We start from the raw sequence: 56,616 nt of genomic DNA, 5'->3' as shown, positions 1-56,616 counted from the left end.
CATGCCCGTTTCGAGCGGTATCTGCACGTCTTCGAGGATCTGCGGCTTCTGGTCAGGGAACAGGCCCATGCCATGGCCGCGCACGCGCGTATATTCGCTGGTGACGTAATCACCCAGGCCAAATTTGCGGAAGACGTCATTCTCCGCCTTGGCGACCTCAGCGGCGGTGACGCCTGCCGCAACGGCGGCGATGCCCGCTTCCATGGCTTCGAGATAAACGGCGAAGGCCTGCTTCTGCGCTTCATTGGCTTCACCAACCACAAGCGTGCGGCAGATCTGCGCGTAATAGCCATCGACGCAGGGGGTGAGTTCGGTCGTCACCATATCGCCTGGCTTCAGCACCTTGCCGCCCGGAGGCGCCATGCCGCGCACCTCCTGGCCGCCGACGCCAATGATCATGAAATTTTCTGGGACACCCTTGGCACGAAAGAAGGTCTCGATCTCGGCGACGAGTTCGTAGTCCTTGCGGCCGGGGCGGGCGGCATCGCGGAAAATGGCATAGCCTTCGTCAGCCAATTTGGCGGCGCGACGCACCGCATCCATTTCCACTTCGAGCTTGGTCATCAGCAGACGCTCGATGACCTTGGTGCCGTCGTTGACGCGCAGATCCTTCTCACCATTGAGAAGACCATAGGGCAGGAGATGGAAGGGCGCGGCGCCGATCTGGCGGTTGCCTTCACGTGTCAGCAGTCGGCGTGCTTCCTTCACCAGCGAGGGGGCATAGAGAATGTCGCCGATCGCCGCTTCGGCGCGGGCGCGTTCGGCTTCGGCCGGATCATCGAGAATGAGCGTGGTGGCGCCATCGGCGCGCACCAAAGCGATGCCTTGTCCTTCCTGAATGCCGAAGTCGGTGGCATAGCGCAGGTGATCGGCATGCCAATTGTTGCCGAAGAGGACGAGCACGTCCGTATTCTCCGCCGCCATGGAGGCGGCGAGCGCTTTCAAGCGCGCGGGATGGGTCGAGGTCGCCATGGATCAGGCGCTCCGCACTTTCGGTGCGACCGTTTTGGTCCAGCCGTAGAATTCGCTCGCTTTTTCGGCACTCACGAACCCTTGAGCCACGTCATTGCTGGTGGAGTCGCGGGTGCGGTCTCTGGGATCGCCATAGCCGCCACCGCCAGCGGTGAGGAAGGTGACGCGATCGCCCGCGTCGAGCGGAATTTCTGTACCTTTGAAAACGATCCGCTCGGGACCTTCGGTCGGCTTGATGATCGCGGCATTGTGCGCGCCATTGCCGCCGCCGGCGAGACCCCAGGGTGGCACGCGCGTGCGTTCGCAATTGATCGTCACCTTGCAAGGCACCAAGGTGCGATAAGTGATGCGCACGCCAAGGCCGCCACGGAATTTGCCCGGGCCGCCCGAATCATCGCGCAAGGCGTGTTCGTCGACCATAATAGGATAGCGGATTTCTTGCAGTTCGACCGGCGAATTGCGCACGTCGCCCTGGCAGACGGAGACGCTGGCGTCTTCGCCATCTTCCGACGGTCGCCCGCCCCAGCCGCCGCCAAAAATATTGAGTAGCAGAAAGCGCGTGCCATCCGGCTTGAAGCCGTAGAATGAACAACCACCCATGTCGCCCTTATGGGCGGCGGGGATCATATTCGGCAAAGCGGGCGCCAGCGCCTTGAGGATCGTGTCGATGGTCGTCGGCAGGGCGATGCTCCACAGGCCGATGGCGGTGCCGGGCTTGGCGCTGACGATGGTACCTTCGGGAATCTTCACGTCGAGGGCGCGGAAACAGCCTTCGTTGACGTCGAGATCAGGCGAAGTGATCGCCTTGAAGGCGACGCGCGCGGCAGCGATGCCGCCCGACTTGCCGGAATTCAGAGGCGAGTGGGTCTGCGGATTCATCTCGGAGAAATCGACGCCCATGGTCGATCCCTTGATTTCCACCGTCACCTTGATGCGGATTGGCTGATCGAGGCTGCGGCCGTCGTTATCAAGCGCGCTTTCGGCCTCATAGATGCCATCGGGAATTTTTTCGATAACATTGCGTACGGCGCGATCGGCCTGATCCCAGATGCGTTCGATACAGGCTTCCACCGTGGCGCGGCCATAACGCTTGATCAATTCGCCATAGCGGCGCGCGCCCAGTTGGCAGGAAGCGACCTGCGCCCTGAGGTCGCCGAGGCTGGCATCTGGGAAGCGGACGTTGTCGTGGATGATCTGCCACAGGGTCTCGTTGCGCTTGCCCTCTTCGTAGATTTTAAGAGAGCGCAGTTGCAGGCCTTCGGCGAAAATTTCCGTCGTCAATGACGAGCCGAAGCCGATGCGCATGCCGCCGATGTCGACCCAATGGGCGCGGTTGGCGGCAAAGCCGACGAGCTCTCCGTCGACGAAGCAGGGGGCGTAGATGACGACATTGTTGAGATGCTGGCCGCAGACCTCATGATTCATGATCATGATGTCGCCCGGCTTGAAGCCATCGAGGCCCCAGCGCTTGATGCCATCCTCGACGGCGACGCCGAGATCGGCGAGGAAGATCGGCAGGCCGCCGCGATTTTGCGAGATCATGCGGCCTTTGGTGTCGATGAGACCGCAGCAGAAGTCGCGGACCTCGTAGATCATCATGTTATAAGCGGCTTTGCACAGCGCATTGCCCATCTCATCGGCGTAAGCGACAATGGAATTGCGAACGACTTCGACGGTGATTGGATGCGCATCGACATTCTTGGTCATGATGCTCAGGCCTCCTTGCCGGCGAGATCGACGATGAGATGGCCAGCGTCCGTCACGGTCACTTTGTCTCCCGGATGAATGAGAATGGTGGAATTGGGTTCCTCGATGACCGCCGGACCTGTGAAGGTGAAACCGGCAGGCAGCGCGGGGCGCCAGAGAATGCGGGTGCTCAAGGGCTTTTCCGGATTGTCGAAGATCACGTCGCGGCTGGTTTCCTCGGTGGTGTCCGTCGGCGTCCAGGGCTGGGTCAGCCAGGCTTCGGCGATGGTGTCGCTGCGCGCGGCGGTCAGCACTAAGCGCAGATTGACGACTTCGAGATGTTCCTCGAGCGCCGACTGACCGTAGCGCAGGTCGTGTTCGACATTGAACAGTTCGCGCACCCGGCTTTGATCGCCAGTGAGCATGGTCGGTGACGTAATCGGGATCGGTAGGGCATGTTCCTGGCCGACGTAACGCAGGTCGGCATAGAAACGGAAATCGGCGATGTCATTGCCGATGCCGTCGCGCTGCATCTGCGCCTTGCCGTCTTCCGCCAGTTCCTTGAACACGCGTTCGACCAGCGTCGTGTCGAGCGCATCGAGGCGGCCGACGAGAGTACGCACGAAATCCTGCCGCCAAGACGCCATCAGCATGCCGAGTGCCGAGAAGGTGCCGGGCAGTTTCGGGATGACGACGCGCGGGATGAAGATTTCGCGCGCAATGGCGATGGCATGGAGAGGGCCAGCGCCGCCGAAGGCGATCATCGCGGTGTCGCGCGGATCGACGCCCTTGTTGACGGAGACGGCGCGCACCGACAGCGACATATTGTTGTCGGCGATGGTGGCGATGCCCAGCGCCGCTTCCTTGGTGCCAAGGCCGAGTGGCTTGCCGACCGTCTGGTCGACGGCGCGTTCGGCGGCCGCCTTGTCGAGCGACATGTTACCACCGAGGAAGCGGTCGCCGTTGATGCGGCCAAGCACGAGATCGGCATCGGTGACAACAGGATCCATCGAGCCCTTGCCGTAGCAGGCAGGGCCAGGATCGGCGCCGGCGCTACGCGGGCCGACATGCAGGCCGCCGGTGCCATCCACCCAGGCGATCGAGCCGCCGCCATTGCCGACCTCGACGATGTCGACGACGGGCAATTGCATCGGCTGGCCCGAGGCGTGATCGCCGATCACATAGCCTTCTTCGATCGCCGGACGGCCATTGGTGATTAACGACGATTTGGCGGTGGTGCCGCCCATGTCGAAGCCGATGCACTTTTCGAGGCCAAGATGTTGAGCCAGCCGGCCGGCGCCGATCATGCCGGCGACGGGACCTGACTCCATCATGGAGACGGGCTGCGCTTTGGCCTGATCGAGCGACATCACGCCGCCGTTCGAGCGCATAAGATGCAGTTTGCCGCCAAAATTCTCGCCGCGCAGGTAGCTGTCGAGCGTGCCGAGATAATTGCTGACGCGCGGACCGACGAAGGCATTGAGCACGGTGGTGGAGGTGCGTTCGTATTCGCGGAATTCGCGCAGGATTTCGTGGCTGAGCGTGACGAACAGGCCAGGATTGAGCCGGCGCAGCATCTCACCGATGGCGCGTTCGTGATCGGGGAAGGCGTAGGAATGCAGAAGGCAAACGGCGACCGCCTCGATCTTCTGATCCTTGATCTCCTTGGCGATGGCTTCGACTTCGCTCAGGACCAGCGGCACGATGGCTTCGCCAGCGGCATTGACGCGCTCGGTGACTTCAAAGGTCAGGCGGCGTTCGACCAAAGGCTTGGGGCGGTGAAACCAGAGATTGAAGGCCTCGATGCGATTGCCGCGGCCGATGGCATAGACGTCGCGGAAGCCGCGCGTGGTGATGAGCGCGGTATGGGCACCCTTGCGCTCCAACACCGTATTGATGGCGATGGTCGAGCCATGCAGCACCTCGCTCAATTGCGGCAGATCGCACTGCGCTTCACGCAAGGTGTCAGCGACGCCCCGGGTCGGATCGGCCGGGGTGGTGGAACATTTGGCCGTGACGATCTTGCCATCGATACAGCCGACCAGGTCGGTAAAAGTGCCGCCAATATCTACGCCTACAATATTCATTTCTGCACCGATTTAGACTGGATTCGCGGCGCACGGCGTTTGCCGGGCGTCAGGGTGTTTTCCGCGATGCGGACGATTTCGTTGAAGAAGATGGCGATCACCGCCAGGCTGGTGATGAGCGCGAAGAGCGGCGCCGGATTGTAGTTCTCGGCGAAGACGCGGGTGTAATAGCCAACACCGCCTGTCGATACGTAGAGTTCGGCGAGGATGACGCCGAGCAGGGTCAGCGTCATGCCGAGACGCAGGCCCGTGAACAGGCTCGGCACCATGTTCGGCAAGATGACATGGCGGATGATGTCGGCTTTCGAGGCGCCCATGGAGCGCGCGCCGCGCAGATGCAGTTCCTTCACGTCTCGCATGCCGGCGACGACATTGACGATGATCGGGAAGATACCGTGCGAGAAGCCGAAGGCGATCTTGGCCGCCGGCCCCAGGCCGAAGATCAGAATGACCAGCGGCATGAAGGAAACCTGCGGGATGGCGAACAGCAGCAGAATGATGGGGAAGAGCGCGGCGCGGCTGAACTTGGTGGCGCCGACGATGAGGCCGATGGCGACGCCGAAGACTACCGACATGCCATAGGCGATCGATATCTCGGTGATGCAGAGCCATAGGGCCGAGACGATCTTCGGCTCGGAGATGACCGAGGTGAAGAAGGCTTCGACGACGGCGCTGGGCGGCCGCATGAAAGCCGGATCGGCATGGAAGCGGCCGTAATATTCAAGCAGCAGCAGGATGGCGGCGATCAAGGCGATCCGCAGCCAGAAGGGACTGCGTGCCAAGCGGCTCCAGATCGGCGTGCTGCTGGCTGCGGGTGTGGAGGTGGCGGAGGAGAGCGATGCCATGGGTTACCTCGCCCTGATGCGGTTTTCGAAGCTGAAGGCGAGCAGGTTCAACACCACCGACATGCAGACGACGAAGCTGATCCAGGCGAACATTCGGCCGGGCTCCATCAGCTCGGCGGTCAGCGCGATGTTGCGGCCGACACCAGCGACCGAAGAGATGGTCTCGCCACCCAGCACCGACGCGAGGCAGATGAAGAAACCGATGCGCAGGCCGGTGAAGAGCACGGGCAGGGCGCCGGGCATCAGCACGTAGCGGAAAATTTGCCAGCGGTTGCCGCCCATGGATTGCGCGGCGAGCAGATAGCGCTGTTCCATATTGGCGAAGGCGGCGATGGTGTTCAGGGCGATCGGGAAGAAAGCGTAGGTCGCGCCATAGGCGACTTTCGATCCCGTGCCGACACCGAAGAACAGGATGAACATCGGGAAGAACAGAGTGATCGGGATGGTGAACAGGCCCGAGATCACCGGCTCGATCGTGGCGACCGCCAGTTTCGAACGGCTGACCAGATAGCCGGCGAGAATGCCGATGATCAGCGCGAGGACATAGGCCTTAGCGACCGTTGACGCCGTGACGAGGACCGCCGACCAGAAGGCGTTGGTCTGCACGAGCGCGACAAGCGCGGTGAAAACCTCGCGTGGTGGCGGCAGGAACAGGCGGCTGACGCTGCCAGTTGCCGTTGCCAGATACCAAGCACCGGCGGCAAGTGCCAGAAAGGCCCATTGGACCGAGCGAGAGGAGAGCGATGAGCGGTCCATGTCAGACTGCCTGCGGATCGCGCTGCAACGCCATGGTGGCGCGAATCTCGTCGCGCAGCAGGGCGTAGCATTCGTTGCGCAATTCGCTGAACTTCGGCTCCAGCATGAAGTCGGGCGAGCGCGGATGCGGCGTGTCGACGTCGATGATCGTCTTGATCTTGCCTGGGCGCGCGGTGAACACGGCGATGCGATCGGATAGGAAAACCGCTTCGGCCAGGGAGTGGGTGACGAAGACGATGGTCTTGCCGGTTTCGGCGAGCAGCTGCGACAGGTCTTCGCCCAGCACCATGCGGGTCTGTTCGTCGAGTGCGGCGAAAGGCTCATCCATCAGCAGAATGTCGGTTTTCACGCAGATGCCGCGCGCCATGTTGACGCGCTGGCGCATGCCGACAGAGAGTTGATCGGGATAGTGGCGGGCGAAGGAAGCCATGCCGACGGCGCGTAGCGCCGCCATGGCGCGATCGTCCCATTCGGCCTTGGGGATGCCCTGGAATTTGAGCGCGATGTGGAAATTCTCGATCACGGTGTACCAGGGGAACAACGTGCTTTCCTGGAAGACGAAGGCGATCTTGTCGGGATGCGGCTTGCCGTCGACGAGGCGGCCTTCCACCGTTGCCGTGCCGCTCGTCGGCTTGAACAAGCCGCCGACGACATTCAGCAAGGTGCTCTTGCCGCAGCCGGATGGGCCGAGCAGGCAGACGAACTCGCCCTTTTTGATATCGAGCGAAACGTTGTCGAGAGCGAGTACGCTATCTGGCTGGCTGGCGTCACCGAAGCGTTGCGTCACGTTTCTGATCGAGATCGCGATCTTATCCTGATTGTTTTGCATGCTCGCGACGCGCTCCGGCTCCAAACCATGTTTGCCGGGAGCATGGCTCCCGGCGATTTACAAATGCGTTCTGCTTACAGTTTCACCGGCGCGAAGCCCGGCATGAAAAGCTCTTTCGCTTCGGGGATGCGGTCGAGCACGCCGAGATCCTTCAGCGAGTAACGGATGGTTTCGATCGCCTTCGGATTGAAAGCGCCGTCCATCGACAGCATTTTCAATTCATAGTCGTAGCTGTCGTCGATCACCTTCTCGCTGATCTTCATGACGCCGGCGATGAATTTCACCGTGTCGGCGCGGTTGTCGCGCATGTAATGGGCGGTCTTGAACCAGCCGCGCAGGAAGCGCCGCACCAGTTCGGGATTCTTCTCGACCAGGTTGCGATGGGCGAAAATGACATGGGTGTGGAAGTCGGGAACGGCCTCGGCGAAAGTCGCCAGCAAGCGGCCCTGGCCCTGTTCGACCAGATTCCAGGTTTCCTGAATCGAATTGACGCTGCCGACCAGTTCGCCGGATTTCATGGCGGCGAGGCGCGTGCGCATTTCGCCCATGGGAATGATGTCGATGCCTTGCGGACCCCAGCCCTTGCTGTCGGCGAGTTTGCGCGTCAGCCAATCGGTGAGCGAGCCGGCAGTGGTGACGCCAATGCGCTTGCCCTTGAGATCGTCGACCGATTTGATCGGCCCGTCTTTCATGACGACGAGCGACATGTTGCGCGGCTCGCCGGCGAGCGCCGCCACGGCGATGCCGGGCACGCCTTTCACCGCATAACCCATGCCGGGGCCCGAGCCGAGGCCGATGTCGATGGCGCCGGCAGCCATGGCCTGTTGCATCTGGCCGTCGCCACGGAACACCGAAACTTCAGCGTCGATGCCTTCGGCGGCGAAGAGGCCCTTGGCGAGGCCGAGGTCGGCGCCGGTGAAGGGAAAGGATGTGCCGACCGATTTGCCGATGCGCAGTTTGTCGGCGGCGAAAGCCGTGCGCGATGTCAGAACGAGCGGCGCGGCGGCAGCCAGCGCCAAGGCGTTTCGCCGCGAAATCCCGGGCCGTAAAATTTCTGGCCGTCGGATGAAGCCATCCATGTGCGTTTCCTCCCTAGCCGTTCCCGGCGCACTGACGGACTGCGCCGCCGTTGAGATGCCTGGCCGCTTGCTGCGGCCATTGCTGTCGTGCCGGGCAATCGAATGCCTTCGGATGAGGCAAAGCAAGCCATGGGCGGGCTTGGTTAAATATAGTGTTTAGACTATAACTATGGGGATGATAGCTTTCACGCTCCGCCGTCTGCAGGTGTTCGTCGCCATCGTCGAGACGGGCTCTTTCGCCGCCGCCGCCCGACGGCTTGGCATCGCCCAGCCGTCGATCAGCGCCCATGTGATGGCCCTGGAGAAGGAACTTGGCCGGCTGTTCGAGCGCCAGAGCGGCCGCCAGGCCGTGCTCACTGAAGTCGGGCGTAATTTCCTGGGCCATGCGCGGGAGCTGCTGGCGCAGGCACAAAAGCTTGAGGCCGATATGGCCTCGCAGTCTTCCGTCGAACAGAATGTCGCTTTGGCCTGCCAGCGCTCATTGGCGCATACGATGATGGGCGCCGCCTTGGCGCATTTCGCCAAGGACAATCGCCGGATTCGCCTGTCCGTACGCATCGCCTTTCAGGAAGAGGTCATTGCCGCCGTGCGCATGGGCGCGGCCGATGTCGGTTGCCTGTTGTCCGGTGGCGAGACCGTGGGCTTTCCCTCGACCCTCATCGGACGCATGCGCTTCGTGATCTTCGCTCTGCCCGACCATCCGCTGGCTGGGCGCAAGCGCGTGCCGCCGGCCGAAGTGGCGCAATATGATTTCGTCGGCCCGGTGGCGACGTCTCTGTTCGGGCAGACGCAGCGGCGCCTGTTGCAGGGCATCGGCGTCGATCGCATGCACATTGTTGCAGAGGGCACGGAATTCAGCGTCGTGCGGGAATTGGGTGCCGCGGGGCTTGGCCTGTGTTGTTCGCTGCAAGCCTCCGTGCAGCCGGATATCGATGCCGGCCGTTTCATGCTGATCGATGTCGATGGGCCGGACCTGTTTCTCGATATCCGCATGCTGATCAATCCGCAGCGGCGCGCAGCGCGGCCGGTGCGCCAACTGGTCGACTATCTGCGCGAAGAAAGCGCCAACTGGCGCTGAGAACGTTGTCTCCGCTTGTTCGCTCCGCCAGAATGACGGCGGGAGGAACGGCCATGCAACACATTGCACGTCTTTGGCGAATGGCTTGTCTGGGTGCGGCGCTGGCTTTTGCCGCGATCCCGGCTTCGGCGCAATCCTATCCGGATCGGCCTGTCCGGTTGATCGTGCCTTATGCGGCGGGTGGAGGCACCGATGCGATCGCGCGGCTGGTGGCACAGGCGGTCGCGGAAAAGCTCGGGCAGCCGATGGTCATCGAGAACAACGGCACGGCCGGCGGCAATGTCGCTTCGCAGATCGCCTCGGCGGCCGCGCCTGATGGTTATACGGTGCTGATGGCCAATCAGGGGCCGATGGTGGTCAATCCGCATCTGTTCAAATCGCTGAAGCTCGATCCGTTGCAGGCGTTCGATCCGGTGACGTTGATTACATCAGCGCCTTTGGTGCTCGTCGTGTCGGCGAAATCGCGTTTCAATGATGTCGCTGAACTTCTTGCCTATGCCAAAGCCCATCCGGGCAAGCTCAGTTACAGCAGCGCCGGCAATGGTTCGGCCAGTCATCTTGCCGTCATCATGCTGGCGCAGGTGGCGGGGCTTGATGTGGCGCATGTGCCTTATCGCGGCGCGAGCCCGGCATTGAACGATTTGATCAGCGGGCAGGTCGATTTCATGATCACCACCCTCCCGTCGGTGACCGGGCAAATCGACGGTAAGATCGTGCGCACTTTGGCGGTGACGTCGAAGACGCGCGTCAAACGTTTGCCCGATGTGCCGACCTTTGTGGAGAAGGGCTTTCCCAATTATGAAATCGGTGCCTGGTATGGCTTTGTCGTGCCGCATGGCACCCCGGCACCGGTCATCGCCACCTTGCGCAAAGCGACGATCGACGCGATCAACAGCGAGGCGGTGCGGGCGCGTTTCGCCACCGAAGGCGCCGAACCGATCGGGTCTGGTCCGGAAGAATTTGCCGCTATGATGCGGACAGAATCAAAACGTTGGCAGGACGTGCTCAGCCGGGCGCGGATCGAGCTCAACTGATAGAATGGCTTCATGGATGGCGTATTGATCGTCGGGCCATGAGCCGGACGGAGGAAATATGGCTGCGACGATCATCGATTCCCATGTGTTGGGCGACATTTTCAGTGCACCCGATATGCGCGCTATTTTCTCCGATGAAGGACGCACCCAATACTATCTCGATATCGAAGCGGCGTTGGCGAAAGTGCAGGCCCGTCTGGGCATCATCCCGCAGGAAGCTTGCGATGAAATCGTCAGGCATTGCGACGTATCGCAGATCGACTTTGTTCGCCTGAAGAGCCAGACGGAGCGGATCGGTTATCCGATTCTTGGCGTGGTGCAGCAATTGGTTGGGCTCTGCCGCGACGGCCTTGGCGAATGGTGCCATTGGGGCGCGACGACGCAGGACATCACCGATACCGCCAGCATTTTGCAGATCCGCGCCGGGCTTACACTTGTCGAACGCGATCTGAAAGCGATCTGTTCGGCGCTTGCCGATCTGGCGCGGCGTTATCGCGATACGCCGATCGCCGCGCGCAGCAATCTGCAACAGGCGGTGCCCGTGACCTTCGGCTATAAGATGGCTGTGTTGCTCGCCGGCTTTCAGCGTCATCTCGAGCGGCTGCAAGAGTTGAAGCCGCGCCTGCTGGTGGGCGAGTTTGGCGGTGCCGCCGGCAATTTGTCGTCGCTTGGCGGACGCGGGCTCGAAGTACAGGCGGCGCTCTGCGCGGAACTCGGTCTCGGCCAGCCCGACATCGCCTGGCATACGATGCGCGATCGTATCGCCGAAACCGGCTGTTTCCTCGGGCTCGTCAGCGGCAGCCTTGGCAAGATCGCCATGGACGTGAAGCTGATGATGCAGAGCGAAGTCGAAGAGGTGATGGAGCCGTTCCATGAGGGGCGAGGGTCTTCAAGCACCATGCCGCAGAAGCGCAATCCGATCTCGTCAGCCTATATTCATGGCCTGGCGTCGTCGGTGCGCTATCACGTGGCGGCTTTGCTCGATGCCAATATCGCCGATCACGAACGCTCCACCGGACCATGGCAGATCGAATGGATTTCATTGCCTGAAATCTTTTGCCTGGCATCCGGTGCATTGATGCATGCCAGGACGTTGACTGCCGGCTTGCAGGTGAATGAGGAGGCCATGCGGCGCAATCTCGATCTCAGCGGCGGGTTGATCGTCTCGGAGGCGGTGATGATGGGGCTTGGGCCTTATCTTGGCCGTCAGCGCGCCCATGATCTCGTCTATGACATCTGTCGCGAGGTGGTGCGGACCAAACGCTCTTTCCTCGACCTGCTGGTGGAGAGCGCCGAAATCTCCGCGCATCTTGACCGTGCAGCGCTGGCGCGCCTTGTCGATCCGGCCAACTATCTCGGCCAATGCGGCGAGATGGTCGACCGGGTGCTGGCGCGCCAGGCATCATAATTAAGCCGCGCCGACGCGCCGCTTCCACAGGTCCCAGGCGCGGCTGGCGGCGCCCATATTGACTGCATCGGCGAGCGCGCCTTCCTCCTTGGTCAGCGCGGCGATCTGGCCGCCGCCGCTGATCATCATGGTAGCGGTCTGCATACGGGCGCTCACCTCCGTATAGACGGCGCGGAACACGGCGCTTTGCAAGCTGGGGCCAACGGCAACACTGCCATGGGCGCGCATCAGCACCACTGGCTTGTCGCCCAGAACATTGGCCAGCTCGACACCCTTTTCATTGTTGCCGACCAACATGTCGGTGGCGCCGAACTTCTTGGAAATGTCGAAAACGGGGACGCCCTCGGCCAGGAAGGCGGCGTTATGGAACATGGCGCGCAGGGGCGTGCCGACCAGACCATAGGGAATGACCGACTGCGAATGGCTGTGGACAACCGCCATCACGTCGGGCCGTGCCTTGAAAATCTGGCCGTGGATGAAGCGTTCGAGGAAGCCGTTGCGGCCCTTGTTCTCGCAGGCGACCGAGTCGAGATCGAACTCCATGATGTCATCGGCGGTCACCAAAGCGGGCGCAATAGCCCGTGCCATGAAGAAACGATCCGGCGCATCGGGATGGCGCAAGGTGACATGGCCGAAGGCATCGACGACACCTTGATCGGCGAGGATGCGGCTGGCCGCGGCAAATTCTTCCAGCACTTTGCGATCGACGGGGCCGCCAGATTTGGGGATGGGTGCGCTGGCGCCGGTTTCCGATGGGCGGGCGGCGAAGCCGCCGGCAAAGGCGGCGCAGCAGGGACAACTATTCAGGCGCATGTTTCCTCCAAATGATCTTGCAAGTCATTTTACCAAGTCATCTTACCCAGCAACTGGGCAAGCAATCGATCGAGCTTCGCTCTACATAGCCGGACTTGGCCTTGCGCCGGAAGTGCCTGATGTGCAGAGATTTCGGGCCTTTTGCCAAAGAAAAAGCCCCGCTCGCAAGCGGGGCTCTGGAATGCCTTGAATTCAAGCAGCGATTAGATCGCTTCCTTGAGTTCCTTGGCGGCGCGGAAGGCGACCTTCTTGCTCGCCTTGATCTTGATCGCTTCGCCGGTGGCCGGGTTGCGACCCATACGGGCGGCGCGCTTGCGAACCTGAAGGATGCCGAGGCCGACGATGCGGATGCGGTTGCCCTTCTTGAGGTTCTTGACGACGAGGTCGACCATGTCCGTCAGAACGGTCTCGGTCTGCTTCTTCGACAGCTCGTGGTCGACCGACAGCGTAGCTGCCAGATGCTTCAGGGTGACAGTGGAAGCCGCTGCCGACGCCTTACCAGCCGGCTTCGCGGCTGCTGCTTTCTTTGCCATTGGTAGTCTCCCGGATCGAATCAACATGGTTCGAATCAACGGCGAGATATTAGCCAATCAAGCCCACACGCCAAGCGGCGATTCAAAAAACCCCCATCCTGTCGCAGTTTATGGGGGCTCTATTCACAAAAATACTGGCGCGCAGCCGGTTCGAGGCCCTTGTGTTCTGAAACGAATCAAAGGAAGCGAACCTTGGCAAAGGCGGAAAGGCCCGTGGAATGGGCCTTCTCTTAGTCGCTCTCGATGAGGCGTGGCACTGGAGTGCCGGTCCGCCAGGCTTTGATGGCCTCGATCGTATCGGCGTAATAGGTCTTGAAATTGACTTGTGTCGCGTAGCCCAGGTGCGGGCTTAAGACCGCATTGTCGAAACTGCGCAGGATATGGTTGGGCGGCAGCGGCTCGACATTATAGACATCAAGTCCGACAGCATGAATGCGCTTTGTTTTCAGCGCTTCGATCATCGCCTCTTCGTTGATGATCGGTCCACGCGAGGTGTTCACGAGAATGGCCTTCGGCTTCATCAGGCCGAATTCACGGGCGCCGATCAGGTCGCGCGAGCGGTCGCTCAGAACGAGATGAATGCTCATCACGTCGGCCTGCGACAGGAGTTCATCTTTGCTGACGAGTTTGGCGCCGCCGGCGGCAGCCTTTTCTTCGGTAAGATTTTGGCTCCAGGCGATGGTCTTCATGCCGAAGGCCTGGCCGACCTTGGCGACGCGCTGGCCGAGATTGCCGAAGCCGATGAGGCCGAGGGTCAGCCCGGCAACCGAGAAGCCAAGCTTTTCCTGCCAGCCGCCGGCGCGCATGTGGCGCTCCTCCCGGTGCAGGTTGCGGGCGGCCGAGAGGATCAGCCACCAGGCGACGTCGACGGTCGGGGCCGGGTCGGCGCTGCGCGTGCCGCACACGATGATGCCGCGCTCCTTGCAGGCGGCCACGTCGATGGAGCGGTTGCGGCCGCCGGTGGTGATGACCAGTTTGAGATTGGGCAGTTTCTCGATCAGGGCGCGGGGCAGGGGCATGCGCTCGCGCATCAGGCTCAGCACTTCAAAGGGCGCGAGCTGGCGGGCGGCATCTTCGATCGAGGCCAGGTTCTGGCGGAAAAACGACACCTGACAGTCGCTGCCCAGGCTCGCCCAGTCGCCCTGGCTTTTAACGACATCGAGATAGTCGTCGAGCACCGCAATCCGTGTCATGCTTTTCTCCAAGGAATTTCGGGCGGACCATGGCACGGATTGACGCGGCGGCTCAATCGGTCTCAAAGCGTCCCCAACTGACTTATTATTGACTTGTATCGGCGGCTCCAGCAACGTGCCGCCGGATTTTTGGGGGAAGCGTATGTCCCAGGGTAGTGTACAGCCGCTGGAGCGACCGGGGGTGAAACCCTTCGCGCAGGAGCGCCAGCAGCTCGTCGATTGCATCCGTATGCTGGAAATGGCCGAGATTATCGATTTCAACGGCCATTGCAGCATCCGTATTGGCGATGACCGCATTCTTATCAATCAGGGCAATTGCCAGCGCAGCAGCCTGACCGTCGATGACATCGTCACCGTCGATATGGACGGCAAGCTGATCGAGGGCAGCGCCAAGCCGCCGCTCGAATTCCATCTGCACACGGGCATCTATCGGGCACGGGCGGACGTGCGCGCCGTCGTTCATGCGCATCCGAAATGGTCGACGTTTCTGACGATGACGGGTCACGCCTATCAACCGGTCTTCGCGCAAGGCGTATTGCCGGGCGAAGCGCCGGTGCTCGATACGCCAGCCTCGATCAACACGCGAGAGATGGCGGATAAGTTGGCGCAGGTGCTGGGCCATCGTTCGAGCGCTTTGATGAAGTCCCATGGCGCCGTCACTGTCGGCAAGGACATCGTCGAAGCCTTCGTTCTCGCCGTCTATCTCGAAGAGAACGCGCAACGCCAATATATGGCCTTGCAGATCGGCAAGCCTTATGTCTTCGATGCGGAGGAGCAGAAGGCCGCGATGGAGAAGCTCTGGACCGCCAGCCTGTTCCGGCGGACCTGGGATCATTATCTGGCGAAGCTTTAATTAAAGCGTCGCCTCGATCATCGCGCGCAGCTCAGGCGTCACTTTCGGATCGACATTGAACCAGGCCTGCCAGGCCGGACGTGCCTGGTGCAGGAGCATGCCGAGACCGTCGACAATGGGATTGCCGCGCGCCTTCGCGGCTTTCAGCAGCGGCGTTTCGAGCGGCGCATAGACAATGTCGGTCACCAAGGCGGTGCGTGGCAGTTTTGACAGATCGATGTCGAGCGGCTCCATGCCGACCATGCCTTGGCTTGTGGTGTTGACGAGCAGGTTGCAGTCCTCAAGCGCGTCGCCGCGCTCGCTCCAATCGACGGCTTTGACCGGTGCGCCGAATTCCTTGGCGATTTCCTCGGCGCGGGCGCGGGTACGGTTGATCAGGCGGATTTCGGGAACGCCACGCTGCGCCAAGCCCCACACAACCGCCCGGGCGCCGCCGCCGGCACCTAGAACGACAGCCGGGCCGGCTTCGAAACGCATTTGCGGCGCGCCTTCGACGAGGTTCTCGATGAAACCGTAGCAATCGTTGTTGGAGCCGAACAGCGATCCGTCCGGCCGCACAACGACACAGGAGATCGCGCCCATGGTGCGCGCCAACGGATCGATCTCGTCGACGATGGCAAGCGCCGCCTGCTTGTGCGGGATCGTCAGATTGCAGCCGGCGAAGCCGAGCGGGTGAAGGGATTTCAACGCCTTGGCAAGGCCCTCGGGGGCGATTTCAAGCGGGATGTAGGTACCGGCGAGGTTATATTCGCGAAACCAGTAGTTGTGCAGCATCGGCGATTTCGAATGCATCACCGGCCAGCCCATCACGCCTGCCAGCCGGAAGCGTTCGCCATGCGCCATCGCCTTCATCCTCTTTTAAAATCTGTATTTCGACGGTGCCCGTCTTTAAGGCGTCGTCGCGCCCCTGTCACCTGCCGTGTCCGGACGCCATTGCGTCGGACGCCGCAGAGCGTTATTGCCCTAGATCAAGGTGCCGCCACTGGAAACCACTAGTGCGAAAAATGGCGCCAAACCGAGGAGACGCGCCATGCTGTCGAGCGACGACAATGCTCTTGTCACCCGCACGGGCCCTGGCACACCCATGGGCGATTTGCTGCGCCGCTATTGGGTGCCCATTCTGCACGCGGAAGAATTGCCTGAACCCGATTGCCCGCCGGTGCGCGTCAAAGTGCTGGGCGAGCGGCTGATCGCCATTCGCGATACGTCGGGCCAAGTCGGCATGATGGACGAATTCTGCGCCCATCGCGGCGTCTCGCTGTGGTTTGGTCGCAACGAAGAGGGCGGTTTGCGCTGCCCGTATCACGGCTGGAAATACGACGTGAACGGCCAGTGCATTGAAGTGCCGTCCGAGCCGGTGGAAAGCGGCTACTGCCAGAAGGTCAAATTGAAGGCCTATCCGTGCGTCGAAAAGGCCGGTGTCATCTGGGTCTATATGGGGCCGCCGGAGAAGCAGCCGGAATTTCCCGCTTTCGAATGGCTCGATCTGCCAGCCTCGCATCGCTACATTGCCAAGCGCTGGCAGGAGTGCAACTGGCTGCAAGCCATGGAAGGCGGCATTGATTCAAGCCACGTCTCCTGGCTGCACAGTGGCGAGCTGCATACCGATCCGCTGCACCGCGCGACCAAGGGCGCGGTCTATAATGGCGATCGTACGCCGCGTTTCGAAGTGGTCGACTCGCCGTCGGGCATGCTGATCGGCGCGCGCCGCAATGCTGAGCCCGGCGAATATTACTGGCGCATCACCCAGTGGATCATGCCCTGGTATACGATGATCCCGCCCTATGGCGAGAATGCCTTGAACGGGCATGCCTGGGTGCCGATGGATGACGAGAACTGCATCACCTGGTCGTTCACCTGGCATCCGACCCGGGCCCTGAGCGAACATGAATTGGCGACCATGCGCAGCGGCGGCGGCATGCATGTGGAATTGGTTCCGGGCACGTACCGGCCCGTCATCAATAAAGACAACGACTACCTGATAGATCGGGCGTTGCAGAAAAGCGGCCGCTACTACAGCGGTGTCGCCGGTATCGCCATGCAGGATGCATCCTTGCAGGAGAGTATGGGGCCGGTCGTCGATCGCACGAAAGAAAATCTGGTGTCGACCGACAACGCCATCATCATGGCGCGCAGCCTGTTGAAGAAAGCCGCCGTTGGATTGGCCAAGGGCAATGAACCGCGTGGACTGAAGGCGGAAACCCATCGGGTGCGTTCGGCTTCCTTCATTCTGCCGGCCGATAAACCTTTCGCCAAGGCCAAGGCGGAAGATTTGCAGGCGCGGCCCGGCATCATTCATACGGGTGTGTGACATGACCGGTGTTGCTGCGGCGGTTTCCTTTGCCATCCGACAAACTGAAGTGCGGGAGATCGCATTCCCTGACATTGCCGAGGATGCGGGTCTCCTTAAAGTCGAGTTGTGCGGCATCTGCGGCAGCGATTGGCCGCATTACAACAACTATCCCCGCTCCAAAGGACCTTTGATCCTTGGCCACGAGACTGTCGGCATCGTCGATCGGCTGGGGCGCTATGCAGCCAAGCGTTTCGGCGTGAAGGAAGGTGATCGGGTCGCGCTCGAGGAATATTTGCCGTGCGGTCATTGCCATTATTGCCGCACCGGCGACTTCCGCCTGTGCGACGAGACCGACACGCTCAACTTGTCGAACACGATCCGCTTCGGCTCGACGCCGGTGTCGGTTTCGCCAGCGCTTTGGGGCGGCTACGCGCATTATCAATATCTGCACCCCAATTCCGTGTTTCACCAGATGCCGGCGCATGTGCCGGCCAAGCTTGCCACTTTGGCCCTGCCGCTTGGCAATGGTGTCGAATGGGCCTGCTTGCAGGGCGGTCTCAAAATCGGCGAAGCGGTCGTTATTCAGGGGCCGGGCCAGCAAGGGCTTGCCTGCACCTTGGCCGCGCGACAGGCTGGCGCCGGACTGATCATCGTCACCGGCAAGTCGTCACCCGCAGACCGTGCCCGGCTGGCCCTGGCCAAGGAGTTCGGCGCCACCCACACGATCAACATCGATGAGGAAGACCTGCTCGAAACGGTGGCCGACATCACAGGCGGCCTGATGGCCGATCTGGTGATGGATTGTTCGTCCGGTGGCCCAGCGGCGGCGATCTCAGCCATTCAACTGGCGCGCAAACGCGGTCGCATCATCCTGGGCGGGCGCAGTCCCGATCGTAAAGCCGAGTTCGACACCGACATTCTGGTGAAGAAATTCCTCACCGTGAAAGGCGTGCGCGGCCACAGTTACGAGGCGGTGGAGCTGGCGATTCAGATCATTGCCAGTGGCCGCTTCCCACTGGAGCGGATGTGCACCCACGTGTTTAGCTTGGGCGAGGCCCACGAAGCCTTGATGACGGTCGGTGGCCAGGGGCGCCCCGGCGCCATTCACTGCTCGATCGATCCCTGGGCTTGACCGGGCGGAAGGAGTGTCGTCCACAGAAGATGTCTGCACGAAATTCTTGCACCGCAAACCATTGGCGGTATCGTGCTCCCTGTTATAGTTATAGGGGACATAGCTAGAGGTAATCGTTCGGCGCAGAGTTGCCGACGGGGGAGGAAGCTGCATGCTACGAATTCGGAGCCCGCAAGACTTGGGTGCGGGGCTCGTCTTTATCGCGATCGGCGTGGCGGGCGTTTATTTCGGTCAGGATCTCACTTACGGATCGTCCTCCCGCATGGGGCCGGGCTATTTTCCGATCATCCTGAGCTATCTCACCATCATGATGGGCCTGATCATCGGCGGGCGTGGTTTCGCCTTGGATGGACCGCCGATCCAAAGGATTCCGTTGCGGCCCATCTCTTTCGTCATCCTGGCCATTCTCGCCTTCGGCTTTTTGATCGAGCAGATTGGTTTGGCGCTGACGACCGTCGCTGTTATCTTCATAGCCAGCGCTGCACGTGAAAAGTTCAACGTGAAGGAAACGGTGGTTCTGGCCATTGTCGTCGCGGCGCTCTGCGTCGGCGTTTTCATCTACGGATTGTCGCAGCCGATGCCGGCTTGGTGGGGAAGGTAATTCGCCATGGATGCCTTTTCCAATCTCGCCACCGGCTTTGCTGCCGCCGCCAGTTTCCAAAACCTCGGCTTCGCGCTGATCGGCTGTTTGCTCGGTACGCTCATTGGCGTTCTGCCGGGTATCGGGCCGATCCCGACCATCGCGATGTTGTTGCCGATCACCTTCGGTCTTGATCCGCTGTCGTCGCTGATCATGCTCGCCGGTATTTACTACGGCGCGCAATATGGCGGTTCGACCACGTCGATCCTCGTCAACATGCCGGGTGAGGCCTCATCGGTCGTCACCTGTATGGACGGCTATCAGATGGCGCGAAAGGGCCGGGCCGGCGCGGCGCTGTCGGTCGCGGCTCTCGGCTCGTTTTTCGCGGGTTGCGTCGGCACGATCTTCATCGCCGCCTTCGGTCCGCCGCTGGCGGCACTGGCGCAGCAGTTCAATTCGCCCGACTATTTCTCGCTGATGCTGCTTGGCCTTTTGATGGCCGTGGTGCTGGCGCATGGTTCGGTTATCAAGGCGATCGCCATGGTGATCGTCGGCTTGCTGTTCGGTCTCGTTGGTACCGACGTCAACAGCGGTGCCGTGCGCTATACGTTCGGCGTCTCGGAATTGTGGGACGGTATCGACTTCCTGCCGATGGTCATCGGCATGTTCGGTATCGTCGAGATCATTCGCAATCTCGAGGAAAAGGAGGTCGACCGCACGGCGATCAGCACCAAGTTCCGCGATCTGTGGCCGAGCGCCAGCGAGTTCGCGCAGTCTTGGAAGCCGGTGCTGCGTGGCACGGCCGTCGGCTCCATCCTCGGCATTCTGCCGGGCGGTGGCGCGGTTCTGGCCGCCTTCGCTGCCTATACGGTGGAAAAGAAGGTCGCCAAGGATCCGAGCCGCTTCGGCAAGGGCGCGATCGAAGGTGTGGCTGGTCCGGAATCGGCCAATAATGCCGCGGCGCAGACCTCGTTCATTCCGCTGCTCACCCTCGGCCTGCCGTCCAATCCGATCATGGCGCTGATGATGGGCGCAATGATGATCCAGGGCATCCAGCCGGGTGCCGCGGTGATGACCAGCCGTCCGGACCTGTTCTGGGGCATGGTCGCCAGCATGTGGATCGGCAATCTGATGCTGGTCGTCATCAATCTGCCGATGATCGGCATTTGGGTGAAGCTGCTGTCGATCCCCTATCGCTATCTCTATCCGGCGATCCTGATGTTCTGTGTTATCGGCGTTTATGGGACCAATGCCAATGCGGTGATGATGATCCTGACGGCGGTCTTCGCGGTCTTCGGCTACATCATGGTGCGGTTCGGCTGCGAACCGGCGCCGATGGTGCTGGGCTTCCTACTCGGACCGCTGATGGAAGAGAACCTGCGGCGTTCGCTGGTGCTGTCACGCGGCGATCCGATGATCTTCCTGCAACGGCCGATCTCGCTGACGCTGCTGATCTGCGCGCTGGGCCTATTGCTCGTGATCGTGCTGCCGAACGTGCGCAAGTCTCGCGAAATCGCCTTCCAGGAAGGCGGCTAGCCAACACACAAGACTTTCCGGCGCTGCCTTGGGAGGGGCGGCGCCGGAGGGAAGCCTAGTCTACCAGAGGAGATAATCGTTATTCGTTTTCATTCGGGAGGGGATGGAGATGCTTTACACACGGCGTCGAGCAAGTGCGCTCATCGGTGCGGGTATCAGTGCACCGGCTTTAGTTGGTTTGGCACGCGCGCAAAGTTATCCATCACAAGACGTGCGCGCGGTCTGTGCCTTTGCACCGGGAAGTGGCGCCGACGTTTTGGCGCGCTCGGTTGCCGAGCGGCTGCGGCCGCTGATGAACCGGACGATCATCGTCGAGAACAAACCGGGCGCCAATGGCAATATCGCCTGCGAATATGTGGCGCGCTCGAAACCCGACGGGCATACCATTCTGCTGCATGCGGCGAGCGCCACCGCCAGCAATATGTATCTTTACAAGAAGCCACCCTTCGATGCCGTGCGCGACTTTCAATTGGCAGCGACGATCAATCGCCAGCCCTATATGGTCGTCATCGCGGCCAATCGGCCGTGGAAAAATCTTGACGAACTGACCGCGCATCTGAAGGAGCGCGGCGACAAGGCAAGCTATGGCATCGCCAATCCGATGACGGCGGTGCTCGGCGAAACCTATAAAAAAGCCTTCGACCTGAAAGCCGTGCAGGTGAGTTACCGTTCGGGCCCCGATGGGCTCAACGATCTGGCCAGCGGCACGCTCGACTTCATGACGCTCGATCCGGTGCTGGCGATGGCGCAGGCGCGCGAAGGCCGTATCCGCATTCTCGCCGCCAGCACCAAGGATCGCCTGTCGGTCGTGCCCAACGTTCCGACCTTGCACGAACAAGGTGCCAAGGATGTCGATATCGTGGGGTGGTGGGCTGCCCACGTGCCGGCGGCGACGCCACGGCCCATCGTCGAACAATTGGGCAAGTGGGTGACGCAGGTCATCGAGATGCCTGAGATGCGCGAGTTCTTTGCCAAGATCGGCGGCGAGCCCTTCGTCAATTCTCCCGATGCATCACAGCGCCTGTTCGTTCGCGAGGTGGATGTCTGGAAGGATTATGTACGCGTGGCGCAGATTGAGCCGCAATAATTTTCGGTTATGAAATGAAGGGCCCGGTCGCGCCCTTTGGCGGGGCCGGAGCGAGAAGAAAATAAAAGGAGAAAACGTCCATGGCATTGATCGATCGCCGTCAATTCAACAAGGCGCTGGTTGCCGGCACGGGGACTTTGGCGCTGGGGGCTGGCACCGCGCCGCTGCAGGCGCAAACCTTTCCGAACCAGGACATCCGCTTTGTCTGCGCCTTTCCGCCAGGCAGCGGCTCCGATGTGGTCGTGCGCTTCTATGCGGAAAAGATCAGGCCGATGACGGGCGGCCGGACGATCATCGTCGACAACAAGCCGGGCGCCGGCGGCAATATCGCGACCGAATTCGTCGCCCGTTCGAAGCCCGACGGTCATACGATCTATGTGCATACGGGTTCGTCGGTCTCGGCCAATATGCATACGTTCAAGAAGCCGCCGGTTGACGCGGCCAAGGCTTTGCAGGTGGCGGCGACGATCAACAAGCAAGCCTTTATGATCGTCGTTCATCCCGACAGCCCGCATAAGACGTTGCAACAGCTTACCGCGCATCTCAAGCAAAAGGCCGACAAGGCAAGCTATGCGGTTTCGGCGACGTCGGGCCGGGTGCTGGCCGAGCTCTATAAGAGCGTCGCCGGCCTTCAGGCCGTCGAGATCAACTATCGCATGGCGCAGGATTCGCTGAGCGATCTGGCGTCGGGCGCCGCTGATTTTGGCGCGCATGATCCGCAATTCGCGCTCGCCCAGGTGGCGCAGGGGCGTCTGCGTGTTCTTGCTGTCGCCAGCGCCGAGCGGCTGCAATCGCAGCCGGATCTGCCGACCATGGCGGAGGGTGGCGTGCCGGGCATCGATCTCGTCGGCTGGTTCGCGGCCATCGTGCCGGCTGGGACGCCACGTCCTGTCATCGATCAGATCGCCGGATGGTTCAACCAGGTGACGGGCTCGCCCGAGGGCAAGGAATTCCTCAACAAGTTTGGCGGCGACCCCTATATCACCACGCCCGATGAAGGCCAGGCGCGCTTGCTGAAAGATATCGAAGCTTGGGGCAATTACGTGCGGATCGCCAAGATCGAACCGCAGGGCTGAGCCCACGTACCCCAGCGCATAAGCATCGTCCTTAACGGAAGGGGGGCTAGGGATGGGCACGGTTTTTGGGGTGACGCGGCGCGCCGCCGTATTGGGTGGTGCGGCCGTGGGGGCTGCCGCTTGGAGCGGGGGCGCCAGCGCACAGGATTATCCGGCGCAGGATTTGCGCTTGATATGCGCCTTTCCGCCGGGCAGCGGCGCCGATGTGATCGTGCGTTACTATTCAGAGCGGCTGCGGCCGATCATCGGGCGGCAGGTGCTCGTGGAAAACCGGGCTGGTGCCGGCGGTAATATCGCCGCAGAGTATTCGGCGCGGGCCAAGCCGGACGGCTATACGGTCTATGTGCATTCGGGCAGCGCGCTTGCCGGCAACATGTCGCTGTTCAAAAAGCCGCCGGTTGACGTAGCCAAGGCTTTTCAGGTGGTGGCGACGATCAATCGCCAACCCTTCATGTTGGTGGTCGATACCAAGAAGCCGTGGAAAACGGTGGCGGAACTCACCGCCCATTTGAAAGAGAAAGGCGACAAGGCGTCCTATGCCAGCGCCGCGCCCACCGGTACGGTGATGGGCGAAATGTATAAGGTGATCTCGGGCGTCAAGGCACTCGAGGTCAATTACAAGAACGCCGTCGATTCTTTAAATGATATGACGACCGACGTGGTCGATTACGGCATGCATGATCCCGTCTTCTCGCTGGCGCAGGCGCGCGAAGGGCGCCTGCGCATCCTCGCCGTCAGCACCGGCAAGCGATTGGACGCCAATCCGCAATTGCCAACCATGGACGAGGCTGGGGTCAAAGGCATGGATATCACCGGCTGGTGGTCGGCCCAGGTGCCGGCGGCGACGCCGCGACCCGTGGTCGATCAACTGGCCAAATGGTTCAACCAGGTCACCGCCAGCGAAGAGACGCGAAAGTTTCTCAACAGTTTCGGCGGCGATCCGATGATCGAGACGCCGGAACAGGGACAGGCGCGTCTTGTCAAAGACGTCGAGGCCTGGAAGGAATATGTCCGCGTGGCCAAGATTGAGCCACAAGGATAGCGAACGTCGATGACCGATACGACCACCGTGCCGCCGATCGACCCTGACGCGGAGCGCCTGCTGATGGCGATCCGCGCCGCCAATCGGCCGGCGCTGGAGCAATTGACACCGCAGGAAGGTCGCGCTGCCTGGCTCGCCATGCGCAGGGCGATGAACCAGTTCGTGCCGCCGATGGCGGAGGTGCAGGCGCTGATCGCCGAAGGGCCGCGCGGGCCGATCTCCTTGCGGCTTTATCGCAGCGAAGCTGCGGCTCAGGATCGCCAAAGCCCGGTGGTCGTCTATTTTCACGGCGGCGGCTGGGTGGTGGGCGATCTCGAAACCCATGACGTTCTGGTGCGTCATCTGGCGAACGCATTGCGGGCGGTCGTCATCGCCGTCGACTATCGCCTGGCGCCGGAACATAAATTTCCGGCGGCGGCGGAAGATGCGATGGCTGCGACGCGATGGGTTGCCGCGCAGGCGGCAACGCTTGGCGTCGATGCCGGACGCATGGCTGTGGTCGGCGACAGTGCCGGCGGCAATCTGGCAGCGGTCGTGGCGCTGCAAGCGGCGCGCGAAGGGACACCGCATCTGTGGGCGCAGGCCCTGATCTATCCGGTGACTGATCTGCGATGCGATACACCGTCCTATACGCGCGTCGGTAGCGGCTACACGCTGACGGCGGCGTCCATGCATTGGTTCCGCAATCATTATTTGCGCAGCGATGCCGATATTTTGGACTGGCGGGCATCGCCGATCCTCGCCGACAATCTGGCGCATGCGCCGCCGGCCTATATCGCGACAGGTGGGCTCGATCCCCTCTGCGATGAGGGCGAAGCCTATGCAAAAGCCTTGCACGCGGCAGGCGTGACAGTCGTCTACAAGTCCTTTCCCGGCCAGATGCATGGCTTTGCCGGACAGTTTGGGCTGATCAAAGCCGCTGATACGGTGGTGGCCGAGATTGGCGCTTTCATCCGCGCGCGTTGGGCACATTGAAGCCACAAAATCGGACGTGTTGACACAACCTTTGCTGTCAAGTGAAGCTCTGCGCCGCCGTTCACCGGCGGCGTTGTGGTGTTAGAGCGTTTTCAAGCGAAGTGGACGCCGGTTCGCGTGAAGAAAACGCGTCCAAAGACTTCAGGCGCCGGGATGCGGGACAGGAGATAAGAATGGAATTCGGGATCTGGTCGAACGGGTTCAGGCCGCATACGTCGGCGGCGCGCACCTATGAAGAAGATCTGTTCGAGATCGTGCTGGCCGATCAACTCGGGTTCCGCGACGCCTATATCAGCGAGCATCACGGCGAGGCCGTCTATCTCGACAAGGTCGACATTCTGCCGGCGCCGGAACTGCTGATGTGCAAGGCGGCCGCGCTGACGAAACAAATCCGCATGGGTGCTGCGATCAAGATCGCGCATCTGCAACATCCCGTCGATGTGGCCATTCAAGCGGCGGTGACGGAACATCTGTTGGGCCAGGGACGTTTCATTTTTGGTTTCGGCTCAGGCGTGCCGTCGCCGGTGTTCAGCGAAGAACGTGGCCTGACCTATGAAGATCGGCACGAGCGCCTGCAGGAATCGCTCGATTTCATCCTTAAATGCTGGAGCAGCACCGAGCCGTTCGATTGGAACGGCAAGCATTGGCAGGGCAAGGGCGTCGTCGCCTGGCCGCGTCCGGCTTCGCAGCCGCATATGCCGATGGCGACAGCGACCGATTCCGACGGCATGCTGAAATATTGCGGCGAGAACGGCCATACTCTGCTTTCGGCCTTCCTGGAGCCGGCCGATCGCCTGAAAGTGAAGGCTGAGAAATATTGCGCGGCGGCGCAGGCGGCTGGGCAGAAAAATCCGCGGCGTAATATTTCGGTGTCGCGTTACATCTATATCGCCGACAGCAAGAAGCAGGCGATGGATGAGTTGCGGGAGTCCGCCAACTACGAGTTGAGCTTTCAGGCCAAGCGCGGCCTGCTGCACTTCGCCCGCAATGTCTATAAACTGCCGATCCAGGGCGACACGATCACCATCGAAGATATGGTCGAAGGCGGTTGCTACACGATCGGCTCGGTGGATGACGTGACCGAACAGGTTTTGAAGCATTATGAAAACAGCGGCGGTTTCGGCACCTTGCTGTTGATCGCCGGCAAGGAATGGGCGGATCGCGAGAAGCGTGCGAAGTCCATGCGCCTGTTCGCGGAACAGGTGGCGCCGCGTCTGCGCCATCTCGATCCGGTGGACGAAGAGGCGCTGTCGACCGCCTGAGGCGTGCACGAACTGACCTAATAAGCGCGACAAAGCGCACAAGAGGAGGAAACCATGAATACCGTACCCGATACCGGGCGCGCAGGCGCTGCCACGCCGCTCGACTTCGACCGTTTTCGTCTGCGCAAATTCATGCAGGACATCGCGGCCGAAGGCGAAGTGGAGGTGATCGAGCAGAAGACTGATCTGGCCGACGTGGCGGCCATCATCGCCAATACCACCAAGGCGGTCTGGTTCAAGAAGGTCGGTCCCGAGGAGCAGGAACTCGTCGCCAGTGTTGCCGGCTGGCGTTCGCGTCTGGCGAAGGCGTTCGGTGTGTCCGAGCGTCAATTGCTGGGCGAGTTGATGCGACGGCTCGACACCAAACATCCCGTCGTCGAGGTGACGCGGGCGCAGGCGCCCTGCCAGCAGGTGGTGCAGACGGGTGATGACGTGGATGTCACATCGCTGCCGGTGCATCTCCAGCATGGGCTCGATGGCGCCCCTTATATTTCCTCCGCCATCGATTTCAGCATCGATCCGAAAACCGGCTGGACCAATGTCGGCCTGCGCCGTCTGATGTTGCGCAGCCGCACGGAAACCGGTGTCGACCTCAATGCACCGAGCGACCTGCGCGTCATCTATATGGAAGCCGCCGCCGCCGGAAAGCCGGTACCGGTCGCCTATGTTATTGGCTCGCATCCCGTCGACATGATCGCTGCGACCATGTCGATCGCGGTCGACGAGCTGAGCCTGATGGCTAGCTTGCGCGATGCACCAATGCCGGTGGTCAAGTGCATCACCAACGATCTCAGAGTGCCTGCGGACGCGGAATATGTGATCGAGGGATGGCTCGATCCGCACGGCTATGTCGAGCCGGAAGGTCCCTATGGCGAATATATGGGCTATTACGGCGGCCTGAAGAAAAATCCGGTCTTCCACGTGACGGCGATCACGCGCCGCTCCGATGCGCTGTTCCAGACGATTTCGATCAGCGGCAAGCATCTGGCGCGCACCGACACGTCGCAGCTCGAGAATCTGCGTACCGAACTCAACGTCTGGCGTGCCTTGAAACTGGCGGTGCGTGAACCACTTGCCGTCTATGCGCCGGTAGCCGCCGCCGGCGCGCAGAACGTGCGCGTGCAATTGCGACAGCGCGTGCCGGGCGAGGCGCGTTCGGCTATTATGGCCGTGCTGGGTGCCTGCGGCGTCAAGAATATGTTCGTCGTCGATCCTGACATCGACATCTTCAACGATGAAGAGATGGAATGGGCTCTGGGCACACGCTTCCAGCCGGCGAAGGATTTGATCATCGTCGACAATGTACGCATGAGCCCGCTCGATCCCTCGCTCGATGGCGCTCGCACCGGCAGCAAGGCCGGCTATGATCTGACCTGGCCCTTCGGCAAGGGCGGCATGGATACGATCATCCCGGCCGCACCCGCTTATGCGGGCAAACGGTTTGCCTCGCTCGAAGCGGCCCTCGCCGACGGTCCGAAATATTTCGAGGATCTGATGGCGGCCGTCGGCAGCCGCGACGGCCGCGAGATCGTGCGCGAACTCGATGGCCTGAAGGCGAAGGGCAAGGCCGGGCGTGATGCCCAGGGGCGTTGGACGAACGGCGCCTGATAAAAAAATGCCCGGCGCGCCGCCGGGCATTTGTCTTCTTAATCGGTGCGTAGCGTATTGGCCGCATTTTCGAACGGCATCGATCTGATGCGCTTGTTGGTCGCCCGGTAGATCGCCTGGGCGACCGCAGGGGCGACGGGAGCGAGCGCCACCTCGCCGCAGCCTTGCGGCGGGCGATCGCTGTCGATCAGAACCACTTCGATCTCCGGCATTTCGGCCAGGGTGAGCAGCGGGTAAGCATCGAAATTGCCTTGTTCGACTGCGCCTTTGGCGAAGGTGATTTCGCTCTTCAGCGTATTGGTCAGCGCAAAGCCGATGCCGCCCTCGATATTGGCACGCACGAGCCCCGGATTGACCACGGTGCCGACGTCGGCGGCACAGACGACGCGACGCACGGCGACGCGGCCTTTCACCATTTCGATCTCGACCACATGGGCGACATAGCTTTCAAAAGCCCCCCCACGACCCGTGTAGAGATTGAAGGCGATGCCGCGATGGCGCCCGGATGAGGCCGGCTTGTTCCAGCCGGCGGCTTCCGTCACGCGGTCGAGCACCGCAACGGCTCTGGAATCATGTGCCAGAAGATGTTTCCGATAGAGATAGGGATCGATCTTGGCGGCATCGGCCAATTCGTTGATGAAGCTTTCCAGGAAGAAGACCGAGGATGTGCTGCCGACCGTGCGCATGAAGCTCACCGGTATGGGCTGTTTCACGTCGATATTGTCGACGGTGAGATTGGGCATGGCATAGATGAGATCATAGATCGCATCGAGCATGGTCTCGTCCCAGCCGCCAGCCGCCTGCATCGCCTTGGGCTTGATCATCGCATAGAGGGATTCGCCGACGACACGTGCGTGCATTGCGGTCGGATAGCCGTCCGGCCCGAGCACGGCTCGCATGCGCGCTGAGGCACAAGGCCGATAATAGCTATGGCGCATGTCGTCTTCGCGCGAGCGGATCACCTTTACCGGCCGGCCGACGGCCTTCGAGGCGATGGCGGCATGCAAGACGAAGTCGGGCACATATTTGCGGCCGAAACTGCCGCCAAGAAACGTCGTGTGGACGATCACCTTATTGGCTGGCACGCCGAAATTCTTGGCAAGCGTCCAGCGCACCATGTCCTGGCCTTGAATCGGCCCCCAGACCTCGATTTCACCGTCGCGCACATGTGCGGTGGCGACCACGGGTTCCATGGTGGCGTGGGTCAGATAGGGCGTGTGATAGCGCGCTTCGATGACCTTGCCGGGGGCAGCGGCCAAGACCTTGCCGACATCGCCGATCTCCGTGGCGACGACTGCCTTGTCCGCATCCAGCGCGGCGAGCCGATCTTTCATGATCTTGTCGCTGTTCAGCGTTGCCGAGACGCCAGGATCGAAATCGACATCCAGGGCATTGGTTGCCTGTTTGGCGATCCAATAGCTGTCGGCCACGACAATCACGGTGTTGTGGACAGGCGTCGGCCAGAATGGCGCGGTCACCACGGCCTTGACGCCGGGGCGGGCGAGAATTTCGGCCTCGTTCCGGATCGCCTTGACCTTGCCGGTCTGTGTCGGCGTCATCCAGACGGCGCCAAACAGCATATCGGGCACGCGCACGTCGATGCCGAAGATGGCGCTGCCGTCGACCTTCGCCGGCGTATCGAGACGTTTGAGATTTTTGCCGATCAGGTGGCGTTCGGATGGCGGTTTCAGCTTCGGATGCGGATTGAGCGCGAGCTTGGAGGCGGCTTCCGCGATATCGCCGAATGATAAGGAACGGCTCGTCGGCGTGTGGATGACGCGGCCGTTTTTGGCTTCGCATTGGGTTGAACGCACGCGCCAGCGGTCGGCGGCCGCCTGAACCAGGGCTTCGCGGGCCTGCGCGCCGGCAAGGCGCAACCGATCGTGAAAGACCGTCGTCGATGTGGAGGCGCCGACGAATTGCTGCAACTCCTCGTTTGCGGCCGCCATGCGATAGGCGTCGCGGGCGGTGACAAATTCGACGCTGACCATCGACCAGTCTGCATCGAGTTCATCGGCGAGGATCTGCGGCAATCCGGTGTAGACGCCTTGGCCGACCTCGCATTGCGAGAGACCAAGGATGGTACGGCCGCTGCGTTCGATGCGAATCCAATCGGTGATCTCGACGATGTTCTCAGCCGCTTCGACCGAGCGGGAAACGGCGAGCGGCACCAGCAAGGCGCCGGTGGCGAGCGAAAGGCCTTGGAGAAAGCCGCGGCGATCAAGCATTGGCTGCGGCATGGATGGCCTCCCGGATCCGATGATAGGTGGCACAGCGACAGAGATTGGTCATCGTGTCGTTGATCTGGCTGTCTGTCGGCTTGGGAAATTCTTGCAGCAGAGCCGCCGCCGCCATGATCATGCCCGACTGGCAGTAACCGCACTGGGGCACGTCTTTTTCGATCCAGGCTTTTTGAATGGGATGCGAGCGATCCTTCGACAGCCCTTCGATGGTGGTGACCTTACGGCCTTCGACGGCTTCGACCGGCAGGACGCAGGAGCGGGTCGGTGCACCATCGATGTGAACGGTGCATGCGCCACATTGGGCGATGCCGCAGCCATATTTTGTTCCGGTGAGTTGTGCCCAGTCGCGGATTACCCAGAGTAGGGGTGTTTGCTTGTCGCCGTCGAAATCGACAGGGCGACCATTGAGATGGAATTGCATGCGCCCTCCATGATTGGTCAGGAGAGCGATGGTAGAGAGCGGGGCAGGGGCGACAATATCGCGATCAGGACAGACTGAGCTTCCAAATCGTGGATAATCCCGATCAGGCGGTCAGCAGATCCCAGGGCGGCCTTGGCTTGAAGCGGGCACTGAGGAGATCAATAAAACTGCGAAGCTTGGCGGAAGGATGGCGGCCCTGGGCATGGACCGCATAAACGCTGAATTCCGGCACGGTGTAGTCATCGAGCACGGACACCAGACGTCCGGCCGCTAAGTCTTCGGCGACCGTATAGACCGGGCCTTGCATGATGCCGGCACCGCGCACCACGGCGTTGCGCAACGCCATCGTGGCGGACGCGAGGCGCGGTTGCAATTGCACGACGAGCGGTTCGCCGTCCGGCGTCAGAAATCGCCATTCGTGGGGCGTCCAGAGGAAGCCGGTGTATTGCAGGCAGTCGTGATGGCGCAGATCGGAAGGATGTTGCGGCGTGCCGCGCCGCTCGAGATAGGTGGGTGCGGCACAGGTGACGAAGCGGATCGGCGCCAGGCGCCGGGCGGTGAGGGTTGAGTCCGGCAGGTGCCCGACAATCACCGCAAGGTCGTAGCCTTCGCCGAGGATGTCGACATAGCGATCATTGAGATCGAGCTGAATGTTGATGTCGGGATTTTGCGCCATGTAATCGACGATCGCGGGCGCGACCTGCAAACTGCCGAAGGCTCCGGGCGCGCTGACGCGCAGCTTGCCGCGCAATGTGGTCTGTAATTCACCGGCAGCACCCGTCGCTGCATCGATCTCTGACAGGATGCGTGTGCAGCGTTCAAGGAAAGCCTCGCCGGCTTCGGTCAGCGCGATGCGGCGCGTCGAGCGATTGAAAAGGCGCACGCCGAGCCATTTCTCAAGCGATTGAACGTGCTTGCTGACGACGGTGGGGGAGAGTTGAGCGCGGCGGGCGGCGCCAGCGAAACTGCCGCTGGCGACGATTTTCGCAAAGACATCCATGCTCGTCAGCCGGTCCATGGCGCAATACTCCAGCGAGACATGCGCCTAGATTAATGCGGGGAGGGCCGGCGGATAAACATGAAAACGCTGACCTCCTCGGCTAGGAAGCCCGCGATCGGAGAGCTACTTATTTATCAGGCTTATTTGTCGGTTTTGGAGAAGCCGGGCCCCATTTCCCAGTTCTGCGGATAGTAGGGGCGGCCGACGAGGCGGCACCAGTTTTCCCAGCCGCGTTCATAGGTGAAACCGGCGCGGCCTTTGGTGTTGGCGGCTACTTCCTCGTCGCTCATCGGCACGATGTCGCCGTCACCCAATTGATAGGCCTTGATCAGCATCTCGGCGTTGATCTCCATGTAGATGGAGGTGAACACCACGTCGCGCAGCGATTTGCCGGCGACGGTGCTGCCGTGGCCGCGCATCAAAGCGACCGTGCGCTTGCCGAGCGTCTGGGCGAGATCGCGTCCCATTTCCATATTGGTGACGAGCAGATTGGTGGCGCCGAATTTATGCGCGATGTCCCAGGTCGGAATATCGGTGCCAATCGGCGCGCACATATGCATGATCGGCCGCAGCTTGCGGCGCGACTGCACGGTGAAGGGCACGACATTCGGGCTGTGGTTATGAACCACCGCCATCACGTCCGGCCGGGCTTCGTAGACGGCACCATGAATGAAGCGTTCCGAATAGGGCTTGCCCGGCTCGTGGCCGACCGTCTTGCCGTCGAGGGTGAATTCCATGACGTCGCCGACTTCGACGCAATTGGGCGCGCGGGCGCGCGACAGCAGGAAATGCTGCGGATTTTCCGGATGGCGGATCGAGACATGGCCGAAGGAATCGACCACATGGTGATAGGCGAGAATGCGATTGGCGGTGACGAGATCGTCTTTGACTTGGGCTATATCCGTCATGTTTCCTCTTTGCCGTTTTTTTGTTGAACCGCATTTGGTGAAATGGGGCAGTGTCGCGGCGGTTCGCGTTCCTCTGCGCAAATTTAATTCATTTGTCTTTTTCCTTTTCGCCGAAGCCGGCGTCTTCCATGGCGCGATGAACGCGGTTCTGGAACTCGGCATCGTTGCCGGCGGCAACCAGAGCGATGTGGTCGGCAACGGAATCGCATAGCGCATCGACCCAGGGTTGGTCGGCGCGGGCGAAGTCGCTCAGTACGTGGCTATGGACGAGTTCCTTCACGCCGGGATGGCCGATGCCAAGCCGGATGCGGCGATAGTCGTTGCCAATGTGGGCGGTAATCGAACGCAAGCCATTGTGGCCGGCATTGCCGCCGCCTTTCTTGACGCGCAGCTTGCCGGCGGCGAGATCGAGTTCGTCGTGGAAGACGATGACGTCGGCCGTCGGGATTTTATGGAAGCGGGCGGCTTCGGCGACCGAGCGGCCACTTTCGTTCATATAGGTCTGCGGTTCCAGCAGAATGACGCGCTGGGTGCCGATCGTGCCCTCGGTGGCGAGACCCTGGAAGCGGCGGCGCAGAATGGGAAAGCCATGCGCGCGCGCAATGGCGTCGATGCACATGAAACCGATGTTGTGCCGGTTGCCGGCATATTTGCTGCCTGGATTGCCGAGGCCGACGAGGAGAAGCATTGGTTCTGGCTACAAGATCGCTAAGCGGATGTACAAACAAAAACGCCCGCGCTTTGGGGCGCGGGCGTTCCTGACGGCCAAAGCCGAATTACTTCTTCGCAGCCGGCGCCTTGGCGGCGGCAGCCGGAGCAGCAGCGCCAGCAGCCGGGGCGGCACCAGCGGCCGGAGCCGCGGCAGCCGCAGCGGCCGGGGTTTCCTCGGCCTTCGCCGGCGGCGCGATCGTGGCGATGGTGAAGTCGCGATCGGTGATCAGCGGCTTGCAGCCTTCCGGCAGGGCGATCGCCGAGATGTGCAGCGAATCGTTGATGCCCATGGCGCTGATGTCAGCCACCAAAGCTTCCGGAATGTTGTCGGCAGGAACGCGCATCTCGATCGTGTGACGGACGATGTTGAGCGAACCACCCTGCTTGATGCCGGGGCTGGTTTCCTGACCGGTGAAGTGGACCGGCACGTTGACGCGCAGGGACGAACCCGGCTTCAGACGCAGGAAGTCGACGTGCAGCGGCGTGTCGCGGACGACATCGAGCTGATAGTCGCGCGGAATCACGCGTTCCTTGCGGCCGGCGACGTCGATTTCGAAAATCGTCGTCAGGAAATGCCCGGCGTAGATGAGCTGGTTGAGATTTTTGTAGTCGAGGCTGATCGCCTGCGGGGCATCGCCGCCGCCATAGATCACACCCGGTACCTTGCCTTCACGACGAACGCTGCGGGCGGCCCCCTTGCCGATCCCGTCGCGGACCGTGGCGGCCAACTGCTTGATCGCTGTTGCCATAACGTGTCCTTTTCAATGGAAAAACGCGCCTTCGCCTCCAGGGGTGTCGGAAACAGGCACGCGCCGGGCTTATAGGGGAGGGCGCGCCGTGACGCAACCATCCCCCGCCTTAGCCGCGAGTGGGCAAAATCCCAGAGGCGGGACAATCGCCTAGCGACTGATTTTGGCCGCTTTTCCTTTGGCGGAAAGCGATTTAACCTGTGATGTCAGGGAAACTGTGAAGCGCCGGATTTAACCGCGTTCGACGATCAAGCGTGAGCTTGACTTATAGACGAAGGGCGGCCGGCCAGAGGGAGGAGAGGCATGTTCACACGTCGTCAATTCGTGGCCGCCAGCGCGGGGGCGGCTGCACTGCCGCTGGCTGGAGGCGCATTTGCGCAGAGCGATTATCCATCCGGGCCGCTGCGGGCCATCTGCATGTTTCCGCCGGGGACGGGCGCGGACGTGCTGGTGCGCTTCTATGCCAACAAGCTGGCGCAGCTCTCGCAGCGCACGGTGATCGTCGAAAACAAGCCTGGCGCCTTCGGCAACATCGCCACTGAATATGTGGCGCGCGCCAAGCCCGATGGATTGACGATCTATATCGCGCCGGGCAGTTCGGTGCTCGCGGCGGCGCCGCACCTGTTCAAGAAGCTGTCGTTCGATCCGATCAACGATTTCGAACATGTGACGACCTTGTCGAAGCTGGCTTTCATTCTCTGCGTGCCGGCGAGCAAGCCGTGGAAGACCGTCGCCGAACTCACGGCTTATCTTAAAGAGCAGGGCGACAAGGCTTCCTACGGTTCGGTTGCGAACACGGGCCTCGTGTCGAGCGAGATTTACAAGGCGCAGTTCGATCTCAAGACCGTCGAGGTGAAATACAAAGAGACCTCGGCGATGTTCAACGACCTCGTCAACGAGCAACTGGCCTTCGTTCATATCGATCCGGTCGGCGTCAAAGGTCTCATCGAGCAAGGCAAGGTGCGGCCGCTGGCGCTTGGCGCGGCGGAACGGATGAAATCGCTGCCCGATATTCCAGGCGCGCGTGAAGCGGGCATTCCCAATAGCAATCTGATTGCGTGGTGGTCGGTGCATATGCCGGCGAAAACGCCAAAGCCGCTGCTCGACAAACTCGAAGTGTGGTTCAATCAGATCGCGATTGATCCCGAGACGGTGAAATTCCTCGGCAACATCGGCACCGATCCATTCCCCGGCGATTCCAAACTGCTCAAGGAATTGCTGCTCGCCGACACCAAGGCCTGGGGCGACTATGTCAAACTGGCCAAGATCGAACTTCTCGGCTGAATGCATAAAATGCGGTGGAAAGGGGGCGGTGTCGAACCGCCCCTTTTGGCTGTGCGGCATGGGCCTGAAATGGCGGGGTAATCCCTGGGTTCGCGCCGGAGTTCTCCCCAGAGGACAAAAGGCACTGGCGTTTTTTTATCCGACCGCTAGACTCAAGGGCATCAGTTCCGACTTGGGAGGCATGCATGGTGAATGCTCAGAAAGTCGATCTGTTGGCCCTCGTTGCGGCCTTCGCCTTTATCGGCGCTATCGTTTTTGGCTTCGTTTAACAGGCCGAGATCGTCTCCCTAACCGCTCCGCTAACTGCGTGATCTAACACCGTAATCGCGCTCAGGTAAAATTACTGTAGTACTTGCGCACTTGTGGTGAGGCCTCGCGCTCACGATATTTGCTGCGTCGTCTGTACGAGCCGCATCGGTTCGCGACGACTGAAGGGATCTGGAGACACCAATGTCATCGATCAAGATTGGCCGTTCCGGCCGTCTTCTGGCTGTCGCGACGGTTGTGGCCCTCGCGCTTGCGCCTATGTTCGCGCATGCGCGCGCGGGCTCGGGCGGCAGCATGGGTAGCCGGGGATCGTTTACGAACAGCGCACCGCGCGCGACGCCGACGGCGCCGAACGCAGGGCAGATGCAGCGCACGCAATCGCCGCAGCCGCAGCAGTCGTTCAATCGTCCGGCGACACCCGCCGCAGGCGGCGGCATGTTCTCGTCGCCACTGGCACGCGGTATCATGGGCGGCCTGATCGGTGCGGGCATTTTCGGCCTGCTCTCTGGCAGCGGTCTGTTCAGTGGGCTCGGTTCGCTCGCCGGCATGTTCGGCTTCCTGCTTCAGATCGCACTGATCGCCGGTATCGCCATGCTCGCGCTCAACTGGTGGCGTCGTCGCCAGCAGCCCGCGATGGCCACGGGTACGCCGCGCATGTCGGGCTTGCAGGGCGGCGCCCCCCAGGACGGTTATGCACGCACGGCCAATGAGCAGCCTGCCAATACGTCGTCGAGCTTCGGCTCCTCGATGTTCGGTGGTGGCGCGGCCGCGCAGCCGGTGACGAAGAAGCTGAATGTCGAGGGCGAGGACTATGCCGCCTTCGAACGCCTGCTCGCCGATGTGCAGACCGCTTATGCGGCCGAAGATACGGCGACCTTGCGCCGGATCGTCACGCCGGAAATGGCCGGCTATTTCGAGGACGATCTCGAAGCCATGAAGAAGCGCGGTCAGGCGACCAAGGCAGACAACGTCAAGCTGCTGCAGGGCGATCTGTCCGAGTCGTGGAGCGAGCCGGACTATGAATATGCCACCGTGGCGATGCGCTTCTCGCTCATCGATGCTGTGGTCGACCGGGTTACCGGCAAGCTGATCGAGGGTGACCTCAACAAGCCGAACGAGGTCACCGAAATCTGGACCTTCGTGCGTCCGACCGGCGGCAAGCCGCAGGATTGGAAGCTGTCGGCGATCCAGCAGATCGGCTGAGCCGCACGGTTCACCTCTCAATGACGGAAGGCCGGGCATCGCCCGGCCTTTTTGCTTATGGGGCTTGAATATGGCAGGTCTGGCGACGGCCCTTAACGGGGCCGAACTTTCATTTGATCAGGATTTGCCATGAGCGGATTTAAGGTACTTGCGATCTCGGGAAGCTTGCGCAAAGGCTCGTTCAACACGCTGACCCTGCATGCCATGCAGGACGTAGCGCCCGAAGGAATGGAATTCACCTATGCGGAGATCGGCGATATTCCGCTCTATAACGACGACGTGCGGCTGGCCGGCTATCCGGCGCAAGCGCAGCGTTTCCGCGCGCAAGTTGCCGCCGCCGATGGCATCGTGATCGCGACGCCCGAATATAATTATTCGGTCTCTTCCGCGCTCAAGAATGCGATCGATTGGGCCTCGCGTCCGCCGGATCAGCCTTTTAACAACAAGCCTTGCGCCTTGATCAGCGCTTCGGGCGGCCCGACGGGCGGCATCCGCGCCCAGTTCCACCTGCGCCACATCCTCGTCGCGCTCAACGCTTTCCCGGTCAACAACCCGCATGTCATCGTGGCTGGCGCGCCGGACAAGTTCGATGCGAACGGCAAGTTCACGGATCCCGTCGGCAAAGAGCTGATGCGGCAGTTGCTCGACAATCTGGTGAAATGGGCGAAGGTGCTCAAGGCCTGAAGGTTCTGGCACGATGAAAAATGCCGCGGCGAAACCGCGGCATTTTTTATTGGTCCATGCCGACGTTGGCCTTGCGCACCACGTCGGTCCAGCGCTCAGTTTCGCGTTTGATCAGATCAGCCGACTGTTCAGGATCGAGACCCCAGGGCACGATGCCGACCTGTTCGATGCGGGCGCGAATGTCGGGCGAGAAGATGATCTCGCGCAAGGCCGCCGCATATTTGCGCCGGATCGGCATGGGTGTGCCTGGCGGCGCGGTGAAGGCCGTCCACGTGTCGGAGAGCAGCTCGGGCAGGCCGACCGAAGCGATGGTCGGCAGTTCAGGCGCCACGGGCGAAGGGTCCTTCGTCAAGGTTGCGAGCATGCGCAGCTTGCCATCCTGGGCCAAAGGCAGGACGGTGCCGATGTCGGCGACCATGAAATCGATGTGGCCGGCCATGACATCGTTGAGCGCGGGGGCGGCACCGCCATAGGGCACGTGCAATTGCTTGGTGCCGAGCAATTGCTCGAGCAAAGCGCCGGTAAGATGTCCGGTGGTGCCGATACCTTGCGAGGCATAGCTCAACTTGCCCGGATTGGCCTTGGCGAAGGCGAGAAACTCCTGCGCTGTCTTGAAACGCGAATTGCCGCTAACCAGAAGCACGTTGGGAATGTAGGATGTGATGGCGACGGCATCGATCTTGGTGGGATCGAAGCGCAGCTCCTTGAAGAGAGCCGCGTTCACCGTGAGTGAGGCCGGCGGCGAAACGAGAAGCGTGTAACCATCAGGCGGCGACTTATAGACATATTCCGTCGCGATATTGTTGCCGGCGCCGGTGCGGTTTTCGACGATGACGCTTTGGCCCCATTTGGCTTGTAGGCGTTCCGCCACGAGGCGGGCGATCATGTCATTGCCGCCGCCGGCTGCGGCGGAAACAACCAATTTGATTGTGGACTTGGGAAAGTCTGGTGCCGGATCCTGCTGTGCCGACGCTGTGGCGATCGTCATCATCAAAGCGGTACAAACCGCCGACAGGCTGAGAGCCTTCAATCTTTCCTCCCGCATCTTCTTTTGTTGCGCTCAGCATATACGCCGGCGCTGCCTGAGCAAGCCGGCGCGGGGGATATCTATTTGGCTTGTGGGACCGTTCCCCATCCGCCGCCTGTCGGTGTGAGAATGGTGATGGCCTCGCCGGCGCGCAATTGCGTCTGATCGCAGCCCGCCAGAGTTTCGATCGTGCCATCGAGACGGCGCACGCTGTTCAAGCCGCGCCGTCCCATGTCGCCGCCCTGCGTGCCGAAGGATTGCACGCGACGCCGGCCGGAGAGAATGGCGAGGTCCATATCTTCAAGAAAGCGAACGGTTCGCTTCGTGCCGTCGCCGGCATTCCAGCGGCCGCGACCGCCCGATCCGCGCACGACATGAAAATCCTCGAGCAGAACCGGAAAACGCAATTCGAGAATCTCAGGGTCGGTGAGACGTGAATTGGTCATATGGGTGTGAACGGCGGCGGCGCCGTCAAAACCCTCGCCGGCGGGCGCGCCCGAGCAGATGGTTTCATAGTATTGATAGCGCGCATTACCGAAAGTCAGATTGTTCATCGTGCCTTGCGCCGAGCCCAAGGCACCGAGTGCACCGAAAAGGCAGTCGGTGACTGTCTGGCTGGTTTCGACATTGCCGGCGACCACGGCGGCCGGGTAGCTCGGACGCAGCATCGATTCTGCGGGGATAATGATTTTCAGTGGACGCAGACAGCCGGCATTGATGGGAATGTCGCTGTCGACCAGCACGCGGAATACGTAGAGACAGGCGGCACGCGTCACCGGCTCGGGCGCGTTGAAATTGTCGTTTTGTTGCGGCGATGTGCCCGCGAAGTCGATGGTCGCTTCGCGCCTGCGCTTGTTGACCGAAATCTTGGCTGATATCCGTGTGCCTTGATCGAGTTCGACCGTGAAGCTCGCATCCGACAAGCGCGCAATGACCCGGCGCACGCTTTCTTCCGCATTGTCCTGCACATGGCCCATATAGGCATCGACCGTGCGGTAGGAGAATTCGGCGATCATCTGTGTCAGCAGTTCGGCGCCCTTGGTATTAGCGGCGATCTGGGCTTTCAGGTCGCCAATGTTCTGCGCCACATTGCGGGCGGGATAACGCGCGCCCGTGAAGCGCGCGCTGACCTCGCGTTCGAGAAAGCGCCCGCGATCGACAATCTTGAGATTGTCGAGATAGACGCCCTCTTCGTCGATGTGCGTGGCCCGAGGCGACATGGAGCCAGGCGTCAGGCCACCGACATCGGCATGGTGACCACGCGAGGCCACCCAAAAGGCGATCTTGCCTTTGGTAAAGACGGGCGTACAGACGGTGATGTCAGGCAAATGGGTGCCGCCATTGTAAGGCGCGTTCAGGGCATAGATATCGCCAGGGCGGATCTTGCCGGCATTCTCACGAATGATGATTTCGACTGAACGATCCATCGAGCCGAGATGAACCGGAATATGCGGCGCATTGGCGACCAGCCGGCCTTCGGCATCGAAAATGGCGCAAGAGAAATCCAATCGCTCCTTGATGTTCACCGAGCTTGCGGTGTTTTGCAATGTCACGCCCATCTGTTCGGCGATGGACATGAAACGGTTGTTGAACACTTCCAGCAGAACCGGATCGGCCTTGGTGCCGACCGCATGGCGCTTCGGCAGGGCCTTCACGCGGCGCAGCAGCACATGGTCGCGCGCGGTGATCTCCGCCTGCCAGCCCTCCTCGATGACGATGGTCTGATGCGGTTCGATGAGCAGGGCGGGGCCTTGCATGCGCATGCCGCGTTCGAGATCGGCGCGCCGATAGACGTTGGCGGCGCGCCATTGGCCCTGCGAATAGAAGCGGGTCCTTTGGGCGGCCTTTGCCTTGCGGCGATGGGTCTTCTTCACCGGTTCCTTGAAACTGGCGCCGCCGCCGATCGCCTCGACGAGGGCCGCTTCGATGATCAAGGGGCGCAGACGGTCGACAAAGCCGAAACGGGCCTTATGTACCTTCTGGAATTCGCGGCGCAGTGCCGCGCGCAACTGGCTGGCGGTGGCGAGCGCGGCCGGCCGCAGATTGATTTCAAGGGCGGCATCGGTGCCGGCATAACGGACATGGGCGCGATATTCGCTGACGACGTTTTTACGTGTCACGCCCTGGGCGATGACATCCTTCTCGGCCTCTTTTTGCAGGCGTGCCAGCGCGCGTTTCAAGTGCGCACAGCCCCTGTCGTTGGCTTCCGTCTCGATCGCGACGTTGCGCACCGAGCGGATGTCGGCGAGCCCCATGCCATAGGCCGAGAGCAAAGACGACAGCGGATGCACCAGCACGCTTTTCATCGATAGCGCGTCGGCGACAAGGCACGCATGCTGGCCGCCGGCGCCACCAAAGCAGTTCAGAAGATAGCGCGAGATGTTGTAGCCGCGTGCCACGGAAATCTTCTTCACCGCCTCAGCCATGTTGGCGACAGCGATTTCGATGAAGCCATCGGCGACGGCCTCGGGCGAGCGACCGTCGTGGGTTTGCGCGGCGAATTCCGCGAAAGCCTGGCGCACCGCGTCATCGTCCAGAGGTTCATCGCGGCCCGGCCCGAAAATCTTCGGGAAAAATGCCGGCATCAGTTTGCCAGTCATGACATTGGCGTCGGTGACGGTGAGCGGGCCATCACGGCGATAGGACTTCGGACCCGGATTGGCGCCGGCCGAATCCGGGCCGACGCGAAAGCGCGATCCGTCGAAATGCAGGATCGAGCCACCGCCGGCCGCCACCGTGTGAATGAGCATCATCGGTGCGCGCAGTCGTACGCCAGCGACCTGAGTTTCGAAAGCACGCTCGAACGTGCCGTCGAAATGCGCGACGTCGGTCGACGTGCCGCCCATGTCGAAGCCGATGACCTTGCCGAAGCCCGCCGATTTCGCCGTGCGCGCCATGGCGACGACACCGCCGGCGGGGCCGGAAAGAATCGCATCCTTGCCGGCGAAGCGATCGGCGGCGGTGAGGCCGCCCGACGACATCATGAACATCAGGCGCGGGCCTTCGCCATCGGCGGCGCCCAGCTCGCGTCCGACCAGATCGACATAGCGGCGCAGAACCGGCGTCAGATAGGCATCGGCCACAGTGGTGTCGCCCCGGCCGACGAACTTGATCAGCGGCGAGGTTTCGTGACTGGTCGAGATCTGCGCGAAGCCGACGTCGCGAGCGATGGTGGCGGCGATCTTTTCATGTTCGGGGTAGCGCCAGGCGTGCATGAAGACGATGGCGAGCGCGGTATAGCCGTCCTTCTTGGCGGCGAGGAGCTGTTGCCGCACGGCCTGTTCGTCGAGCGGCTGTTCGATCGTGCCATCGGCGCGCACGCGCTCGCTGGCTTCGATTACGGTGGCGTAGAGCTGTTCGGGCTTGACGATGCGCTTGGCGAAAATGTCAGGGCGTGCCTGATTGCCGATTTCCAGCGCATCGCGAAAGCCCGCCGTGGTGAGCAGGGCGGTCTTTTCGCCTTTGCGTTCGAGCAGCGCATTGGTGGCGACCGTCGTGCCCATTTTGACGGTCGCGATACGAGCCGAAGGCACGGGTTCGTCGGCGGAAAGGCCGAGAATGTCGCGAATGCCGGCGACGGCGGCGTCAGCATAGGCGCCGGGATTTTCCGAGAGCAGTTTGCGAATGGCGAAAGCGCCGTCAGGCGCGCGGCCGATGATATCAGTGAAAGTGCCGCCGCGATCGATCCAGAAATCCCAGCCTTTCGATCGCTTTACCTTGGAAGCCATGCTGGAAACCTTGCCTCGAACCATCGCTTTTCCGGGGATTCGTCATTGCGTTCACGCGACGCTATAGTGAACGAAAGGTTAAGTCAGCGTCTGGACCGCGTGATGAGTGACGACGATCGTAGCATTGGCCCGCAAGAGTTGCGCCAAGAACAGCGGCAAGAACAACGCCACGAACGGCGCAGGGAATTGCGGATGGCGCCGCCGAGCCTGACGGCTGCGGTGCGCCGGGCGCGGGTCGAGCAGGCGGAGCAATCCTCTGTGGTGGCGGAACTGCGCGGCGCCGAACTGGCGCGGCTGGAAATGCTGCGTGACGCGCTGGAGCCCGTGCTGGCGCAGGTGCCTCAAGATGTCGATCTGTTCGATACCGGACTGGTGCCCGGCGAGCGGCCGCGGCTGTTCATCGACATGATCGCCTATGTGGAAATGGCGGCGGATCGGCGCGTCTATCGCTTCGTCCAGGATACGCGTCACGGCCGCGTCATCCTGGCGGAAAGCGAGCGGATCGATCCGATCGTCGAGGCGTGCACCGATTACATTGCCCGCCGGCTGGTGGAGCGCGAAAAGGCCCTGGCCTCCGATAGTCTGGCGCAGCCGCCGGTGGAGCGGCCGGTGCCCGTGGCGCGGCCGCTTGTACCGCCAGCGGCGGAAGCCATGACGCCGGTCGCCGATATCACTCCCCCGCCGCCGCAACAGTCGCGGTGGCGCGGCTGGTTCGCCACGACCTTTCTGTTTCTCATCGAATTCTTGGGCAGTATCGCGCTGCTCGTCCTGGCGGCCGGTGCCGGCTATTTCCTCTGGACGATCGTTGAAGCCTGGTGGATCGCCAATTACGGGCGTTAAAAAGAGATTTCGCCGAGATCGCTGACGCGTCGTTCGCCCGATTGCAGGCCACGGATGCGGCCTTCGATCGACCAGCCGTTGCCGCGCTTTTCGACGGTGTAGAGATGCCAGGCGGCGCGGTGATGCGGCGTGCCGGGCACGGCGGAGGCCGAGGCGACGCCGATGCTGGGCACGGCGCCGCTGGGCGAGGCCAGTTTCCGCGTCATCAGCCGATGATTGTGGCCATGCAGAATCAATTCGGCGCCGTGGCGCGCGACGGTGCGCTCGAAGGCGCGGGCGTCGGTGAGGCCACGGCCGAAGCTGGCGCCGGACTGCCAGGGCGGATGGTGGATCATCACCACGCGGAAGAGACCGCGCTTGCCCGTATCCTCAAGTAGGCTGGCGAAGACGCGCATCTGCGCCTCGCCGACGCGGCCGGAGGCGAGCAGCGGCAAGGTCGGCACGCCGGAGGAGAGGCCGATGAGGGCGATGTCGCCGCGCACCCGCAGATAGGGGAAACTGGTCTTGCTGTCGCCGTCGTTGGAGCACCAGGGGCCGAAGGTGTCGACGATCCAGGGCAGGGAGCCGCGGACATAGGCGTCGTGATTGCCGGGAACGAAGCTGACGTGGGTCGGGTCGCCGAGGGTTTCGAGCCAGGCACGGGCGAAGCGGAACTCTTCCGGCAGGCCGATATTGAGAATATCGCCGGTCATCGCCACATGATCAGGGGCGTGGGCGCGGATATCGGCCACGATTTCGCCCAGGACCTCCATATTGTGGATATGCGACCGGCGGCGCCAGTTGACGTAGCCGGTGAAGCGCTTGTTCAGCAATTCCCGGATCATGGGCCGCGGCAGCGGGCCGATATGCGCGTCGGAGAGATGGGCGATACGGAAACTCACGACCCGTCTGTGCCGCGTTGCGGCGGCAGGGTCAAGTTGGTTGATTTGTCGCTGTTTCGGGGTCGTGCCAAGCTGTGATAGGCAGGCGGCGCCGCGCCCGCGCGGCCCATGCTTTTGTCGTGCCGATGGGCGCGCTAACGGGAAACGAGGTCTATGTCTTCGGTCGAGACGGTCAAGGAAGCCGGCAAAGATTTCATTCGCGAGATCGTCGAGAACGATCTCAAATCCGGCAAGCACACGACGATCGTGACCCGGTTCCCGCCGGAGCCGAACGGCTATCTGCACATCGGCCACGCCAAATCGATCTGCCTGAATTTTGGGCTGGCGGAAGAATATGGTGGCCGCTGCAATCTGCGCTTCGACGATACCAATCCGGCCAAGGAAGAGCAGGAATATATCGATGCCATCGAGCGCGATGTGCGCTGGCTTGGCTTCGACTGGGCCAACCACCTGCATCACGCCTCCGATTATTTCGACCAGCTCTATGCCTGGGCCGAAATTCTCATCGTCAACGGCAACGCCTATGTGGACGACCAGTCGCCCGACGAGATGCGGCTCAATCGCGGCACGTTGACCGAGCCCGGCCGCAACAGCCCGTTCCGCGATCGCAGCGTGGAGGAAAATCTCGCCCTGTTCCGGGGCATGCGCGACGGCCAGGCCAAGCCCGGCGAGCGGGTGCTGCGCGCCAAGATCGACATGACGTCAGGCAATATCAACCTGCGCGATCCCACACTCTATCGCATCGTCGAGGCCAGCCATCCGCGCACCGGCGACAAATGGCGCATCTATCCGAGCTATGATTTCGCGCATGGCCAGTCGGATGCGCTGGAAGGCGTGACCCATTCGATCTGCACGCTCGAATTCGAGGATCATCGGCCGTTGTACGAATGGTTCCTCGACCATCTGCCGGTGCCGGCACGGCCGCGCCAGTATGAATTCGCGCGCCTCAATCTCACCTATACGCTGCTCTCAAAGCGCATTCTCAACCGGTTGGTGCATGAGAAGATCGTCGACGGCTGGGACGATCCGCGCATGCCGACCTTGGCGGCCCTGCGCCGCAAGGGCGTGCCGCCGCAGGCGATCCGCGATTTCATCAAGCGCGTCGGGGTCGCCAAGGCCAACAGCATCGTCGACTATGGCATGCTCGATTTCGCGATCCGTGAATATCTCAATCCACGAGCTGAGCGCCGCATGGCCGTGCTGCGGCCGTTGAAAGTGGTCATCGAGAATTTCCCGGAAGGCCATTTCGAGGAGATCGAGGCGGTCAATCATCCTGACGATCCGGCGGCGGGCACGCGCAAGCTGCGGTTCGGCCGCGAGCTCTATATCGAGAGCGACGATTTCATGGAGAGTCCGCCGAAGAAATTCTTCCGCCTGTCGCCGGGAGCGGAAGTGCGGCTGCGTTACGCCTATTTCCTCACCTGCCGGGAAGCGATCAAGGACGCTTCGGGAGAGGTGGTCGAACTGCGTTGCACTTATGATCCGGCGACGCGCGGCGGCAATGCGCCGGACGGACGCAAGGTGAAGGCGACCCTGCATTGGGTGGAAGCCTCCGGGGCGCTCGATGCGGAGGTGCGGCTCTACGAGCATCTGTTCGCCAAGCCCGATCCCTCGGCCAGCGATTTCGAGGCCGATCTCAATCCCAATTCGCTGACGGTGCTGAAGGGCTGCAAGCTCGAGCCGTCGCTGGCCGACAGCGCGGCCGGCGTCTCGATGCAGTTCGAGCGTCAGGGCTATTTCTGCGCCGATGTCGACAGCACGCCGGAACGGCCGGTGTTCAACCGCACGGTTGGCTTGCGCGACACCTGGGCGAAGGCGCAGGCGGCCGGGTAATCAAGCTACTCAGTTTCAGCCAATAAAAAACCCCGCGTCGCCGCGGGGTTTTGTTTTGGGGCGGTGGGGAGCGCTTAGTGCGCGTCCTTCCAGATCTTCTTTTTGGTGAAGTAGAGCAGGCCGGCGAAGATCGCCAGGAAGATGAGGGCATTGAAGCCGGTCTTCTTGCGCTCTTCGAGCTTCGGTTCGGCCGCCCACATCAGGAACGCCGCGACGTCGTGCGAATACTGCTGCACGGTCTTGGGCGCATTGTCGGGATATTCGACCTGGCCGTCGCTCAGGGGCTTCGGCATGGCGATCTGATGACCCGGGAAGAACTCGTTCCAGTGGTCCTCGCCCTTCTTGGTGTAGCCGTTCAGCAGCGCGACGATGTAGTCGACGCCATGTTCCTGATAGGCGAAGCCCGGCACCATATCGAGCAGGAACAGCGGGAAGCCGCGCGAATAGGAGCGGGCCTTGGCGATCACCGAGAGGTCCGGCGGCGCCACGCCATGGACGGCGGCAGCTGCGTCGGCGTTGACGAAGAGCTTCGGGAAGCGGTCGGACGCGCGGCCCGGACGCTCGATGGCTTCGCCCTTATCGTTGAAGTCCTTGATCTGATATTCGGCCGCGAGCGCCTTCACTTGCGCTTCGGAGAACTGCGGACCGCCGGCATCGTGAAGATTGCCGAAGCGCAGCAGGTTCAGCGAATGGCAGGCCTGACAGACTTCCCGGTAGACCTTGAAACCGCGCTGCAACTGAGCCCGGTCGTACTTTCCGAAGAAGCCGCCGAAGGTCCATTCCTGCCGTGGCGGGGTCGCGCCGTGGCCTTCCTCCGCCGCCATGGCGCCGGTGAAAGCCATCGTCGAGATCGCGAGAGCCAGGCTGATCGATTTGAAGGAGATCATGATGTTTTCCTTAGCTCCCCTGATCATTCAGCCGGCTGCGCCGCCGCGCCGCCATTTCTGGCGAGCACCGCATCGGCGATCGATGCAGGGACGGGCTTGGGCGTTTCAAAGATGCCGAGAAGCGGCAGGATGATGATGAAGAAGCCGAAGTAGTAGGTCGTCAGCAGGCGCGCTGCGATGACATAGCCACCTTCCGCCGGCATCGAGCCGAGGTAGCCCAGGCCGAGGCAGCACAGGACGAACGCCCAGAAGAAGATCTTGAACATCGGCCGGTACTTGCCCGAGCGGACACGGGAGGTGTCGAGCCAGGGCAGGAAGGCGAGGATGGCGATCGAACCGAACATCGCGATAACGCCGCCGAGCTTGGACGGGATGGCGCGCAGGATCGCGTAGAACGGCAGGTAGTACCATTCCGGAACGATGTGCGCCGGCGTCGAAAGCGGATTGGCCTCGATGTAGTTGTCGGCGTGACCGAGGTAGTTGGGCACCTGGAAGACGAACCAAGCGTAGAGGATCAGGAAGCAGACCAGCGCGAAGCTGTCCTTGATCGTGGCGTAGGGCGTGAAGGCCACCGCGTCGCGATTGACGTTCTTGATCTCGATACCGTCCGGGTTGTTCTGGCCGACCACGTGCAGCGCCCACACGTGCAGGACGACGACGCCGGCGATCATGAACGGCAGCAGGTAGTGCAGGGCGAAGAAGCGGTTCAGCGTCGGGTTGCCGACCGAATAGCCACCCCAGAGCCAGGTGGTGATCGCATCGCCGACCAGCGGGATGGCGGTGAAGAAGTTGGTGATGACGGTGGCGCCCCAGAAGCTCATCTGGCCCCACGGCAGGGTGTAGCCCAGGAAGCCGGTGGCCATCATCAAGAGGTAGATGATGACGCCGAGGATCCACAGCACTTCACGCGGCGCCTTGTAGGAGCCGTAGTACACGCCGCGGAACATATGGATGTAGACGGCGACGAAGAACATCGAAGCGCCGTTCGAATGCGCATAACGCAGGAACCAGCCCCAGTTCACGTCGCGCATGATCGATTCGACCGAAGCGAAGGCCAGATCGACGTGCGGCGTGTAGTGCATCGTCAGCACGATGCCGGTGACGATCTGCGCCACCAGCATGAAGCTGAGGATGCCGCCGAAGGTCCACCAGTAGTTGAGGTTGCGCGGGGTCGGATAGGCGATGAAGGAGCCGTGGATCAGCCCGGCGATGGGCAGGCGGCTCTCAAACCAGCGGCCGAGGGCGCTTTTGGGGACGTAGGTGGAGGGTCCGCTCATGTGACTTGTCTCTATTTGGCGAGCACGGATGCAAAAACGACGACGAACTCAAGCGGCTGGATCAGCCGATCTTGAGCTTCGTGTCGCTGAGGAAGGAATAGGTCGGAACCTCGAGGTTCTTCGGTGCGGGGCCACGACGGATGCGGCCGGAGGTGTCGTACTGGGAGCCGTGGCAGGGGCAGAACCAGCCATCGTAATCGCCGCGCGAACCGGCCTGGCCGATCGGCACGCAACCGAGATGCGTGCAGATGCCGACGACCACGAGCCATTCCGGCTTCTGGACGCGCTGCTTGTCGGTTTCCGGATCGGGCAGCTCGGCCAGCGGCACGCTGGTGGCTTCCTGAATTTCCTTGGGCGTGCGGTGACGGACGAACACCGGTTTACCGCGCCATTTGACCGTCATGATCGAGCCCAGCGGAACCGCCGAGATGTCGACTTCGATCGAGGCCATGGCCAGGGTCGAAGCGTCAGGGTTCATCTGGCTGATCAGGGGCCATGCGACGGCGCCGACACCGACCGCGCCGGCGGCGCCTGTCGCGATGAACAGGAAATCCCTGCGGGTTGGTTCCACGGTCGAAGAAGTAGCCACTATAACCCCCTTGCTGCACCGGACTGGCGACAGCGGCGCGCCATACGGTGGTCAAACGAGGCTCCCGCAGGAGCTGTCGTTCCACTAGGTCCAACATCCGTCAGCGGCAATGCGACGCATCGCCACCATTCGGGCTTATTTGGAGTGCTCCGGCCCCGCCCCGTTGGGACCGGAAATCCGAGCGTTAGCGGGGCTATCTCGCATCGTTCTAACGGGTTGTCCATAGCCCCGGAGCCATGGTCCACTGCGGTGCGGAAGCCGGCTTCCCGGCCGGTTCCGCCCAAGCTATAGGCCGTGGCCATGAGCTTGCTGACCTTGGCGCTGTTTCAGCCTGATATTCCACAGAACTGCGGCACGATGCTGCGCACGTGCGCGTGCCTCGGCGTCGATGCGGCGATCATCGAACCGGCTGGTTTTCCAGTCTCCGACCGCCATTTTCGCCGGTCGGGAATGGATTATCTCGACCATGTGGCGATCGCCCGCCACGTCTCCTGGGCGGCTTTCGAGGCCTGGCGGGGCCCGGCCCGGCGCCGGCTCGTGCTGCTGACCACCCGGGCGGAGCGTTCCTATACGGATTTCACATTTGAATCCGGGGATATTTTGCTGGTCGGCCGCGAATCAATGGGCGTGCCCGAAGAGGTCCACCAGGCGGCCGACGCGGCGGTTTCGATCGCGGTGCGGCCGGGTTTGCGCTCGCTCAATGTGGCGGTCAGCGCCGCCATGGTTATGGGAGAGGCGCTGCGGCAGATCGGCGCCCGCTAAAATCGCCATTTGGCTTTGAGGGCAGTATGAAAAGCCCGCCGCCGCGGTTTGGGCGGGATCAGGAGTCGTTCGATGGCGTCAGAATTCGATCTCGAAGCGCGCAAGCAGACGGCGCGAGCGTGGTTCGAGGCCCTGCAGGATCGCATCCTCGGGAGTTTCGAGGCGCTGGAGACCGACTGTGGCGGGCCGTTTCCTGACGAGGCCTCGGCGCCAGGCCGTGCCGTGCGCAAGCCGTGGCAGCGCACCAATCACGATGGCGCGCCGGGCGGCGGCGGCACGATGGCCATTCTGAAGGGCCGGGTCTTCGAAAAGGCCGGCGTGCATGTCTCGACCGTGTTCGGCACGTTCGCGCCGGAATTCGCCGCGCAGATTCCAGGCGCCGCCGATGATCCCAGATTTTGGGCGTCGGGCATTTCGCTGATCGTCCATCCGTGGAATCCGAACGTGCCGGCGGTACATATGAACACGCGCTTCGTCGTCACTTCGAAACATTGGTTCGGCGGTGGTGCCGATCTGACGCCGGTGCTCGATGCGCGGCGCATGCAGGATGATCCCGATACGGTGGATTTCCACGCGGCCCTGCAAGGGGCCTGCGCGCGGCATGCTGATGTCGCGCCCTATGAGAAGTTTAAAGCCTGGTGCGACGACTATTTCTTCTTGAAGCACCGCAACGAGCCGCGCGGCGTCGGCGGCATTTTCTATGATTATCTCAACAGCGCGGGCGATCCGGTGAACAGCGCCTGGGATGCGGATTTCGCCTTCACGCGCGATGTCGGCGAAAGCTTTCTGAACATCTATCCGCAACTGGTGCAGCGCAATTTTCAAAAGCCGTGGACGCCGGCGCAGCGCGAGGAACAATTGGTGCGGCGCGGGCGCTATGTGGAGTTCAATCTGATCTACGATCGCGGCACGATCTTCGGCTTGAAGACCGGCGGCAATGTGGACTCGATTCTGTCGTCGCTGCCGCCGAGCGTGAAGTGGCCGTGATTATGCGAGCGGTTCGCCGAAGGTGAACCACTTGTGCGCGAGGAAGCTCCAGGCCATGACGATGGCCGTGGTGATGAGCTGGGCGAGAAGATATTGCAGGCCCAACTTGTCGTGGAGCGCAAACATGAACAGCCAGGTCAGGCCAAAGCCGACGGCGGCGACAAGCGCGAAGCGCCAGCCCGCTTCCTCATGCGGCCGATCGCTCTGGTAGGTGTGGCGGCGGTTGAGCAGATAGGAAACGATGCCGCCGCAGATATAGCCGACGAGCGTGGCCGGCACCGGCCGCCAGCCCATGCCTTCGACGAGGCCGATGAGCGCGCCGTAATGGGCGATCATGGCGGCGACGCCGACGGCGGCGAAAATGATGAACTGGCGCGAAACGGACATGCCGCCGGACATAAACCGCCGGCGGCATGGTGTCACCTGATCCGAGTTTAGAATTTCAGCGCCGCGAAAACCTTCACCGTGCGGCCCGGCATCAGAACTTCGTCCTTCAGGATGGAGGTTGAGTTACGGATATCGGCGTTCAGGAGGTTGTTGCCGGAAATGCCGATGGTGAGTTCAAGCGGCTGGCCGACGTCTCGCCATTTGTAGGTGTAGGCGAGATCGGCGCGCAGGAGATTGTAGCCCTTTGTCGGTGTCTCCTGGGTCGGATCGATTTGGCGGTGCGAGAAGGCGTGCAGCCAGTTGACGCGGGCAAACCAATCGGACGAGCGATAGTAAATGCCACCGCCCAGCCGCACCGGCGGGATGCGCGGCACATTGGTGCCATCGGTGAAGCGGGCGCGCACCACGTCGAACTGCCCTTCGAAGCCGATCACGCCTTTGCCGGCTTCAAAGGCGTCATATTGCGCGGAGAGTTCGGCGCCGGTGAAGGTTGCGTCGCGCTGGGTGTAGACGAGCTGCTTAAGTTCGGTGTCGACACCGCAGGAGTCGAAATCATCGCCGCAGAGCACGCCTGTGAGGCGCTTGGAGATATAGCCCTGATAGCGGGTATGGTAGGCGGTGAAGTCGAAGCGGAATGGTCCCTTAGAGCGGCGCAGACCGAATTCGATCGAGGTAGCCGCTTCCTTGCGAAGATTGGGATTGCCGATCTCGAAGGTTGCCGTCGCGTCATGGGCGCCATGGGCGAACAGTTCCAGCGCGTCAGGCGCGCGCTGCACATATTGCGCGGTTACGCTGGCGACAATGTCATGGGGCAGATCGTAGAGGGCGCCGAGGCTGATGCTGCCGGGCGTGAACTGACGCGTACGCGGTGTTTGCACCAGTGACGAGCCGTCGGGGAGATAAGTCGACGGGAACAACGTCTGTATGCTGTTGAAGCTCACATGCTCGATGCGTGCGGCCGCTTGCAGGCGCAGTTTCTCAGTGGCTTGCAATTCGTTGAAAATATAGGCGGCGGTGCGGTTGCCGCGCGTGGGATCGAGCAGGCCGCCGGCTTCACCCGCCGTGCCGATGCGCTGCGTGCCATATTGCACGCCCACCGCCGTGGTCAGGCGTCCGAAGGCCGTTTCCATCGGCGTTAATTGCGCTTCGACGCGGCCTTCATATTCGCGGTTCTTGAAGGTGGCGCCGATCGCATCCATGCCGGTATCGCTGTCGAGACCACGCTCGTAGTGGCGATATTGTGAACCGGCGAACCAGAAGCGGACCGTATCAATGAAGGCCGAACCCACTTGGAATTCGCCCTTGGCGTTGATCTTGGTCTGTTGCAGATCGATGCGTGTGTTGCTGGCGGAGCCGGCAAGGCCCGGCACATGATAGATCGAGTTGAACTGCGTGATCGACAGGCCGACATAGCCGCGATCGAAAATATAAGAACCGCCGAGCGAGCCACCTTGCATGTTGAGAGCGGAGTTCGGCTGGCGGCCATGCGGTGTCTGATAGTCGCCGGCATTGCGCTGGAAATAATCGCCGTGGAAAGCGAAGTTGCCTTGCCGCGCGTCGAAGAGGGCCGAGCTTTCGCCGCCGCGATCAGCCGATGTCAGCGCGCCGCGCAAAGTGCCGTGCAAGCCCTCGGCCGTATCAGGCCCCGGAATGCGATTGTTCTCGGCATTGACGACGCCGCCGATGGCTTGTGAGCCCCAGCGCAGACTGGCGGGGCCGCGAATGACCTCAACCTTTTGCGCGGACAGGGGATCGATCGGCACGCCGTGATCTTCGCCGATGGTGGAGACGTCCATCGAACCGATGCCATTCTCCTGAACGCGCACGCGCGAATTGTCGAGGCCACGGATGATCGGCCGGCTGGCGCCCGGTGCATAGGACGAGCTGGAGAGGCCGGGCTTGTTGACGAGCATGTCGCCGAGCGTCGCACCGGCGGTGCGTTGCAGGTCGCTTTCGGTGACGACGGTGATCGGCGCGAAAGCGCGGTCGGCGATCGGCAGGAGGCCGGTCTGGGTGGCGGGACGGGGCGCCTGGCGCCAGGGTTCCTGGATCGGACTTGGTGCGGTCACCACGATATCGGGGAGAAGCACTTGCGCGGTTGCGGCTTTCGCCGAAATAAGGACATAACCGGCTGAAAGAACAAGATTTCGACGTTTCATAAGGCAGCCCAGTCCGATCTGTGTATGTTATAGTGTAACGTTTCTTATCGGAGCTGCGACGGCTATGCAATAGTATAACATTCTGTGGGCGATCTAACCGGCTCTTTTCCCTGTCATCAGTTGCTTCTATGTTTTCGGCCTTGGACGGAGGCTGACCATGTTCTTTTCAAAGCAACGGATTTCCCGATTCCTCATAGTCCTGTGTTTGGCCTCGGCGGTGGCGGGCTGCGGTTACAACACCATTCCCACCCTCGAAGAACAGGCCAAGGCCAAGTGGGGTGACGTACAGAATCAATATCAACGCCGCGCCGATCTCATTCCCAATCTCGTCGCGACAGTGCAGGGCTACGCCAAGCAGGAGAAGGATGTGCTGACCTCGGTGATCGAGGCCCGCGCCAAGGCGACATCGATCCAGGTCGATGCCTCGCAACTGTCCGATCCGGCGAAGATCAAGCAGTTCCAGGATGCGCAGAGCCAGTTGTCCGGTGCGTTGGGACGGCTCATCGCGGTGAGCGAGAACTATCCCGATCTGAAGTCGAACCAGAACTTCCTCGCCCTGCAATCACAGTTGGAAGGCACTGAGAATCGCATCGCCGTGTCGCGCCGCGACTACATCGAAGCGGTGCGCGCCTATAATACGGAGCTGAAGACCTTCCCGAGCCTCTTGTGGGCAATGACCGTGTTCCGCGGCAACAAACCGATGGCCGAGTTCACGGCGGTCGATGGTGCGCAAACACCACCACCGGTGAAGTTCTGACGCCAACGGAGTTGGGCATGCGAACAGCCTGCGCGGCCTCGTTATGAGCGCTCGTATGGGCCTGTCTGTGCGTCGTCATGTGGGCGCGATCTGGCTCGGCCTCATGGCCGCGCTCTGTCTCACGCTCGCCGCCGCCGCGCTGACGTTTCCGCCGCTCAGCGGCCGTATCGTCGATCAGGCCGGCATCATTGATGCTACGACCGAGCTCAATCTCGAAACGAAGCTGCGCGAGCTGGAAGACAAATCGGGCATCCAGCTCGTCGTCGCCACGGTGAAATCGCTTGAGGATGGCGACATCGAAACCTATGCCAACCAGCTCTTCCGCACTTGGAAATTGGGCGAGGCCAAGAACAACAATGGTGTGTTGCTGCTGGTCGCGCCGAACGAACGCAAGGCGCGTATCGAGGTCGGCTACGGGCTTGAGAAGACCCTGACCGACGCACTGTCGAAAGTGATCATCGTCAATGCGATCACGCCGCGCTTCAAGGCCGGCGATTTCTCCGGCGGCATCACGCGCGGCGTCGACGACATCATTACCGTGCTGACCACAGATGCGTCGGAGTGGGAGAAGCGGCCGAGCCTGCGCGCTGAGAGCCAGAGCGATTTCCTCGAACAGATCATGCCGTTCCTGGTGATACTGCTGTTCATCTACATCATGTATTTGATGTTCAGCACGACGGGTGGGCGGCGCGGGCGCTGGGTGCGTCGTAGCGGCGATACGATTTTCATTCCGACCTCCGGCGGCAATTGGAGTTCCGGTTCTTCGTGGAGCGGCGGCTCTTCCTGGGGCGGCGGCGGCGGCGGTTCTTCGTGGGGTGGCGGCGGTGGCTCGTCGGGCGGCGGCGGTGCATCGGGGAGCTGGTGATGACGATTAAAATGACCAGCGCCGATCAGGAGCGGATCGTCACGGCGATCCACAAAGCGGAATTGGGAACGGCGGGCGAGATCGTCTGCGTGTTGGCGCGCGCTTCATCCGACTATGCCTATGCGCCGCTGATCTGGTCGTCCTTCTTCGCCTTGGCGACGCCGTGGCCGCTGATCGCGTTCACGCAATTGTCGGCGGAGCGGATTTTCATCATCCAGCTTCTGGTGTTCTTCGTCGCGACGGTGATCCTGTCGATCGGCGCGGTGCGCATGTGGCTGGTGCCACGGCGGGTCAAACGCGCGCGTGCGTTTCGCGCCGCCGTCGAACAGTTTCATATTCGCGGCCTGGCCCGCACGGCCGATCGCACTGGCGTGCTGATCTTCGTCTCGATGGCGGAGCATTACGCGCGCATCGTCGTCGATGACGGGATCGCCGCGAAAGTGGCGCAGAACGAATGGCAGAGCGCCGTCAATCTGCTGGTGAGCCATATGCGCGAGGATCGGGTGGCTGAAGGCTTCGTCGGCGCGATCGACTATTGCGCGCCGCTGCTCGCCAAACATTTTCCGCCCCGGCCGAACAACGTGAACGAACTGCCCGACCGGCTTTGGCTGATCTAGATGTTGGGCTGATCTAGATGTTGGCGCTCTTGCGCGCTGCCAGGACGACGCCCGGCTTGCCGTTCTCATAGGACTGCAGCGTGATGATCCAGCCGTCGGAGTCCGCGCCAATCGTATCCGCCTTGGCGATCTCGAACTGCTTGGCGCCGCCGCTCCAATCGCCGATCGGCACGCGGCCACGGCCGACATTGGTGTAGCTGAGCTGCTTGCCGGTGTTGTCGCCGCGCGCCACTTCGACTTCGCGGCTGCTGGCGACGCGCACCAGACTCAGGCTGGCGGTACCACCACCGGCGCCGACGTCGATGATCAGCTTGTCGCCGACATCCTTGACCGTCATCGGCACCGACAAAGCACCATGCTTGCCATAGGCGGTCTTGGCTTCCCTGATCAGCGAATTGAGATCGCTGCCGACGACCTGGGCGACGCCATTGATCACCGCCTGGGGCGTGTAGACATGGCTGCCGGCGATCGTCTTGGAATAGCCTTTCTGACGGGCCGTATGACCCGTCGAGGCGAACGTGTCCTTCCAGCCGAGATAATCCCAGTAATCTACAGCCAAGGTCAAGGCGATGACGTTGGGCTGACGGGCAATCTGCGTCAGCAGCCGGTCGGCCGCCGGGCAGGACGAACAGCCCTGGCTGGTGAAAAGTTCAATGTAAACAGGCTTTTCGAAGAGCTGCGCTGCAGGCTGGGCCTGCGCGCCGACGCTCGCTGCCAGCGCCGCGCAAGCGCCACCGGTCGCGAAAGCGCGACGCGACAGACGGGGCCCCTGGAGGGACCATGCACTGGTACTGGACTGGGACATGGCTTCGATTTACGCTTAACGTTCCTCACAGGCCAGTCAATTCGCGGTGAGTAGCTAAGTGATTTTCTGTTACCGGCCGCCGCGCAGAGCGTCGAGAACCCGCCCGCCCGGGCGTCCGTCGCGGGTCAGGCCGAGACGGCCCTGATAATCGGCGATCGCTTGCCGCGTTTTCGCGCCGATGGCGCCGTCCGCTTCGCCGATGTCATAGCCGCGCCGGAGCAGATGTTCCTGAATTTCCTTGCGTTCGGCGCGCGACGTGCCGCGATCGTCGGTCGGCCAGGCGGTCTGGATGCCGCCACGGCCGCGCAGGCGGTCCGACAGTAGCGAAATGGCCAAGGCATAGGAGTCGGCGCCGTTATAGGCGTAAGCCGCGTCGTAATTCTTGAAGACCAGGAAGGCCGGGCCGCCGGCACCGGCGGGCAGCAGCAGGCCGGCGGCGCCGCTGCCGGTCAAGCCTGAGCCATCGATGCGGCGAATGCCGAGCGACGACCATTGCGCCAGGGGCACTTTGCGGGTCCGGCCAGAGGGGCCGGAATAGCCCTGGGGCAATTGCACCTCGTAGCCCCAGCCGGCGCCGGTCACCCAGCCGGATTTGGCCAGGTAGTTGGCGGTCGAATGCAAGGCATCGGCGGTCGAATCGACCAGATCGCGGCGGCCGTCGCCGTCGCCATCGACGGCGAGGCGCAGATAGGTCGAGGGCATGAACTGCGTCTGGCCGAAGGCGCCGGCCCAGGAGCCACGCAGCTTGGAGGGCGCGATGTCGCCGCGATCGACGATCTTGAGCGTGGCAATCAGCTCGCCACGGAAATAGGCCTGGCGGCGATTGGCCGTGCAGGCGAGAGTGGCGAGCGATTGCGGCAGCATCCATCGGCCGGCGATCTTGCCATAGTCGGATTCGACACCCCAGACAGCGGCGATGGTGTAGCGGTCGACGCCGAAACGCTGTTCGGCCGAAGCCAGCGCCTGGGCATGGCGCGCCATCATTTGC

51 protein-coding genes (2 of these 51 running past the window's edge) are annotated in these 56,616 nt (G+C 61.9%); 24 read left to right on the top strand and 27 right to left on the bottom strand.

The annotated features are described in order from the left end of the window. From OIM99_RS22315 to OIM99_RS22285, 7 genes are all read right to left on the bottom strand, one after another. Window positions 1-972, bottom strand: partial view of a Xaa-Pro peptidase family protein gene (locus OIM99_RS22315; protein ID WP_311852685.1) — the 5' portion only. The gene continues 132 nt to the left of window position 1, outside the view; 972 of the gene's 1,104 nt are visible here — the first part of the coding sequence; its start codon is at window positions 970-972; its stop codon lies beyond the left edge, outside the window. Between the two features lie 3 nt (window positions 973-975). Further along, window positions 976-2,679: a hydantoinase B/oxoprolinase family protein gene (locus tag OIM99_RS22310; RefSeq protein WP_311852684.1), complete on the bottom strand. Its 1,704-nt coding sequence runs from the start codon at window positions 2,677-2,679 to the stop codon at window positions 976-978. 5 nt (window positions 2,680-2,684) lie between these two features. Continuing rightward, window positions 2,685-4,745, bottom strand: coding sequence for a hydantoinase/oxoprolinase family protein (locus OIM99_RS22305; RefSeq protein WP_311852683.1), 2,061 nt, complete (start codon window positions 4,743-4,745; stop codon window positions 2,685-2,687). Beyond that, the gene (locus tag OIM99_RS22300) at window positions 4,742-5,590 is read right to left on the bottom strand and encodes an ABC transporter permease subunit (protein ID WP_311852682.1); all 849 of its coding nucleotides are present in this window, start codon (window positions 5,588-5,590) and stop codon (window positions 4,742-4,744) included. Before OIM99_RS22300 ends, OIM99_RS22305 begins: the two co-directional genes overlap by 4 nt. A 3-nt stretch (window positions 5,591-5,593) precedes the next feature. Then, complete coding sequence (locus OIM99_RS22295; RefSeq protein WP_311852681.1) at window positions 5,594-6,346, bottom strand: ABC transporter permease; 753 nt, start codon at window positions 6,344-6,346, stop codon at window positions 5,594-5,596. 1 nt (window position 6,347) lies between these two features. Beyond that, entirely contained in the window at window positions 6,348-7,175 is an 828-nt protein-coding gene (locus OIM99_RS22290; RefSeq protein ID WP_311852680.1) for an ABC transporter ATP-binding protein, read from the bottom strand. A 74-nt stretch (window positions 7,176-7,249) separates the two neighbouring features. Continuing rightward, window positions 7,250-8,254, bottom strand: a complete 1,005-nt coding sequence (locus tag OIM99_RS22285; RefSeq protein WP_311852679.1) for an ABC transporter substrate-binding protein — start codon at window positions 8,252-8,254, stop codon at window positions 7,250-7,252. A 169-nt stretch (window positions 8,255-8,423) separates the two neighbouring features. Here OIM99_RS22285 and OIM99_RS22280 point away from each other — a divergent pair, with 169 nt between their 5' ends. From OIM99_RS22280 to OIM99_RS22270, 3 genes are read left to right on the top strand one after another with little or no spacing between them, the layout of a single operon-like run. Then, on the top strand, window positions 8,424-9,332 hold the full coding sequence (locus tag OIM99_RS22280; RefSeq protein ID WP_311852678.1) for a LysR family transcriptional regulator: 909 nt from the start codon (window positions 8,424-8,426) through the stop codon (window positions 9,330-9,332). A gap of 53 nt (window positions 9,333-9,385) precedes the next feature. Next, on the top strand, window positions 9,386-10,366 hold the full coding sequence (locus tag OIM99_RS22275; RefSeq protein ID WP_311852677.1) for a tripartite tricarboxylate transporter substrate binding protein: 981 nt from the start codon (window positions 9,386-9,388) through the stop codon (window positions 10,364-10,366). A 58-nt stretch (window positions 10,367-10,424) separates the two neighbouring features. Beyond that, on the top strand, window positions 10,425-11,774 hold the full coding sequence (locus OIM99_RS22270) for an adenylosuccinate lyase family protein (RefSeq protein ID WP_311852676.1): 1,350 nt from the start codon (window positions 10,425-10,427) through the stop codon (window positions 11,772-11,774). Here the strand turns inward: OIM99_RS22270 and OIM99_RS22265 are convergent, their stop codons facing one another. From OIM99_RS22265 to OIM99_RS22255, 3 genes are all read right to left on the bottom strand, one after another. Then, entirely contained in the window at window positions 11,775-12,587 is an 813-nt protein-coding gene (locus OIM99_RS22265) for a class II aldolase/adducin family protein (protein ID WP_311852675.1), read from the bottom strand. It lies immediately after the preceding gene. Between the two features lie 203 nt (window positions 12,588-12,790). Continuing rightward, window positions 12,791-13,120: an HU family DNA-binding protein gene (locus tag OIM99_RS22260; protein WP_311852674.1), complete on the bottom strand. Its 330-nt coding sequence runs from the start codon at window positions 13,118-13,120 to the stop codon at window positions 12,791-12,793. Between the two features lie 230 nt (window positions 13,121-13,350). Next, window positions 13,351-14,313 (bottom strand): D-2-hydroxyacid dehydrogenase family protein, encoded by a 963-nt coding sequence (locus OIM99_RS22255; RefSeq protein ID WP_311852673.1) that lies wholly within the window; start codon window positions 14,311-14,313, stop codon window positions 13,351-13,353. Window positions 14,314-14,455: 142 nt separating this feature from the next. Here OIM99_RS22255 and OIM99_RS22250 point away from each other — a divergent pair, with 142 nt between their 5' ends. Beyond that, window positions 14,456-15,166: a class II aldolase/adducin family protein gene (locus OIM99_RS22250; protein ID WP_311852672.1), complete on the top strand. Its 711-nt coding sequence runs from the start codon at window positions 14,456-14,458 to the stop codon at window positions 15,164-15,166. Here the strand turns inward: OIM99_RS22250 and OIM99_RS22245 are convergent, their stop codons facing one another. Beyond that, window positions 15,167-16,009, bottom strand: coding sequence for a shikimate dehydrogenase (locus tag OIM99_RS22245; RefSeq protein ID WP_311852671.1), 843 nt, complete (start codon window positions 16,007-16,009; stop codon window positions 15,167-15,169). It lies immediately after the preceding gene. A gap of 187 nt (window positions 16,010-16,196) precedes the next feature. Here OIM99_RS22245 and OIM99_RS22240 point away from each other — a divergent pair, with 187 nt between their 5' ends. From OIM99_RS22240 to OIM99_RS22195, 10 genes are all read left to right on the top strand, one after another. Beyond that, window positions 16,197-17,477, top strand: a complete 1,281-nt coding sequence (locus OIM99_RS22240) for a Rieske 2Fe-2S domain-containing protein (protein WP_311852670.1) — start codon at window positions 16,197-16,199, stop codon at window positions 17,475-17,477. 1 nt (window position 17,478) lies between these two features. Then, window positions 17,479-18,591, top strand: coding sequence for an alcohol dehydrogenase catalytic domain-containing protein (locus OIM99_RS22235; RefSeq protein WP_311852669.1), 1,113 nt, complete (start codon window positions 17,479-17,481; stop codon window positions 18,589-18,591). A 151-nt stretch (window positions 18,592-18,742) separates the two neighbouring features. Then, on the top strand, window positions 18,743-19,192 hold the full coding sequence (locus tag OIM99_RS22230; RefSeq protein ID WP_311852668.1) for a tripartite tricarboxylate transporter TctB family protein: 450 nt from the start codon (window positions 18,743-18,745) through the stop codon (window positions 19,190-19,192). Window positions 19,193-19,198: 6 nt separating this feature from the next. Beyond that, on the top strand, window positions 19,199-20,707 hold the full coding sequence (locus OIM99_RS22225) for a tripartite tricarboxylate transporter permease (protein ID WP_311852667.1): 1,509 nt from the start codon (window positions 19,199-19,201) through the stop codon (window positions 20,705-20,707). Window positions 20,708-20,816: 109 nt separating this feature from the next. Then, entirely contained in the window at window positions 20,817-21,794 is a 978-nt protein-coding gene (locus OIM99_RS22220) for a tripartite tricarboxylate transporter substrate binding protein (RefSeq protein ID WP_311852666.1), read from the top strand. A gap of 80 nt (window positions 21,795-21,874) precedes the next feature. Continuing rightward, window positions 21,875-22,870, top strand: coding sequence for a tripartite tricarboxylate transporter substrate binding protein (locus OIM99_RS22215; protein WP_311852665.1), 996 nt, complete (start codon window positions 21,875-21,877; stop codon window positions 22,868-22,870). A gap of 52 nt (window positions 22,871-22,922) precedes the next feature. Then, window positions 22,923-23,912: a tripartite tricarboxylate transporter substrate binding protein gene (locus OIM99_RS22210; RefSeq protein WP_311852664.1), complete on the top strand. Its 990-nt coding sequence runs from the start codon at window positions 22,923-22,925 to the stop codon at window positions 23,910-23,912. A gap of 9 nt (window positions 23,913-23,921) precedes the next feature. Then, window positions 23,922-24,887, top strand: coding sequence for an alpha/beta hydrolase (locus OIM99_RS22205; protein WP_311852663.1), 966 nt, complete (start codon window positions 23,922-23,924; stop codon window positions 24,885-24,887). 173 nt (window positions 24,888-25,060) lie between these two features. After that, complete coding sequence (locus OIM99_RS22200) at window positions 25,061-26,149, top strand: LLM class flavin-dependent oxidoreductase (protein ID WP_311852662.1); 1,089 nt, start codon at window positions 25,061-25,063, stop codon at window positions 26,147-26,149. Between the two features lie 54 nt (window positions 26,150-26,203). Continuing rightward, entirely contained in the window at window positions 26,204-27,757 is a 1,554-nt protein-coding gene (locus tag OIM99_RS22195) for a UbiD family decarboxylase (protein ID WP_311852661.1), read from the top strand. Between the two features lie 38 nt (window positions 27,758-27,795). Here the strand turns inward: OIM99_RS22195 and OIM99_RS22190 are convergent, their stop codons facing one another. The 6 genes from OIM99_RS22190 to OIM99_RS22165 all read right to left on the bottom strand — a co-directional run bounded on the left by OIM99_RS22190 (window position 27,796) and on the right by OIM99_RS22165 (window position 33,789). Beyond that, window positions 27,796-29,997 (bottom strand): molybdopterin cofactor-binding domain-containing protein, encoded by a 2,202-nt coding sequence (locus OIM99_RS22190; RefSeq protein WP_311852660.1) that lies wholly within the window; start codon window positions 29,995-29,997, stop codon window positions 27,796-27,798. After that, window positions 29,978-30,421: a 2Fe-2S iron-sulfur cluster-binding protein gene (locus tag OIM99_RS22185; protein WP_311852659.1), complete on the bottom strand. Its 444-nt coding sequence runs from the start codon at window positions 30,419-30,421 to the stop codon at window positions 29,978-29,980. Before OIM99_RS22185 ends, OIM99_RS22190 begins: the two co-directional genes overlap by 20 nt. Window positions 30,422-30,524: 103 nt before the next feature. Then, window positions 30,525-31,439 (bottom strand): LysR substrate-binding domain-containing protein, encoded by a 915-nt coding sequence (locus OIM99_RS22180; protein WP_311852658.1) that lies wholly within the window; start codon window positions 31,437-31,439, stop codon window positions 30,525-30,527. A gap of 122 nt (window positions 31,440-31,561) precedes the next feature. Continuing rightward, window positions 31,562-32,329 carry a class II aldolase/adducin family protein gene (locus OIM99_RS22175; protein ID WP_311852657.1) on the bottom strand — a complete coding sequence of 256 codons (768 nt, stop codon included), beginning with the start codon at window positions 32,327-32,329 and terminating at the stop codon, window positions 31,562-31,564. A gap of 88 nt (window positions 32,330-32,417) precedes the next feature. After that, window positions 32,418-33,017, bottom strand: coding sequence for an aminoacyl-tRNA hydrolase (gene pth / locus OIM99_RS22170; protein WP_311852656.1), 600 nt, complete (start codon window positions 33,015-33,017; stop codon window positions 32,418-32,420). A gap of 88 nt (window positions 33,018-33,105) precedes the next feature. Continuing rightward, a complete protein-coding gene (locus tag OIM99_RS22165) occupies window positions 33,106-33,789 on the bottom strand; it encodes a 50S ribosomal protein L25/general stress protein Ctc (RefSeq protein WP_311852655.1) in 684 nt (227 codons plus the stop codon). Between the two features lie 303 nt (window positions 33,790-34,092). Here OIM99_RS22165 and OIM99_RS22160 point away from each other — a divergent pair, with 303 nt between their 5' ends. From OIM99_RS22160 to OIM99_RS22150, 3 genes are all read left to right on the top strand, one after another. Next, window positions 34,093-35,073 (top strand): tripartite tricarboxylate transporter substrate binding protein, encoded by a 981-nt coding sequence (locus tag OIM99_RS22160; protein ID WP_311852654.1) that lies wholly within the window; start codon window positions 34,093-34,095, stop codon window positions 35,071-35,073. Window positions 35,074-35,523: 450 nt separating this feature from the next. Next, window positions 35,524-36,543, top strand: coding sequence for a Tim44 domain-containing protein (locus OIM99_RS22155; RefSeq protein ID WP_311852653.1), 1,020 nt, complete (start codon window positions 35,524-35,526; stop codon window positions 36,541-36,543). Window positions 36,544-36,672: 129 nt separating this feature from the next. After that, window positions 36,673-37,227, top strand: a complete 555-nt coding sequence (locus OIM99_RS22150) for an NADPH-dependent FMN reductase (RefSeq protein WP_311852652.1) — start codon at window positions 36,673-36,675, stop codon at window positions 37,225-37,227. 46 nt (window positions 37,228-37,273) lie between these two features. Here the strand turns inward: OIM99_RS22150 and OIM99_RS22145 are convergent, their stop codons facing one another. Both OIM99_RS22145 and OIM99_RS22140 read right to left on the bottom strand, forming a co-directional pair. Beyond that, entirely contained in the window at window positions 37,274-38,257 is a 984-nt protein-coding gene (locus tag OIM99_RS22145; RefSeq protein WP_311852651.1) for a tripartite tricarboxylate transporter substrate binding protein, read from the bottom strand. Between the two features lie 77 nt (window positions 38,258-38,334). After that, on the bottom strand, window positions 38,335-41,982 hold the full coding sequence (locus OIM99_RS22140; protein ID WP_311852650.1) for a hydantoinase B/oxoprolinase family protein: 3,648 nt from the start codon (window positions 41,980-41,982) through the stop codon (window positions 38,335-38,337). Window positions 41,983-42,174: 192 nt separating this feature from the next. Here OIM99_RS22140 and OIM99_RS22135 point away from each other — a divergent pair, with 192 nt between their 5' ends. Further along, the gene (locus OIM99_RS22135; RefSeq protein WP_409371560.1) at window positions 42,175-42,822 is read left to right on the top strand and encodes a hypothetical protein; all 648 of its coding nucleotides are present in this window, start codon (window positions 42,175-42,177) and stop codon (window positions 42,820-42,822) included. On the opposite strand, the gene OIM99_RS22130 is transcribed toward OIM99_RS22135, so the two are convergent. Then, a complete protein-coding gene (locus OIM99_RS22130; RefSeq protein ID WP_311852648.1) occupies window positions 42,819-43,703 on the bottom strand; it encodes a metallophosphoesterase in 885 nt (294 codons plus the stop codon). The two genes, OIM99_RS22135 and OIM99_RS22130, sit on opposite strands and share 4 nt — an antisense overlap. Before the next feature lie 153 nt (window positions 43,704-43,856). Between OIM99_RS22130 and OIM99_RS22125 the strand changes: the two genes are divergently transcribed. Next, window positions 43,857-45,536 carry a glutamine--tRNA ligase/YqeY domain fusion protein gene (locus OIM99_RS22125; RefSeq protein ID WP_311852647.1) on the top strand — a complete coding sequence of 560 codons (1,680 nt, stop codon included), beginning with the start codon at window positions 43,857-43,859 and terminating at the stop codon, window positions 45,534-45,536. Between the two features lie 74 nt (window positions 45,537-45,610). Here OIM99_RS22125 and OIM99_RS22120 read toward each other — a convergent pair whose 3' ends face one another. The 3 genes from OIM99_RS22120 to petA form a co-directional block, all read right to left on the bottom strand. Further along, complete coding sequence (locus OIM99_RS22120) at window positions 45,611-46,423, bottom strand: cytochrome c1 (RefSeq protein ID WP_311852646.1); 813 nt, start codon at window positions 46,421-46,423, stop codon at window positions 45,611-45,613. Window positions 46,424-46,446: 23 nt separating this feature from the next. Next, window positions 46,447-47,700 carry a cytochrome b/b6 gene (locus tag OIM99_RS22115; RefSeq protein WP_311852645.1) on the bottom strand — a complete coding sequence of 418 codons (1,254 nt, stop codon included), beginning with the start codon at window positions 47,698-47,700 and terminating at the stop codon, window positions 46,447-46,449. A gap of 61 nt (window positions 47,701-47,761) precedes the next feature. Next, entirely contained in the window at window positions 47,762-48,289 is a 528-nt protein-coding gene (petA, locus tag OIM99_RS22110) for a ubiquinol-cytochrome c reductase iron-sulfur subunit (protein ID WP_311852644.1), read from the bottom strand. Window positions 48,290-48,589: 300 nt separating this feature from the next. Between petA and OIM99_RS22105 the strand changes: the two genes are divergently transcribed. After that, the gene (locus OIM99_RS22105) at window positions 48,590-49,051 is read left to right on the top strand and encodes a tRNA (cytidine(34)-2'-O)-methyltransferase (protein ID WP_311852643.1); all 462 of its coding nucleotides are present in this window, start codon (window positions 48,590-48,592) and stop codon (window positions 49,049-49,051) included. Between the two features lie 72 nt (window positions 49,052-49,123). Next, window positions 49,124-50,038: an oxygen-dependent coproporphyrinogen oxidase gene (hemF, locus tag OIM99_RS22100; RefSeq protein ID WP_311852642.1), complete on the top strand. Its 915-nt coding sequence runs from the start codon at window positions 49,124-49,126 to the stop codon at window positions 50,036-50,038. Here the strand turns inward: hemF and OIM99_RS22095 are convergent, their stop codons facing one another. Both OIM99_RS22095 and OIM99_RS22090 read right to left on the bottom strand, forming a co-directional pair. Next, complete coding sequence (locus OIM99_RS22095; protein ID WP_311852641.1) at window positions 50,039-50,425, bottom strand: GtrA family protein; 387 nt, start codon at window positions 50,423-50,425, stop codon at window positions 50,039-50,041. It abuts the gene before it with no gap. 47 nt (window positions 50,426-50,472) lie between these two features. Further along, a complete protein-coding gene (locus OIM99_RS22090; RefSeq protein ID WP_311852640.1) occupies window positions 50,473-52,584 on the bottom strand; it encodes a TonB-dependent receptor domain-containing protein in 2,112 nt (703 codons plus the stop codon). A 157-nt stretch (window positions 52,585-52,741) separates the two neighbouring features. On the opposite strand from OIM99_RS22090, the gene OIM99_RS22085 reads away from it, so the two are divergent. The 3 genes from OIM99_RS22085 to OIM99_RS22075 are packed head-to-tail and all read left to right on the top strand — an operon-like array spanning window position 52,742 to window position 54,823. Further along, window positions 52,742-53,341 (top strand): LemA family protein, encoded by a 600-nt coding sequence (locus tag OIM99_RS22085; RefSeq protein ID WP_311852639.1) that lies wholly within the window; start codon window positions 52,742-52,744, stop codon window positions 53,339-53,341. Window positions 53,342-53,384: 43 nt separating this feature from the next. After that, window positions 53,385-54,206: a TPM domain-containing protein gene (locus OIM99_RS22080; RefSeq protein ID WP_311852638.1), complete on the top strand. Its 822-nt coding sequence runs from the start codon at window positions 53,385-53,387 to the stop codon at window positions 54,204-54,206. Further along, window positions 54,206-54,823 carry a TPM domain-containing protein gene (locus tag OIM99_RS22075; protein ID WP_311852637.1) on the top strand — a complete coding sequence of 206 codons (618 nt, stop codon included), beginning with the start codon at window positions 54,206-54,208 and terminating at the stop codon, window positions 54,821-54,823. Before OIM99_RS22080 ends, OIM99_RS22075 begins: the two co-directional genes overlap by 1 nt. 13 nt (window positions 54,824-54,836) lie before the next feature. Here the strand turns inward: OIM99_RS22075 and OIM99_RS22070 are convergent, their stop codons facing one another. Together OIM99_RS22070 and OIM99_RS22065 are read right to left on the bottom strand one after the other, a co-directional pair. After that, window positions 54,837-55,628, bottom strand: coding sequence for a DUF1223 domain-containing protein (locus OIM99_RS22070; RefSeq protein ID WP_311852636.1), 792 nt, complete (start codon window positions 55,626-55,628; stop codon window positions 54,837-54,839). A gap of 69 nt (window positions 55,629-55,697) precedes the next feature. Then, window positions 55,698-56,616 carry the 3' portion of a lytic murein transglycosylase gene (locus tag OIM99_RS22065; RefSeq protein ID WP_311852635.1) on the bottom strand. It continues 275 nt past the right edge of the window, so the window shows 919 of its 1,194 coding nt (coding positions 276-1,194); its start codon lies off the right edge, out of view; it ends in the stop codon at window positions 55,698-55,700.

This window comes from Methylocella sp. CPCC 101449 (genome assembly GCF_031921685.1).
Lineage (GTDB): Bacteria > Pseudomonadota > Alphaproteobacteria > Rhizobiales > Beijerinckiaceae > Terripilifer.
Note: the sequence above shows the minus strand (reverse complement) of the source record. Positions and strands in the feature narration are given on the sequence as shown.

What these genes read in the sequence shown, in the direction of transcription:
- OIM99_RS22240 (WP_311852670.1), top strand. Translation starts at nt 16,197, where the DNA reads ATGCTGTCGAGCGACGACAATGCTCTTGTCACCCGCACGGGCCCTGGC.
- OIM99_RS22295 (WP_311852681.1), bottom strand. Translation starts at nt 6,346, where the DNA reads ATGGACCGCTCATCGCTCTCCTCTCGCTCGGTCCAATGGGCCTTTCTG.
- pth (WP_311852656.1), bottom strand. Translation starts at nt 33,017, where the DNA reads ATGCTTCTCCTCGTCGGCCTCGGCAATCCAGGCAGCAAATATGCCGGC.
- OIM99_RS22230 (WP_311852668.1), top strand. Translation starts at nt 18,743, where the DNA reads ATGCTACGAATTCGGAGCCCGCAAGACTTGGGTGCGGGGCTCGTCTTT.
- OIM99_RS22105 (WP_311852643.1), top strand. Translation starts at nt 48,590, where the DNA reads ATGAGCTTGCTGACCTTGGCGCTGTTTCAGCCTGATATTCCACAGAAC.
- OIM99_RS22080 (WP_311852638.1), top strand. Translation starts at nt 53,385, where the DNA reads ATGAGCGCTCGTATGGGCCTGTCTGTGCGTCGTCATGTGGGCGCGATC.
- OIM99_RS22260 (WP_311852674.1), bottom strand. Translation starts at nt 13,120, where the DNA reads ATGGCAAAGAAAGCAGCAGCCGCGAAGCCGGCTGGTAAGGCGTCGGCA.
- OIM99_RS22190 (WP_311852660.1), bottom strand. Translation starts at nt 29,997, where the DNA reads ATGCCGCAGCCAATGCTTGATCGCCGCGGCTTTCTCCAAGGCCTTTCG.
- OIM99_RS22135 (WP_409371560.1), top strand. Translation starts at nt 42,175, where the DNA reads ATGGCGCCGCCGAGCCTGACGGCTGCGGTGCGCCGGGCGCGGGTCGAG.
- OIM99_RS22160 (WP_311852654.1), top strand. Translation starts at nt 34,093, where the DNA reads ATGTTCACACGTCGTCAATTCGTGGCCGCCAGCGCGGGGGCGGCTGCA.
- OIM99_RS22275 (WP_311852677.1), top strand. Translation starts at nt 9,386, where the DNA reads ATGCAACACATTGCACGTCTTTGGCGAATGGCTTGTCTGGGTGCGGCG.
- OIM99_RS22250 (WP_311852672.1), top strand. Translation starts at nt 14,456, where the DNA reads ATGTCCCAGGGTAGTGTACAGCCGCTGGAGCGACCGGGGGTGAAACCC.
- OIM99_RS22155 (WP_311852653.1), top strand. Translation starts at nt 35,524, where the DNA reads ATGTCATCGATCAAGATTGGCCGTTCCGGCCGTCTTCTGGCTGTCGCG.
- OIM99_RS22210 (WP_311852664.1), top strand. Translation starts at nt 22,923, where the DNA reads ATGGGCACGGTTTTTGGGGTGACGCGGCGCGCCGCCGTATTGGGTGGT.
- OIM99_RS22165 (WP_311852655.1), bottom strand. Translation starts at nt 33,789, where the DNA reads ATGGCAACAGCGATCAAGCAGTTGGCCGCCACGGTCCGCGACGGGATC.
- OIM99_RS22095 (WP_311852641.1), bottom strand. Translation starts at nt 50,425, where the DNA reads ATGTCCGTTTCGCGCCAGTTCATCATTTTCGCCGCCGTCGGCGTCGCC.
- OIM99_RS22075 (WP_311852637.1), top strand. Translation starts at nt 54,206, where the DNA reads ATGACGATTAAAATGACCAGCGCCGATCAGGAGCGGATCGTCACGGCG.
- OIM99_RS22195 (WP_311852661.1), top strand. Translation starts at nt 26,204, where the DNA reads ATGAATACCGTACCCGATACCGGGCGCGCAGGCGCTGCCACGCCGCTC.
- OIM99_RS22180 (WP_311852658.1), bottom strand. Translation starts at nt 31,439, where the DNA reads ATGGACCGGCTGACGAGCATGGATGTCTTTGCGAAAATCGTCGCCAGC.
- OIM99_RS22125 (WP_311852647.1), top strand. Translation starts at nt 43,857, where the DNA reads ATGTCTTCGGTCGAGACGGTCAAGGAAGCCGGCAAAGATTTCATTCGC.
- OIM99_RS22280 (WP_311852678.1), top strand. Translation starts at nt 8,424, where the DNA reads ATGGGGATGATAGCTTTCACGCTCCGCCGTCTGCAGGTGTTCGTCGCC.
- OIM99_RS22310 (WP_311852684.1), bottom strand. Translation starts at nt 2,679, where the DNA reads ATGACCAAGAATGTCGATGCGCATCCAATCACCGTCGAAGTCGTTCGC.
- OIM99_RS22120 (WP_311852646.1), bottom strand. Translation starts at nt 46,423, where the DNA reads ATGATCTCCTTCAAATCGATCAGCCTGGCTCTCGCGATCTCGACGATG.
- OIM99_RS22115 (WP_311852645.1), bottom strand. Translation starts at nt 47,700, where the DNA reads ATGAGCGGACCCTCCACCTACGTCCCCAAAAGCGCCCTCGGCCGCTGG.
- OIM99_RS22185 (WP_311852659.1), bottom strand. Translation starts at nt 30,421, where the DNA reads ATGCAATTCCATCTCAATGGTCGCCCTGTCGATTTCGACGGCGACAAG.
- OIM99_RS22215 (WP_311852665.1), top strand. Translation starts at nt 21,875, where the DNA reads ATGGCATTGATCGATCGCCGTCAATTCAACAAGGCGCTGGTTGCCGGC.
- OIM99_RS22305 (WP_311852683.1), bottom strand. Translation starts at nt 4,745, where the DNA reads ATGAATATTGTAGGCGTAGATATTGGCGGCACTTTTACCGACCTGGTC.
- OIM99_RS22090 (WP_311852640.1), bottom strand. Translation starts at nt 52,584, where the DNA reads ATGAAACGTCGAAATCTTGTTCTTTCAGCCGGTTATGTCCTTATTTCG.
- OIM99_RS22070 (WP_311852636.1), bottom strand. Translation starts at nt 55,628, where the DNA reads ATGTCCCAGTCCAGTACCAGTGCATGGTCCCTCCAGGGGCCCCGTCTG.
- OIM99_RS22200 (WP_311852662.1), top strand. Translation starts at nt 25,061, where the DNA reads ATGGAATTCGGGATCTGGTCGAACGGGTTCAGGCCGCATACGTCGGCG.
- OIM99_RS22225 (WP_311852667.1), top strand. Translation starts at nt 19,199, where the DNA reads ATGGATGCCTTTTCCAATCTCGCCACCGGCTTTGCTGCCGCCGCCAGT.
- OIM99_RS22235 (WP_311852669.1), top strand. Translation starts at nt 17,479, where the DNA reads ATGACCGGTGTTGCTGCGGCGGTTTCCTTTGCCATCCGACAAACTGAA.
- OIM99_RS22220 (WP_311852666.1), top strand. Translation starts at nt 20,817, where the DNA reads ATGCTTTACACACGGCGTCGAGCAAGTGCGCTCATCGGTGCGGGTATC.
- hemF (WP_311852642.1), top strand. Translation starts at nt 49,124, where the DNA reads ATGGCGTCAGAATTCGATCTCGAAGCGCGCAAGCAGACGGCGCGAGCG.
- OIM99_RS22245 (WP_311852671.1), bottom strand. Translation starts at nt 16,009, where the DNA reads ATGGCGCATGGCGAACGCTTCCGGCTGGCAGGCGTGATGGGCTGGCCG.
- OIM99_RS22265 (WP_311852675.1), bottom strand. Translation starts at nt 12,587, where the DNA reads ATGCGCCTGAATAGTTGTCCCTGCTGCGCCGCCTTTGCCGGCGGCTTC.
- OIM99_RS22285 (WP_311852679.1), bottom strand. Translation starts at nt 8,254, where the DNA reads ATGGATGGCTTCATCCGACGGCCAGAAATTTTACGGCCCGGGATTTCG.
- OIM99_RS22085 (WP_311852639.1), top strand. Translation starts at nt 52,742, where the DNA reads ATGTTCTTTTCAAAGCAACGGATTTCCCGATTCCTCATAGTCCTGTGT.
- OIM99_RS22255 (WP_311852673.1), bottom strand. Translation starts at nt 14,313, where the DNA reads ATGACACGGATTGCGGTGCTCGACGACTATCTCGATGTCGTTAAAAGC.
- OIM99_RS22270 (WP_311852676.1), top strand. Translation starts at nt 10,425, where the DNA reads ATGGCTGCGACGATCATCGATTCCCATGTGTTGGGCGACATTTTCAGT.
- OIM99_RS22175 (WP_311852657.1), bottom strand. Translation starts at nt 32,329, where the DNA reads ATGACGGATATAGCCCAAGTCAAAGACGATCTCGTCACCGCCAATCGC.
- OIM99_RS22150 (WP_311852652.1), top strand. Translation starts at nt 36,673, where the DNA reads ATGAGCGGATTTAAGGTACTTGCGATCTCGGGAAGCTTGCGCAAAGGC.
- OIM99_RS22140 (WP_311852650.1), bottom strand. Translation starts at nt 41,982, where the DNA reads ATGGCTTCCAAGGTAAAGCGATCGAAAGGCTGGGATTTCTGGATCGAT.
- OIM99_RS22300 (WP_311852682.1), bottom strand. Translation starts at nt 5,590, where the DNA reads ATGGCATCGCTCTCCTCCGCCACCTCCACACCCGCAGCCAGCAGCACG.
- OIM99_RS22205 (WP_311852663.1), top strand. Translation starts at nt 23,922, where the DNA reads ATGACCGATACGACCACCGTGCCGCCGATCGACCCTGACGCGGAGCGC.
- OIM99_RS22290 (WP_311852680.1), bottom strand. Translation starts at nt 7,175, where the DNA reads ATGCAAAACAATCAGGATAAGATCGCGATCTCGATCAGAAACGTGACG.